This is a genomic window from Micromonospora sp. NPDC005174, from assembly GCF_040608495.1.
In the GTDB taxonomy this organism is placed as follows: domain Bacteria; phylum Actinomycetota; class Actinomycetes; order Mycobacteriales; family Micromonosporaceae; genus Micromonospora.
Genome location: NZ_JBEXIJ010000004.1, coordinates 1 through 55,213 on the forward strand (window position 1 = coordinate 1; position 55,213 = coordinate 55,213).

Annotated in this window: 61 protein-coding genes and 1 tRNA gene (1 of these 62 cut by a window edge); 29 read left to right on the forward strand and 33 right to left on the reverse strand. The window is 70.3% G+C overall.

The genetic code is table 11. From position 1 onward, the window contains the following. Positions 1–426: 426 nt before the first annotated feature. The 3 genes from ABZU91_RS06385 to ABZU91_RS06395 all read right to left on the reverse strand — a co-directional run bounded on the left by ABZU91_RS06385 (position 427) and on the right by ABZU91_RS06395 (position 4,288). Complete coding sequence (locus ABZU91_RS06385) at positions 427–1,872, reverse strand: APC family permease (protein WP_355235729.1); 1,446 nt, start codon at positions 1,870–1,872, stop codon at positions 427–429. 11 nt (positions 1,873–1,883) lie between these two features. Then, positions 1,884–2,195 (reverse strand): hypothetical protein, encoded by a 312-nt coding sequence (locus ABZU91_RS06390; RefSeq protein WP_355234838.1) that lies wholly within the window; start codon positions 2,193–2,195, stop codon positions 1,884–1,886. Positions 2,196–3,079: 884 nt separating this feature from the next. Then, on the reverse strand, positions 3,080–4,288 hold the full coding sequence (locus tag ABZU91_RS06395; RefSeq protein ID WP_355234841.1) for an FAD-binding oxidoreductase: 1,209 nt from the start codon (positions 4,286–4,288) through the stop codon (positions 3,080–3,082). 282 nt (positions 4,289–4,570) lie between these two features. On the opposite strand from ABZU91_RS06395, the gene ABZU91_RS06400 reads away from it, so the two are divergent. From ABZU91_RS06400 to ABZU91_RS06420, 5 genes are all read left to right on the forward strand, one after another. Continuing rightward, complete coding sequence (locus ABZU91_RS06400; RefSeq protein ID WP_355234843.1) at positions 4,571–5,443, forward strand: helix-turn-helix transcriptional regulator; 873 nt, start codon at positions 4,571–4,573, stop codon at positions 5,441–5,443. Beyond that, positions 5,440–5,634: a DUF397 domain-containing protein gene (locus tag ABZU91_RS06405; protein ID WP_355234845.1), complete on the forward strand. Its 195-nt coding sequence runs from the start codon at positions 5,440–5,442 to the stop codon at positions 5,632–5,634. Before ABZU91_RS06400 ends, ABZU91_RS06405 begins: the two co-directional genes overlap by 4 nt. Positions 5,635–5,841: 207 nt before the next feature. Next, complete coding sequence (locus ABZU91_RS06410) at positions 5,842–6,048, forward strand: hypothetical protein (RefSeq protein ID WP_354945072.1); 207 nt, start codon at positions 5,842–5,844, stop codon at positions 6,046–6,048. Positions 6,049–6,050: 2 nt separating this feature from the next. After that, on the forward strand, positions 6,051–6,578 hold the full coding sequence (locus tag ABZU91_RS06415; protein ID WP_355234848.1) for a DUF6879 family protein: 528 nt from the start codon (positions 6,051–6,053) through the stop codon (positions 6,576–6,578). Between the two features lie 42 nt (positions 6,579–6,620). Continuing rightward, positions 6,621–7,475 carry a helix-turn-helix transcriptional regulator gene (locus tag ABZU91_RS06420; protein WP_355234851.1) on the forward strand — a complete coding sequence of 285 codons (855 nt, stop codon included), beginning with the start codon at positions 6,621–6,623 and terminating at the stop codon, positions 7,473–7,475. A 26-nt stretch (positions 7,476–7,501) separates the two neighbouring features. Here ABZU91_RS06420 and ABZU91_RS06425 read toward each other — a convergent pair whose 3' ends face one another. The 3 genes from ABZU91_RS06425 to ABZU91_RS06435 all read right to left on the reverse strand — a co-directional run bounded on the left by ABZU91_RS06425 (position 7,502) and on the right by ABZU91_RS06435 (position 9,017). Continuing rightward, a complete protein-coding gene (locus tag ABZU91_RS06425) occupies positions 7,502–8,185 on the reverse strand; it encodes a prepilin peptidase (protein ID WP_355234854.1) in 684 nt (227 codons plus the stop codon). 9 nt (positions 8,186–8,194) lie between these two features. Beyond that, positions 8,195–8,503 carry a winged helix-turn-helix transcriptional regulator gene (locus ABZU91_RS06430; RefSeq protein ID WP_355234857.1) on the reverse strand — a complete coding sequence of 103 codons (309 nt, stop codon included), beginning with the start codon at positions 8,501–8,503 and terminating at the stop codon, positions 8,195–8,197. A 157-nt stretch (positions 8,504–8,660) separates the two neighbouring features. Next, positions 8,661–9,017, reverse strand: a complete 357-nt coding sequence (locus ABZU91_RS06435) for a hypothetical protein (RefSeq protein ID WP_355234860.1) — start codon at positions 9,015–9,017, stop codon at positions 8,661–8,663. Positions 9,018–9,485: 468 nt separating this feature from the next. Between ABZU91_RS06435 and ABZU91_RS06440 the strand changes: the two genes are divergently transcribed. The 14 genes from ABZU91_RS06440 (at position 9,486) to ABZU91_RS06505 (ending at position 21,490) form a co-directional block, all read left to right on the forward strand. Continuing rightward, complete coding sequence (locus ABZU91_RS06440) at positions 9,486–9,890, forward strand: hypothetical protein (protein WP_355234863.1); 405 nt, start codon at positions 9,486–9,488, stop codon at positions 9,888–9,890. After that, positions 9,884–10,789 (forward strand): hypothetical protein, encoded by a 906-nt coding sequence (locus ABZU91_RS06445; protein ID WP_355234866.1) that lies wholly within the window; start codon positions 9,884–9,886, stop codon positions 10,787–10,789. Before ABZU91_RS06440 ends, ABZU91_RS06445 begins: the two co-directional genes overlap by 7 nt. Positions 10,790–10,945: 156 nt before the next feature. Further along, positions 10,946–11,551, forward strand: coding sequence for an SAF domain-containing protein (locus tag ABZU91_RS06450; RefSeq protein WP_355235732.1), 606 nt, complete (start codon positions 10,946–10,948; stop codon positions 11,549–11,551). A gap of 1 nt (position 11,552) precedes the next feature. After that, the gene (locus ABZU91_RS06455) at positions 11,553–12,362 is read left to right on the forward strand and encodes a hypothetical protein (RefSeq protein ID WP_355234869.1); all 810 of its coding nucleotides are present in this window, start codon (positions 11,553–11,555) and stop codon (positions 12,360–12,362) included. After that, on the forward strand, positions 12,359–13,747 hold the full coding sequence (locus ABZU91_RS06460; protein WP_355234872.1) for an ATPase, T2SS/T4P/T4SS family: 1,389 nt from the start codon (positions 12,359–12,361) through the stop codon (positions 13,745–13,747). Before ABZU91_RS06455 ends, ABZU91_RS06460 begins: the two co-directional genes overlap by 4 nt. Then, positions 13,738–14,640: a type II secretion system F family protein gene (locus tag ABZU91_RS06465; protein WP_355234875.1), complete on the forward strand. Its 903-nt coding sequence runs from the start codon at positions 13,738–13,740 to the stop codon at positions 14,638–14,640. Before ABZU91_RS06460 ends, ABZU91_RS06465 begins: the two co-directional genes overlap by 10 nt. Beyond that, complete coding sequence (locus ABZU91_RS06470; RefSeq protein ID WP_355234878.1) at positions 14,637–15,533, forward strand: type II secretion system F family protein; 897 nt, start codon at positions 14,637–14,639, stop codon at positions 15,531–15,533. Before ABZU91_RS06465 ends, ABZU91_RS06470 begins: the two co-directional genes overlap by 4 nt. 65 nt (positions 15,534–15,598) lie before the next feature. Then, positions 15,599–15,790, forward strand: a complete 192-nt coding sequence (locus ABZU91_RS06475; RefSeq protein ID WP_018803909.1) for a hypothetical protein — start codon at positions 15,599–15,601, stop codon at positions 15,788–15,790. 95 nt (positions 15,791–15,885) lie between these two features. Continuing rightward, positions 15,886–16,278: a TadE family protein gene (locus ABZU91_RS06480; RefSeq protein ID WP_355235735.1), complete on the forward strand. Its 393-nt coding sequence runs from the start codon at positions 15,886–15,888 to the stop codon at positions 16,276–16,278. Beyond that, entirely contained in the window at positions 16,275–16,736 is a 462-nt protein-coding gene (locus tag ABZU91_RS06485; protein WP_355234881.1) for a TadE/TadG family type IV pilus assembly protein, read from the forward strand. The genes ABZU91_RS06480 and ABZU91_RS06485 overlap by 4 nt, the downstream gene beginning before the upstream one ends. Continuing rightward, positions 16,733–17,188 carry a pilus assembly protein TadG-related protein gene (locus tag ABZU91_RS06490; RefSeq protein ID WP_355234884.1) on the forward strand — a complete coding sequence of 152 codons (456 nt, stop codon included), beginning with the start codon at positions 16,733–16,735 and terminating at the stop codon, positions 17,186–17,188. Before ABZU91_RS06485 ends, ABZU91_RS06490 begins: the two co-directional genes overlap by 4 nt. A gap of 28 nt (positions 17,189–17,216) precedes the next feature. Further along, positions 17,217–20,063, forward strand: a complete 2,847-nt coding sequence (locus ABZU91_RS06495; RefSeq protein WP_355234887.1) for a BTAD domain-containing putative transcriptional regulator — start codon at positions 17,217–17,219, stop codon at positions 20,061–20,063. After that, entirely contained in the window at positions 20,060–20,968 is a 909-nt protein-coding gene (locus ABZU91_RS06500) for a DUF2637 domain-containing protein (RefSeq protein ID WP_355234890.1), read from the forward strand. Before ABZU91_RS06495 ends, ABZU91_RS06500 begins: the two co-directional genes overlap by 4 nt. Before the next feature lie 360 nt (positions 20,969–21,328). After that, on the forward strand, positions 21,329–21,490 hold the full coding sequence (locus tag ABZU91_RS06505; protein ID WP_355234893.1) for a hypothetical protein: 162 nt from the start codon (positions 21,329–21,331) through the stop codon (positions 21,488–21,490). A gap of 72 nt (positions 21,491–21,562) precedes the next feature. On the opposite strand, the gene ABZU91_RS06510 is transcribed toward ABZU91_RS06505, so the two are convergent. The 20 genes from ABZU91_RS06510 to ABZU91_RS06605 form a co-directional block, all read right to left on the reverse strand. Continuing rightward, a complete protein-coding gene (locus tag ABZU91_RS06510; RefSeq protein WP_355235738.1) occupies positions 21,563–22,198 on the reverse strand; it encodes a hypothetical protein in 636 nt (211 codons plus the stop codon). 208 nt (positions 22,199–22,406) lie between these two features. After that, complete coding sequence (locus tag ABZU91_RS06515; protein WP_355234896.1) at positions 22,407–22,799, reverse strand: hypothetical protein; 393 nt, start codon at positions 22,797–22,799, stop codon at positions 22,407–22,409. After that, positions 22,796–23,443, reverse strand: coding sequence for a hypothetical protein (locus tag ABZU91_RS06520; protein WP_355234899.1), 648 nt, complete (start codon positions 23,441–23,443; stop codon positions 22,796–22,798). The genes ABZU91_RS06515 and ABZU91_RS06520 overlap by 4 nt, the downstream gene beginning before the upstream one ends. Then, entirely contained in the window at positions 23,443–23,877 is a 435-nt protein-coding gene (locus ABZU91_RS06525) for a hypothetical protein (RefSeq protein WP_355234902.1), read from the reverse strand. Before ABZU91_RS06525 ends, ABZU91_RS06520 begins: the two co-directional genes overlap by 1 nt. An 11-nt stretch (positions 23,878–23,888) precedes the next feature. Further along, positions 23,889–24,239 carry a hypothetical protein gene (locus tag ABZU91_RS06530; RefSeq protein ID WP_355234905.1) on the reverse strand — a complete coding sequence of 117 codons (351 nt, stop codon included), beginning with the start codon at positions 24,237–24,239 and terminating at the stop codon, positions 23,889–23,891. Continuing rightward, a complete protein-coding gene (locus ABZU91_RS06535) occupies positions 24,236–24,709 on the reverse strand; it encodes a hypothetical protein (RefSeq protein WP_355234907.1) in 474 nt (157 codons plus the stop codon). The genes ABZU91_RS06530 and ABZU91_RS06535 overlap by 4 nt, the downstream gene beginning before the upstream one ends. Positions 24,710–24,801: 92 nt before the next feature. After that, positions 24,802–25,410, reverse strand: coding sequence for a hypothetical protein (locus tag ABZU91_RS06540; RefSeq protein WP_355234910.1), 609 nt, complete (start codon positions 25,408–25,410; stop codon positions 24,802–24,804). 1 nt (position 25,411) lies between these two features. Beyond that, positions 25,412–26,398 carry a DUF932 domain-containing protein gene (locus ABZU91_RS06545; protein WP_355234913.1) on the reverse strand — a complete coding sequence of 329 codons (987 nt, stop codon included), beginning with the start codon at positions 26,396–26,398 and terminating at the stop codon, positions 25,412–25,414. Positions 26,399–26,573: 175 nt separating this feature from the next. Then, on the reverse strand, positions 26,574–27,131 hold the full coding sequence (locus ABZU91_RS06550; RefSeq protein WP_355234915.1) for a hypothetical protein: 558 nt from the start codon (positions 27,129–27,131) through the stop codon (positions 26,574–26,576). Continuing rightward, complete coding sequence (locus tag ABZU91_RS06555) at positions 27,128–27,763, reverse strand: hypothetical protein (RefSeq protein ID WP_355234918.1); 636 nt, start codon at positions 27,761–27,763, stop codon at positions 27,128–27,130. Before ABZU91_RS06555 ends, ABZU91_RS06550 begins: the two co-directional genes overlap by 4 nt. 80 nt (positions 27,764–27,843) lie before the next feature. Then, positions 27,844–28,992: a hypothetical protein gene (locus ABZU91_RS06560; protein ID WP_355234920.1), complete on the reverse strand. Its 1,149-nt coding sequence runs from the start codon at positions 28,990–28,992 to the stop codon at positions 27,844–27,846. A gap of 429 nt (positions 28,993–29,421) precedes the next feature. Continuing rightward, a complete protein-coding gene (locus ABZU91_RS06565) occupies positions 29,422–30,474 on the reverse strand; it encodes a M23 family metallopeptidase (protein WP_355234923.1) in 1,053 nt (350 codons plus the stop codon). Continuing rightward, on the reverse strand, positions 30,462–31,277 hold the full coding sequence (locus ABZU91_RS06570) for a replication-relaxation family protein (protein WP_355234926.1): 816 nt from the start codon (positions 31,275–31,277) through the stop codon (positions 30,462–30,464). The genes ABZU91_RS06565 and ABZU91_RS06570 overlap by 13 nt, the downstream gene beginning before the upstream one ends. A gap of 62 nt (positions 31,278–31,339) precedes the next feature. Then, positions 31,340–32,938 (reverse strand): type IV secretory system conjugative DNA transfer family protein, encoded by a 1,599-nt coding sequence (locus tag ABZU91_RS06575; RefSeq protein ID WP_355234929.1) that lies wholly within the window; start codon positions 32,936–32,938, stop codon positions 31,340–31,342. Next, on the reverse strand, positions 32,935–34,233 hold the full coding sequence (locus tag ABZU91_RS06580) for a hypothetical protein (RefSeq protein WP_355234931.1): 1,299 nt from the start codon (positions 34,231–34,233) through the stop codon (positions 32,935–32,937). The genes ABZU91_RS06575 and ABZU91_RS06580 overlap by 4 nt, the downstream gene beginning before the upstream one ends. Before the next feature lie 103 nt (positions 34,234–34,336). Then, positions 34,337–36,118 carry a DUF87 domain-containing protein gene (locus tag ABZU91_RS06585; protein ID WP_355234934.1) on the reverse strand — a complete coding sequence of 594 codons (1,782 nt, stop codon included), beginning with the start codon at positions 36,116–36,118 and terminating at the stop codon, positions 34,337–34,339. Beyond that, positions 36,115–37,041, reverse strand: coding sequence for a PrgI family protein (locus tag ABZU91_RS06590; protein ID WP_355234937.1), 927 nt, complete (start codon positions 37,039–37,041; stop codon positions 36,115–36,117). The genes ABZU91_RS06585 and ABZU91_RS06590 overlap by 4 nt, the downstream gene beginning before the upstream one ends. After that, positions 37,038–39,116 (reverse strand): hypothetical protein, encoded by a 2,079-nt coding sequence (locus tag ABZU91_RS06595; RefSeq protein WP_355234940.1) that lies wholly within the window; start codon positions 39,114–39,116, stop codon positions 37,038–37,040. Before ABZU91_RS06595 ends, ABZU91_RS06590 begins: the two co-directional genes overlap by 4 nt. Beyond that, positions 39,116–39,559 carry a pilin gene (locus ABZU91_RS06600; protein ID WP_355234943.1) on the reverse strand — a complete coding sequence of 148 codons (444 nt, stop codon included), beginning with the start codon at positions 39,557–39,559 and terminating at the stop codon, positions 39,116–39,118. Before ABZU91_RS06600 ends, ABZU91_RS06595 begins: the two co-directional genes overlap by 1 nt. A 283-nt stretch (positions 39,560–39,842) precedes the next feature. Then, a complete protein-coding gene (locus ABZU91_RS06605) occupies positions 39,843–40,664 on the reverse strand; it encodes a hypothetical protein (protein WP_355234946.1) in 822 nt (273 codons plus the stop codon). 208 nt (positions 40,665–40,872) lie between these two features. On the opposite strand from ABZU91_RS06605, the gene ABZU91_RS06610 reads away from it, so the two are divergent. From ABZU91_RS06610 to ABZU91_RS06630, 5 genes are all read left to right on the forward strand, one after another. After that, positions 40,873–41,193 (forward strand): hypothetical protein, encoded by a 321-nt coding sequence (locus tag ABZU91_RS06610; protein ID WP_355234947.1) that lies wholly within the window; start codon positions 40,873–40,875, stop codon positions 41,191–41,193. A gap of 129 nt (positions 41,194–41,322) precedes the next feature. After that, positions 41,323–42,045, forward strand: a complete 723-nt coding sequence (locus tag ABZU91_RS06615; RefSeq protein WP_355235741.1) for a hypothetical protein — start codon at positions 41,323–41,325, stop codon at positions 42,043–42,045. Then, entirely contained in the window at positions 42,038–43,282 is a 1,245-nt protein-coding gene (locus ABZU91_RS06620; RefSeq protein WP_355234950.1) for a DNA methyltransferase, read from the forward strand. Before ABZU91_RS06615 ends, ABZU91_RS06620 begins: the two co-directional genes overlap by 8 nt. Further along, the gene (locus tag ABZU91_RS06625) at positions 43,279–43,488 is read left to right on the forward strand and encodes a helix-turn-helix domain-containing protein (RefSeq protein WP_355234953.1); all 210 of its coding nucleotides are present in this window, start codon (positions 43,279–43,281) and stop codon (positions 43,486–43,488) included. Before ABZU91_RS06620 ends, ABZU91_RS06625 begins: the two co-directional genes overlap by 4 nt. 3 nt (positions 43,489–43,491) lie before the next feature. Further along, positions 43,492–44,709: a site-specific integrase gene (locus tag ABZU91_RS06630; RefSeq protein ID WP_355234956.1), complete on the forward strand. Its 1,218-nt coding sequence runs from the start codon at positions 43,492–43,494 to the stop codon at positions 44,707–44,709. 156 nt (positions 44,710–44,865) lie between these two features. Here the strand turns inward: ABZU91_RS06630 and ABZU91_RS06635 are convergent. Further along, positions 44,866–44,938 (reverse strand) — tRNA-Arg (locus ABZU91_RS06635). A 152-nt stretch (positions 44,939–45,090) separates the two neighbouring features. After that, a complete protein-coding gene (locus tag ABZU91_RS06640) occupies positions 45,091–45,894 on the reverse strand; it encodes a VOC family protein (protein ID WP_355234959.1) in 804 nt (267 codons plus the stop codon). A gap of 554 nt (positions 45,895–46,448) precedes the next feature. Here ABZU91_RS06640 and ABZU91_RS06645 point away from each other — a divergent pair. Next, entirely contained in the window at positions 46,449–48,068 is a 1,620-nt protein-coding gene (locus ABZU91_RS06645; RefSeq protein WP_355234962.1) for a serine/threonine-protein kinase, read from the forward strand. A 33-nt stretch (positions 48,069–48,101) separates the two neighbouring features. Here the strand turns inward: ABZU91_RS06645 and ABZU91_RS06650 are convergent, their stop codons facing one another. Beyond that, the gene (locus ABZU91_RS06650; RefSeq protein WP_355234964.1) at positions 48,102–48,332 is read right to left on the reverse strand and encodes a TetR-like C-terminal domain-containing protein; all 231 of its coding nucleotides are present in this window, start codon (positions 48,330–48,332) and stop codon (positions 48,102–48,104) included. Positions 48,333–48,469: 137 nt separating this feature from the next. On the opposite strand from ABZU91_RS06650, the gene ABZU91_RS06655 reads away from it, so the two are divergent. Beyond that, positions 48,470–48,619 (forward strand): hypothetical protein, encoded by a 150-nt coding sequence (locus tag ABZU91_RS06655; protein WP_355234967.1) that lies wholly within the window; start codon positions 48,470–48,472, stop codon positions 48,617–48,619. An 88-nt stretch (positions 48,620–48,707) separates the two neighbouring features. Here ABZU91_RS06655 and ABZU91_RS06660 read toward each other — a convergent pair whose 3' ends face one another. Continuing rightward, positions 48,708–49,361, reverse strand: coding sequence for a CGNR zinc finger domain-containing protein (locus ABZU91_RS06660; RefSeq protein WP_355234970.1), 654 nt, complete (start codon positions 49,359–49,361; stop codon positions 48,708–48,710). Positions 49,362–49,510: 149 nt separating this feature from the next. Here ABZU91_RS06660 and ABZU91_RS06665 point away from each other — a divergent pair, with 149 nt between their 5' ends. After that, positions 49,511–50,731 carry an MFS transporter gene (locus tag ABZU91_RS06665; protein ID WP_355234973.1) on the forward strand — a complete coding sequence of 407 codons (1,221 nt, stop codon included), beginning with the start codon at positions 49,511–49,513 and terminating at the stop codon, positions 50,729–50,731. 115 nt (positions 50,732–50,846) lie between these two features. Here the strand turns inward: ABZU91_RS06665 and ABZU91_RS06670 are convergent, their stop codons facing one another. Then, positions 50,847–52,253 (reverse strand): glycoside hydrolase family 6 protein, encoded by a 1,407-nt coding sequence (locus ABZU91_RS06670; protein WP_355234976.1) that lies wholly within the window; start codon positions 52,251–52,253, stop codon positions 50,847–50,849. Positions 52,254–52,516: 263 nt separating this feature from the next. Here ABZU91_RS06670 and ABZU91_RS06675 point away from each other — a divergent pair, with 263 nt between their 5' ends. Next, complete coding sequence (locus ABZU91_RS06675; protein ID WP_355234979.1) at positions 52,517–53,017, forward strand: cupin domain-containing protein; 501 nt, start codon at positions 52,517–52,519, stop codon at positions 53,015–53,017. A gap of 62 nt (positions 53,018–53,079) precedes the next feature. Here the strand turns inward: ABZU91_RS06675 and ABZU91_RS06680 are convergent, their stop codons facing one another. Beyond that, a complete protein-coding gene (locus ABZU91_RS06680; protein ID WP_355234982.1) occupies positions 53,080–54,312 on the reverse strand; it encodes a hypothetical protein in 1,233 nt (410 codons plus the stop codon). Then, complete coding sequence (locus ABZU91_RS06685; protein ID WP_355234984.1) at positions 54,299–54,832, reverse strand: SigE family RNA polymerase sigma factor; 534 nt, start codon at positions 54,830–54,832, stop codon at positions 54,299–54,301. Before ABZU91_RS06685 ends, ABZU91_RS06680 begins: the two co-directional genes overlap by 14 nt. Before the next feature lie 188 nt (positions 54,833–55,020). On the opposite strand from ABZU91_RS06685, the gene ABZU91_RS06690 reads away from it, so the two are divergent. Next, on the forward strand, positions 55,021–55,213 hold the start of the coding sequence (locus ABZU91_RS06690) for a PP2C family protein-serine/threonine phosphatase (protein ID WP_355234986.1). It continues 1,049 nt past the right edge of the window; the window shows 193 of its 1,242 coding nt (coding positions 1–193); its start codon is at positions 55,021–55,023; the stop codon falls past the right edge of the window.

The following is a 55,213-nucleotide window of genomic DNA, read 5'->3' on the forward strand; positions in this document are numbered from 1 at the left end:
CACCCGCTACGCCAAACGAGCATCCCTTTACCGGGCCAGCCTTGTCCTCATCGCCGCCATCATCTGGCTTCCATGATCGACAGGACAGGCCCTAGACCGGTACACGACTTGTGTGCGCAGGTCAGCCCAGCGCAGTTCCACCATGCGGGCCTCAGCCGGCACTCTGCTATCAGCTTGGTGCTGCCCATAAGCCGATGATGGTGAGGGCTGGGTTGGGGGGATTGCCGTGTCGTGCGTCCGGTGGTAGTCGGCGGGGACGCGGGCCGCGCCGTAGCCGGGCGGCGGCATAACGCCCGGAGGCTCCGGAGGGCTAGCGGGGGGTGCCGCCTGTGGGTGGCCGGTTTGCCAGCGCGGGTCCAGGGGATCGACGCCGTGGTGCCTGCCCGGTGGAGGCATGGCCGCGTGAGTCTTCATCGGTGGCCCCTGTCAGATCGAGACGTTGATGGTGTCGGGCACGGCGTGGGTCTTCGGTGTGCCACGGCCGATGCCGGCGAAGACCTCCGGGCGGGCCTGGCGCAGATGCCCGGCCCACAACCCGCCCCCGACGGCAGCGGCGGCAAGGATCGCCGGCAGCAGGAACGGGTACAGCGACCCAGGCGCGGCACCGAGCAGAGACCCGACGTTGCCCACCATCAGGACCAGGACCACCGACCCGCCGAGCACGCCCAGGGCGGGCGCGAGCCGCCACTCCCACGCGCCGGCCTGCGGGCCGCGCACGCTGGCCGGTGCCGTCATCGCGGCCACCGACGCCGCCAGCAGCAGGCACAGCAGGCCCACCGCCCCCAACGTCGACAACCAGGTGAACATCACCGCCATGGGGTCAGCGCCGCTGATCGCGAACGCGCCCACCACAACCGCCGCAACGCTCGTCTGCGTCAGCGACCCGCCACGTGGCGCACGAACCCGCGTCGCGCTGCCGGTCTTTGCGAGACCGGCGGGCAGCACCTTCTCCCGGGCCATGGCGAACACGTACCGGGCGAGCACCGCATGGAACGCCAGCATCGACGTGACGATCGCGAAGATCAACACCACGCTCGCGAGGGCCGCCCACCAGCCGCCCAGACGCGACAGGACCGAGAACGGCAACCCGGACGCCGGATCAGCAGCCACCTCCGCAACGACGTCAGGGCCGACCGCCACCCCCATCGCGAAGGCCGCGACGGCGTACACCCCGCCGAGGACGAGTACCCCGTCAACAGTGGCCCGGCCAACCGACCGGCGGTCGACGGCCTCCTCGACGAACGACCCCGGCGCGTCGAACCCCATGAGCGCGGCTACGCAGAAGGCGACAGCACCGCCGATGCCACTCACCGCCAGCCCTGAGGCGTGAAAGCCGGTCCAGGACACCCCACCAGCCGCCGGCTGCCCTACCCCGGCGAGGACGAACGCCGCGACGATCAGCAACGACACCGCCAGCACGACGGCCAAGACACGGGTCGACAGCACGATCGCCCGTACACCGAGCACCCCGACGACGACCAGGGCGATGCCCGCCCACACCCACCAGGTGCCGCCGAGGTGGTCGGCCATCGTCGCGCCGAACGGCCCGTACAGGCTGATCTGGATGGCGTTGTAGGCCACCAGCGCGACCATGCCGGCAGCGACACCCCAACTACGGCCCAGCCCGTGCGCGAGGATCCCGTAATAGGCCGCCGGATGCCCCAGCTGGCGAGCCATCGCGGCGTACCCCACCGCGAGCACCGCAACAACGCCCGCGACCAACCCGAAGGTTAGAGGCAGGGCCGTCACCCTCGTCGTCGCATACGTGGCGACGATGCCTCCGCTGAGCACCACCATGGGCGCCGACGCCGCCGCTCCAAACATCCACAACCCGAACGGAGTCAGCGTCCGCCGCGCCAGACCCACCTGCACCTGCGCCGACTTCACCGCTGCCCCCGCTCCGGCGAGTCCGGGCACCCCACCATGCGGCAGCCATCCACCGGATGCGAGTCGACATCGGCGGCGTTGGCGGGCACGACGTACACGGCCATCGGCCGTACCGGACCGCCGCGCCAGAAGCTCCGGTCGCGGTCGAGCCGGCGGATCGCAGTGTCCGCGTCAGGCGTGAACCCGAACAGGTCGTGGGTCCCGCCCGGCCACTCACGCCGGACGGCGTACCCCCACGCGTACTCGGTCGACGTCACGTCGTCCGTGAGCGTGAGGTCGGTGTCGGTGTCGGTGCTGGTGCTGGCCATGCCGATTCCGACTGTCACCCACCGCCATAAGGCGGGACCTCGTGGTCGGAGTGCGGTGGTGGGCTGAGTGGCTCGGGTCAGCATGAGGGGTGCCTTCCTTCGGTATCTGGGCGTGATGAAGTGGCCCGCCGGTCGAGACGTCGCCGCCAGCAGGTAATGAATCCGTGCCTTACTGGGTTCTCAGGGAAAACGCCGCGGCGCAGCCGGGAGGACGCGGCCATGGAAAGGAGTCGCGGTGCGGTCAAGGCGGACTCGCGGCGGAAGTCCACCGCCAGCCGCTCCGCAGGGCTGCTCGTCGCCGGGTTGAGGGCGCCACATTCGCCACAAGACGGGACCTCCTGGCGCAAGCAGGACCGGCGAGCGCGGTTGATAACCGACTCGCGCGAGCAGTCCGTCTCGGGGCCGGTCGCTGCTGTACTCCGCACACGACGGCAGCCCCGCGAGGTCCAGGGTCTGGTGGTGGGTGGCCAGCAACGCCCGTGCGGCGTCCTCGTGCCCCGGACGGACCGCGACGTGAGCGAGCTGGTGGTGCGGGCGGTGTGGACGCAGCCCATCGACGTATGCGTGTAGCAGGGCGAATCGGGCCGCGTGCGGGCCGAGGAGCCGGTGCAGGTCGTACATCCAAGGCGCGGCCGGCGGTGATGGCTCCAGCCGCGAATACCAAACCGCGACCGCCGCACGATCGCCGGTCATATCGACTCGGCCATGCTCCAGCCCCTGCATCAACACAAGCCGCGCGTAGCGACGCACAACCGCCGGACGCTTGGCCCGAGCTGGTACCAGCCACACACCCAGGGTCTGGGCCATCAGCGCGTCAGCTAGGACCATGGACAAGGCGTCGACGTCCTCGTCGGTCGCGCAACGGACCGCCGCCTCCATCAGCCTCATCGCGCATCCCTCAGGTAAAGGCCGAGCCCGCTACCGTCATCGGCCGTCCGCAGCGCGGACGCCAGGTAGGCGGTGTCCGGCGAGCCGCGGCGAGACCCCCATAGCGCCGAATCGAGTGCGCGCTGAAAGGTCGCGGCGAGGTGCAGGCTGTCCGTGGGAACCCCCGCGAAAGGCAGTCGCTTCCGCGCCGCCTCGATCAATTGCGGCGGGCCGCAGACATAGAACGCCTGCCCTGGCTTATGGAGATATAGGGCCATGCTGAGCAGATCGCCCTGCGCGGCTGGCTCAACATCACGGTCATCGCAGAGAGCCGGCACAACCGTGAGCCAGTCACCATGTGCCTGCTCAAGCTTGTGTAACGCGACCGCGTCGTAAAGGTCGAGTAGGGTCCGCGCCCCCACCACCAACGTCACCCGACGGCCGCTTGGCGACGCGGCGACTTGTTCGACCAGAGCCCGCAGCGGCGCAAGCCCCGTGCCCCCAGCGGCCAACAGCAGGTCGGCGTCACCGGCGGCCTCCAGTGACAGTCCCACGTCGCAAGCCGGCCCCAGCCACAACATGTCCCCAGGTGCTACCCGATCGACCAGCACGGGTGATACCACACCTCCGGCGACGGCACGGACGTGAAACTCCACCCGCCCATCCGGGCGCGGAGCGTTGGCCGGGGAATACCACCTCCACATTCCGGGCAGTCGAGGCGTACAAACCGGCATCGCCTGACCAGGCATGTACCTGAGCCGCCGCATCGGCCGGACAGTCAACACCGCTACGCCGTCAGAGACCGCCTCGTACGTCTCCACCTCGCCGGGCGTCACGTGCGGACCATCGCCCAGCGCCCCCGCCGCTCGCTCCGCGAGCCGAAGCGCCCGGCGGCAACCCCGCTCCCAATCACTCGCCAGCTCGGGCTCCCAGCCGTCGCCTGCGAACCGGCGCACGGTACCGATCAAAGCCGCCGCAATGGCCGTAGCGTGATACGGCTGTAGCTCGAAACGCCGATACATTCGACCCAACACGGCCACGGCAGCACGCCGACCGGCAGGATCACCCCGATTCGCGATCAGCTGCCCAAGCGTTGAGAAGAACATCGGCGCAGCCGGGGGCGGGAGTAACCGAACGCCCCGGTCCTCCATGAACGACCAGAAGTGATCTGCTGCGCGATCATGCGCCGCGAGGGTGACCGCCAGCGACAGTCCCAAGTCAGCCACGAGGCGGCACCTTGCCTGTTACGTGCGACCTGCAGTCTCCCGCTAGGACCTTCATCCCCAGCTCCCTCCTGACCAGGCAATTGGCCATCGCTGGCATCATGCGGAGAATATATTCTCCGCATGCAGCGTGGCATTCTGCACTAGGGATGTCAATCTTCTGATGTAACTTTGTGTCTCCGGATCGCTGCCCAGGGGATGTACGCTCCACGAGCCGTGCTGTGGTGTCGCACTGGGTCGGGAGCACCAGACGTCGCGATGCTGCTGGCCCCAAGGAGGAGCCCCATGCCCAGGCCAATCGGCCCGACCATCCCGAGGTGGCAGCTCGGCGAGCAACTCAGCGCTCTGCGCGAGGGGGCGCGCGTATCCCAGAGTCAGATCGCAGACCGCCTTGGTTGCTCTGTGAGCAAGATTCAGAAGATCGAGGCCGGCGAGGTCGGCGTTGTACGGGCCGAGCTGGAGTTGATGCTCACTACTTACGATGTGGCGGACGAGCAGCTGCGCACCGAGCTGTATGCGCTGCAGAAGCTTGGGAAACAACGTGGATGGTGGTCAAAGTTTGGGGCGGTGCCTGCCCCCTTCGCGACCTTCCTCGGCATCGAGAGTGCGGCGACCAGAATCAGGGCCTATGAACCGATGGTCATCCACGGCCTCCTGCAGACCGAGGAGTATGCCCGCGCCATCGCCGGCACCGTCGCCCTCATCGCGGACGACGGCCAGCGCGAGCGACAGGTGCGGATCCGAATGGAACGGCAGGAAAAGCTGCTCGGCGACGACCCTCCAGAGATATGGGCCATCCTGGACGAGAGTGTCCTGCGCCGTGAGGTCGGCGGCTCTCACGTGATGGCTGCCCAGCTCAAGCACCTACTGGCCATGCCTCAGTGGATCACGGTGCAGGTGGTGCCCTTCAAGAACGGGGGGTACCCCGGCACTCGTGGCGCGATGACTATCTTTGATTTCGACGATCGCCTGCACAGCCCCGTGGTCTACGTAGAGTGCCAGGCGGGCAATCTCTACCTGGAGAAGGCCGACGACCTGGATCGCTGCAACCTTGCGTACAACCACATGACCGCTTCCGCTCTCAGCAAGCAAGAGTCCGCCCGGCTGATCGAGGCCGTGGCCCACCAGTACGAGGATTTCGCGAGGAGTGAACGTTGAAACCCGATCTGTCCGGCGCTCGGTGGCGCAAGAGCAGGCGTTCCCAGGACAACGGAGGCTGTGTCGAGGTTGCGACGAACCTTGGCCCTTGCGTCGCCGTCCGGGACTCGAAGGATCCCGCAGGCCCCGCGCTGGTCTTCGACAGCAAGACGTGGCTTGAGTTCTTGGCTAGTGTCCCAGGGCATCGGTGAGCACACATCGGGCTGGCCTGACCTCAGCCGCTTAGGGCCAAGGAACTACTCCCCCGAGTAGTGCCAGCGAGCCCAGCCCTTGGCTGCACCGGCACACACCAGCCCTGCCAGGGCCCTCGAATATTGCGAATAATTCGAGGGTATGCGAGCATCCTCCTGCGCACGCGCTACGACGGGAGCGGCGCGGTGAGGGAGAGGTGCGACGACATGCAACTCGAGTTCATTCGCAAGTGGAGCGAAAGCGGTACAGGCAACTGCCCCGCGCTGTACCGCGCCGAGAACGGAAACTATGTAGTCCAGGGCTGGCAGCTGGACGAGGCGACGCGCGCCAACCTCCGTGATCTCGGCGAGAACGAAACGGCCATCGAGGTCCCTGCCGATGTCATCGCAGGCATCGTGGCGCGGGAATCCTGACCATGCCCGAGCAGCTCACCGGCGACGACTTCAATCATTTGTTCCGCTACTTCACCTCAACGGCATTCAGGCTTGAGGTGCAACCTGTCTACCAGGTAGCAGAGGAACAGCAGTCGATAGACGAGTTCCTCGCCGGTGAGCCGCGTCCCGTGACCGAATTTGAGTTTTATGCTGCATGGCTAGATCAAATTCGTTCTGTGACCTCCCAGGGACGGAAGGTCGAACGAGTCCGCGTCCTCAACGAACCTCCGACCGACTATCAACGGTGGGAGATCTGGAGTGGCCAGTTCAACTCGGCCGCTGGCGAGGTCATCCGCTACATACCCAGAAGTAAAGCTGAGAGCATCGACCTGCCAATCAAGGACGACTGGTGGCTCTTTGACTCACAACGCCTTGCCGTGATGCGGTTCAGCGATCGAGGCGAGCCGCTTGGAGGCGAGATAGTCACAGATCCAACGGTCGTAAATCAGCACATTCACTGGTGGCGTCTCGCCCTACAGAACAGTAGTTCCGAGTCCCACATCGGCTAATCCGGGCGAGGCATACCCGGCATCGAAGAAAAGTTCCTGACAGTGGACTCGATTGAGGATTGGCTCCGACGGCCCGGCGGATTGGCCGGACATCTGCGTGGGCTTCGTCGCAGCGCCGGCCTTACGGGTGCCCAAATGGCACGCCAGTTGGGCTGGACACAATCCAAGGTCTCAAAAATCGAGACCGGCAAACAGATGCCCACCGACGACGATCTCGATGGCTGGATAACCATCTGCCATGCGTCTGACGTCATGAGCGCCACGCTCAGGACGCTTCTCGCCGAGGCTCAGGGCCTGCACCAGGAGTGGAAGCAGCAAGTCCGGCTCGGCCAGACCGCGATCCAGCAGAACTACGACCAACTGGTCAGTAGGGCGACACTCGTTCGCAACGCGGAGATCATCTACATTCCCGGCCTACTACAGACACCTGGATACGCTCGAAGTCGAATCGAGGAAGGCGTGCGACTTCACGGTGCCGACCCCGGCGACGTGGATTCCGCAACAGCTCGCCGCATGTCTCGACAGCAGGCCCTCTATGACACGTCGAAAACTTTCGAATTTGTGATTTCAGAAGCCGCGCTGCGACTTCTATTGTGCCCTCCGCTAGACATGCTTGCGCAGCTAGACAGGCTCATCCACCTAGCTGACATGCAACATGTCACGCTGGGCATCCTGCCGTTCGGACGGCAACTCTCGATCGCACCTCAAAACTCGTTCCTTCTGCTTGGCCCTCAACTCGCCATAGTCGAGACCTTCATCGGTGAGTACATGTTCCATCACGAAGAAGCAGCAGCGTACTCGGTGGTGATGGATCGCCTGCTCAGTGAATCCGTGATTGGGGTCGAAGCTCAAAAAGTCATTCGGCGCGCAATGGCTGATCTCCGGAGCGTGATGTAGAGACGTTCGCGGAACAGCTGATGAAATTAGACGGTCAGCACGAAGGCGTGCCATCCGAGCGCGACCGTTAAGAGCCATCCAACCATCAGGGCTGGTCCCATTGGAGTGAGGGCATACCCGGCTCTCCAATGCTTAAATGTGGCAGCAAAAGCGCCGTGAAGGATCAGTCCGGTGAGGAGGCCGAGCCCCGCGGCTGACCAGCTCAACCAGCCAAGGTTGAAGGTGATTGCTCCCGCGAACGCAACATCTCCCAGCCCTAGCTGACCTGGCAGGGACAAGGCGATCACGAGCATGCCGGTGACTGTGGCGATGCCTGCGGCAGCCGCTCGCCCAAGGGGTCCGAATTCCCCGCTGGAGAGGGCTGCAACGACGAAATACAGGCCCGACGAGGCCCACAGCGCCCCAGTAAGGCAATGGGGCAGTCTTCGGGAACGAACGTCGATGATTGCCAGCCCGACGCCGATGACAGCGAAGATCGCGTAGAAAAGAAGGCCGACGGTCGGCGGCATTACGGCACCAACGATCGCGGCGGCAACCCCCGTGCAGACGGCGGTGGCGATGACGACGCTGGGACGTGCCGCGCCGCCAAGCCACCAACGTTCGGGTATCCGGACCGGTCCGGAGGCTTGCACGCCGTAGGCGACGGCCGCCAGCGGCACTCCGACGATGGCGCCTGAGATGCCGAGCCCAACGGTCGCGAGACTGTTCACCCGACCCGGCTACCGGTCGTCGCTGACGCGGTGCTGCCGTTCCCACCGTCTGATCTCGGCAAGGAGATCGACAAGTTCTTGACCTCCGGCGGTGAGCCTGTAGTCCGCGCCTTGGTACTGGTGCTCGACGAGTTGTTGGGCACAGAGGTAGTTCAGGGTGTCGGTCAGCGTGCGTGAGTGCACGGGCTCGTCCTTGACCCGCGACACCACGTGTTGAAGCGTGGTGTAGCGAAGTGGTCCGTCGTGGAGAGCTGTCAGAATCGCCACGGAGAGCTTCCGCTTGGCCAGAAGGTTCAGAAGCTCCTGCACTTCCTCCATCAGCGCTACCCACCTCCCCCGAATCCGAGAGCGCTGCAAGAAGGGCACAGTCTATGCAGGTAGGGCCACCCTCAGCGAGAGATCTAGCCAGGGTTGGCAGCATCTACGATGGAGCGCATATTCCCGAACGGGGGCTCTCGGTAGCAATCTTTGCGATTCAGGCGTCCTCTGTGTACGCGCTTTTGAGGGAGATGCCCGCATCCTGCGCCGATGTGGTGCGCGAGGCCATCCAGAGATGCAAGCGCAGCAGGTGGCCCATGATCGCTTGCCCCTTCGCGGTGAGGCTGAAGGGGGTTTCGGCGCGGGGGTCGCTGTCCAACGTGCCGCCGTTAAGGCTGACCACGAAGCCGTAAGCGGCCATCGCTCGCAGGATCGCGGCTGGGCGGGGGGTCGCGTTAGCGATCTGCGCGAAGGTTGCGGTGCCGCCCATGGCATCCATCGTGGACAGGATCTCGTACGTGCTGTGACGCCCCAAGAGGGCAAGTGCCTGCTGCGTGCGTTCGTGGCCGCCCATCTCGGTCCGCCCTTCTCGCGACCACAATTTCTCGGAGCGTAGCCGCTATCGGCACTAGCGGATCTGTCGGGTGGACGACACTGAACGAGGCGTTTGCCCCCTTATGCGAGCCGCAGTTGTGCCGAGGTACGTGCTCCGCCGCGCGTGAGTTCGGGCCGGCTTCACGCGCGTACCCAGAGGTACGCACGTAGACATCACCATGGGGTGAAGGTGTAAACACGAGTGGTGACCTTGACGCAGCCGGTGAGCCATCGTCCGCGTCTGGCCACGCGCAGCCTGTGACCCAACATGGGCTGTCCGCCAAGTTCGGGGAGGTAGTGGCAGGTGTTAACCCGTCAGCTCATGGCTTGTCTCGTCAGTGGGTCGGTGCTGCTCTGCACCGCTTGCAGCCCTGGTGAGCCCGCCGAGTCAGCGGCGACGACGCAGCCGATTACCCCGGCGACCACCACGAGCCTCGGACCGAGCGCTGTGGCCGAGAAGGAAGCGCTCACCGCGTATCGGGGCATGTGGGACGCGTTCGTTGAGGCGGCCAAGGTGTCGGACCCCGATGCTTCCGACGTACGCCGCTTCGCCTCTGGTCAAGCACTGAGGCTCATCGTCAACGCGCTGTACACCAATCGTGAGCAGAAGGAGGTCATCCTCGGGGAGCTGGTGCTCGACCCGAAGGTGACGAACCTGGCGCCGGCTGGGAACCCCGTGAACGTGACAGTTCTGGACTGCGTCAATGACGAGAAGTGGTTGGAGCATAAGGCGTCCGGCGGTTTGGCTAACGATGAACCTGGAGGCAAGCACCGGACCACCGCGACTGTGGAACGGACGGCCGAGGGCTGGAGGGTTAGCTCGTTCATCCTCGACAAGGCGGGAACATGCTGACGGGCCTGCGCCAGTGCGTCGTGCTGGCTGCTCTTGCGGTTGCGGGCCTGTTGGCAGTGCCGGCAACCGTCTACGCGGACGGCGGCACCGGGGGTGTGCAGTGCAGCCAGGACGACCCTCGTCCGGCATGCGATGTGAACGCGGGGATTCCGGGTCAGCCGGGTCAGCCGGGGGGCGGTGATGGTGGCGGCCAGGGCGGTGATGGTAAGTGCCGCAACCCGGGTGGTGAGGAAATTCCTTGCGTGCGAGATGGGGCCTACGCGGGAGCTGACGGTTGCTACTACACGCCGGCTGACCCGTCACCTTCGACGGTTGCGGCTCTCGGGGGTCAGCCGGCGGGTGAGGGTGGCTGGTACATGCGGACCTGCTACGGACCCCCTGCATCGTTCGGCGGTGTGGTGTGGATCGCGGGTGCTGCACCGGTGGTCTCTCCGGCGGTGCTAGCGCGGCAGGCGCGGGCGCGCCTGAACCTGCCGACGATCGTCATCCGCATGAACCCGCCAGGTAACCAGCTCGTGAACCTGCCGGTGTGGCTGGCGCTCGATCGCGATTCGTGGCGGTCGGTGTCGGCGACGGCCTCGGTTCCGGGCGTCAGTGTGACGGCGACAGCGCGGCCGGTGCAGGCGAGCTGGTCGATGGGCGACGGGGTGGTGGTGGCCTGCACCGGTCCGGGAACGACCTGGACCTCGGGTACCGACCCGGCGAAGGCGTCCCCTGACTGCGGGCACGTCTATCGGCGGTCTTCGGCCGGCGCGCTTCGGGGCAGCTACGAGGTGACGGTCACGGTCACGTGGGAGGTGAGCTGGGCCGGGGCTGGGCAGTCCGGCACGGTGCCGGGGTTGACCACGACCGGGCAGCTACAGACCCGGGTCCAGGAGTCGCAGGCGGTCGTGCGCTAAGCAAGCAAACCAGATCGTTCGAGCGTCGCATCCCGAGGAGGACAGGTCATGGCGCTGGATTCCGTGCGCCCAAAAACAGGTCTCGAAGATCGTGCGACGGCTACTGCCGCCCGTGCGGGCCGTGGGCCATGGCGGGCCACCCGGCGGCGTCGCCGGTTGCCGTTCGTCGCGCTTGGCGGCCTGCTGGTCATCGTGTGCGTGCTGGCCTATGCCTACGGCGCGGCGCAGCTCGGCGATCGTGTCCAGGCACTCGCGGTTGCGCGGCCGGTGGCGGCCGGGCAGGCAATCACCGCTGCGGACCTCAAGCAGGTCTCCGCCGCCCGCGACCCGGGGGTTCGGCTCGTCCCGGCCGCACAAGCGGTAGAGGTGGTCGGTCGCACGGCGGTGGTTCCGTTGGTGGCCGGCACATTGCTGACGCCGGAGTTGCTCGGGGATGCCGCGTTTCCGCCGGGCGGGCAGGTGACCGCCTCGGTGGCGGTGAAGCCGGGCCAGTATCCGCAAGGGCTCGCAGCGGGGGCGCGAGTGTCCGTCTACGTCTCGGCCGCGCCGGACGGTGGCCAGCCGGCTCCGACGGCCAGCTCGGCGGCGAGCGGGTCGGTGCCGGCCCGACTGTCGGCCGTGGTGCTGGGAGTTGACCTCGCTGGCGATGGCGAGGGCTCGACCGTCATCACGCTCCTGCTGGCAGCCACCGACGCGCCGCAGTTGGCGGCGGCTCCGTCCGGCGGTGTGGTGCTCATGCAGACCTCGCCTGAGGGGAACTGACATGCCACTGGTGGCGGTGACGTACGTCAAGGGTCGTCCGGGAGCGACGGCGACGGCACTCGGGTTGGCCGCGGTCGCGCCGGAGTGGGCGCGGCCGGTGGTGGTGGAGTGCGACCCGGCGGGTGGAGACCTGATGCGCCGGCACCGGTTGGCGGCGGTGCCGAGCGTGGTGGACCTGGCCGCCGCCGCGCGGGGCGCAGCGAGCCCGGGAGATGTGTTCGCCGCCGCGTCGCAGCCGGTGGCGGTGCGGGAGGCGAGGGTGCCGGTGGTGGTCGCCCCGGCGGGTGGAGCGCAGACCCGCGCCGCGTTGCCGGAGCTGACCGGTAGTGGCCGGGCGGTACTGGGCGCGACCGATCGGATGGTGGTGGCGGACTGCGGCCGGTTGGGGCTGGGCTCGCCGGTGTGGCCGTTGTTGCGGCTTGCCGATGTGGTGCTGGTGCTGGCTCGGGCGAACACCGACGGGGTGGCCCATCTGCGTGAGCACCTGGGCGAGCTGGTTGATGCGGGCGCGGGTCGGCTGGTCGTCCTGCTCGGCGCGGGCGGCGTCTACTCGGCGGCGGATGTGGCGGATGTCCTGTCGACCCATGTCGGGCAGGAGTTGGCCCGCGACCCGGAGGCGGTGACCGTGCTCGGTCCGTTGCCGGACGACCGTCGGGCGGCGGCGGTGCTCGGCGGGGAACTGGTGGCCGGCCGGCGCTGGCGTCGTTTGCCTCTGATGGCCGCCTACGCGCGGCTGTGGACCGACCTCGCCCCCTACCTGCCCGTCGCGGCTGCCCCGCACGCCGATGTATCCACGGAGGCGACGTCATGACCAGCCCCTTCCTGTCGACCCCGGGGTCCGGCGAGCCCGGCGAGGTCACGGTGGTGCGGCGCATCCGCCGGGATGCCGCCGAGCGGCTCACCCGGGCCACGCGGGCGCACGAGACGGCCAGCGGCTCGCCGATGCCCACCGAGGAACGCGCGGCGACGACCCGGCGGTTGATCAACGAGGTTCTGGACGCGTACGCCACGGAGGAGATGAACGCCGGACGTCCGCCGCTGCGCCCGGATGTCGAGTCGCGGGTGGGCAGGGCGGTGGCGGACATGCTGCTCGGCGCGGGCGGCCTGCAACCGTTGCTCAACGATGAACGGATCGAGGAGGTCAACGCCAACGGCTGTGACCAGGTGTTCGTCCGCTACAGCGACGGCAGCCGCGCCCAGGTCGGGTCGATCGCTGACTCGGATGCGGAGATGGTGGAGCTGATCCGCCGCCTGGCGGCGGACGCCGGTCGCGCCGAGACCGGTGGCGAGGGTGCCGAGGAACGCCGCTGGGACCGGGCGGCCCCGGTGTTGAACCTGCAGCTTGGGGACGGTTCCCGTCTGCACGCGATCATGTCGGTGACCCGGCGTCCGGCGTTGTCGATCCGTCGGCACGGCTACGTGAAGGTCACCCTGGCCGATCTCGAGCAACTCCGCACCGTCAACCCCGTGCTGCGGGAGCTGCTGGCCGCTGCGGTGCGGGCGCGGCTGAACGTCCTCATCGCCGGGCGTACCGGCGCGGGCAAGACGACCCTTTTGCGAGCGCTTGCGTCGGCGATCCCACCGGGCGAGCGGATTGTCACGATCGAGGACCCCTATGAGCTGGCGCTCGACGCGGACAAGGCCGTGCATCCGGACGTGGTGCCGTTGCAGTCGCGGGAGGCCAACGTCGAGGGCGAGGGCGCGCTCGACATGAGCATGTTGTTCCGCTCGGGGCTTCGGATGTCGCCGGACCGAGTCATCGTCGGGGAGATCCGCGGGCACGAAGTCATCCCCATGCTCAACGCCATGTCGCAGGGCAACGACGGCTCGCTCGGCACCATCCACGCCTCGTCGTCGGCCGGGGCGTTCAACAAACTCATGCTCTACGCCGCGCAGGCACCGGAACGCCTCGACCCGGCCACCACCAACCTCCTTGTCGCCGAGGCGGTTCACCTGGTCGTGCACCTGGGGTTCGCCGGTGATGGCGGGATCCGGGCGCTGACCTCGGTGCGGGAGGTGGTCGGCGCTGACGGGCTGGCCGTGTCCAGCAACGAGATCTTTCGACCTGACCGTGATGGTCGGGCGGTCCCGGGTGCGCCGCCGTCGACCGGGTTGCTGTCGGCACTGGCCGGGTGCGGCTTCGACCCCGGGTTGCTCGATGAGGCTCGCACCGCCCCGGGTGGGGGGTGGGCGTGATGGTGTTGACAGTGCCCCTCGCCGCCCTGCTGGGGGTCGGAACCGCGTTCGGGTTGGTCCTGCTGGCTATCGGCCTGTCGCCCCGGTACAACGGGCCCGTCGACTCCAACACCGATTCGTGGCTGTCGAGGCTCGCCTCGACCCGTGGGCCGGTCGACCGGCGTCGGGTAGCCCTGTGCCTAGCTGTGGGTGTGCTCGTCGGTGTGGTGACCCGCTGGCCGGTCGCGGCGGCCCTGTCAGCGGCCGGGGCGTGGATGCTGCCGCAGGTCATCGGACCGGACCGCGACCACACCCGCCGGGTGGCACGGATCGAGGCCATCGCCACCTGGACCGAGGCGTTGCGGGACAACCTGTCCGGCGCGGCGGGCCTGGAACAGGCGATCACGGCGAGCGCGATCGAATCCCCGGAGCCGATCCGCGACGAGGTGACCCGCCTGGCGGTGCGCCTGCAGCGCAGTTGGCGGCTGCATGACGCGCTGCGCGCGTTCGCCGCCGAGCTGGAAGACCCGACCGCCGATCTCGTGGTCGCCGGGCTCGTGATGGCCGCGCGGGGCAGCGCCGGGCAGCTCGGCGACGTGCTGGGAGAGCTAGCCACGTCCGCGCGGGCGAAGGTCGCCTCTCGGCACCGCATCGCCGCCGCCCGCAAACGCAATCGCACCTCGGCGCGAGTCATCGTCGGTGCCACCCTGGCCATGGCCGGGCTGCTGGCGCTGCTCAACCGGGGCTACCTGGCCCCCTTCGACACGGCGACCGGCCAGCTCGTGCTCCTGGCCGCTGGTGGCTGCTTCGCATCAGCGTTTGCCTGGCTCGGCCGGCTCATGCGTGACCGCGACACCGCCCGCGTTCTGGTAAGAGTCGCCGCACCGGCCGAACCAGAGGCGGTGTCGACATGACCGGGCTGATATTGCTGGCCGGGCTCGGCACCGGTGCGGGCCTGTGGCTCGTGCTGGTGGGCTGGTTTCCCCGCCCGCCCCGGTTGGACAAGGCCCTCGACGCCCCGTACGGGCTCGACCGCGCCGTTGACGCCGCCGAGGCCACCTCCTTGGGGTGGACCGGACGGTGGGGCCGCCCGGCTGTGCGGTGGCTACGCCGGGCGGGCCTTCCCCTGGCCAGTACTCGCCGCGACCTCGCCACCCTTGACAAGCCGGTTGACGTGCACCTCGCCGAGCAGGCGACCGCGACGGTGTTCGGTTTTCTCCTGCCTCCGGCAGCCGCGACGCTGCTCGCCTTGGCCGGGGTCACCGTTGGCGTGACTATGCCCGCCGCCGCGTCGCTGCTGCTCGGCGCGGCTGGTTTCCTCGCCCCGGAACTGTCGGTGCGCTCGGAGGCCGCCAAGCACCGGGCCGCGTTCCGTGACGCCCTGTCGTCCTTCCTGGATCTGGTCGTCATCAGCCTCGCGTCCGGCGCCGGCGTAGACCAGGCGCTCGACGACGCGGCGCAGGTTGGCTCCGGTCCCGCCTACACCGAACTGCGGTACGCGCTGACCGAGGCGCGGTTGGCCCGGGTACCGCCGTGGGACATCCTCGCCGCGCTCGGCCGCCGGGTCGCGGTCGCCGAGTTGCAGCAGCTCGCCGCCACCGTCGGGCTGGCCGGCACCGAGGGAGCGAAGGTACGCGCGTCGCTGCGCTCTCGGGCCATCGCTCTACGCGCCCGGCAACTGACCGATGCCGAGGGCGAGGCCAACGCCGCCACCGAACGCATGGCTCTTCCCATCGTCGCCCTGTTCGCCGGCTTCCTGATCTTCCTCGGATACCCCGCGATGGCTGCCGTACTCGGCGGGCTGTAGGAGGCGCGCCAGTTCACCAATCCCGAAGACCCACAAGATTTCGTACCGCATTGGAGGAACACGTAATGTCCGCTCTCGTCACATACCTCGCCGCCGAGTTGCGGCACCGCTGGCAGGCGGTGCGCGACACCAAGGACGGTGGCTACTCCACCGAGGCCGTCCTCGTTACTGCCGTGTTGGTGACCCTGGCGATCGTGGTCCTGGGCATCATCGCGGTCAAGGTCACCAGCAAAGCCAACAGCATCAACCTCGGCTGACACCGATGCCGCCGACCATCCGGGACCACCGCGCCGAGCGCCCGCCCACCCCGGCGCTCGGCGCGGCCCGGCGGCTGCGCACCCGGTGGAGGCGCATGACCGCCCGCTCCGACGCGGGCGCCGCTACCGCCGAGCTGGCCATCGCTATGCCGCTGCTGCTGCTCATCGTCATGTTCGTCATCCAGGCCGGGGTGTTCATGCACGCCACCCACGTTGCCCAGAGCGCCGCGACCCGGACGGCGAACGCCGCCGCCGGCTACCAATCCAGCGCTGCCGACGGTCGCGACGCGGGTGAGCAGACCCTCGCCGCCATCGGCGACGGCGTGCTCAAGCACTCGTCGGTGTCGGTGACCCGCACTGCCACCGAGGTCCGCACGGAGATCACGGGTACTGCGGCGACCGTGGTTCCTGGCGTGCGGTGGACCGTCCGCGCCACCGTCGTACGACCCGTCGAACGCTTCGTGCCCGACGACGGAGCCGCGCCATGACCCGGGCCGGAGCGCGAGCCGGACGCCTCCGGCTGCGGCAGGTCGTCGCCCTGGGCGACCGGGGAGCGAGCACCACCGAGGCGGCTCTTCTTACCCCGCTGCTGGTGGCCGTGCTGCTGTTCGTGGTGCTGTGCGGGAGGTTGGTCTCGGCACAGATGGACCTCGACGCCGCCGCCAGCGCCGCGGCCCGGTCCGCCTCGCTCGCCCGCACTGACGCTGCCGCACGCGCCGAGGCCGATCGCACCGCGCGGGAGACCCTCGCCGCCCGAGCGGTCACCTGCGAGCAGGTCAGCGTCACCGTGTCCACCGGTGGGCTGCGTCCCGGCGGCGCGGTCACCGTGAGCGTGGCCTGCACCGTTCCCCTGTCCGACCTCGCCCTACTGTCCGTGCCCGGCTCCCGCACTACGCGGGCAACGGCAACCTCCCCCATCGACATGTGGAGAGGAGGCGCGTCGTGAGGCAGGCCGATGCCGGCCGCTGGCGGCGGCTTCGCGAGCGCACCGGAGACGACTCCGGCCAGGTGACCGCGTTTGCGGTCCTGATGATTGTCGCCCTGCTCGCCGTGGCCGGGTTGGTCCTCGACGCCGGCCTGGCCCTCACGCAGAAGGTCCGTGCCCTGGACATCGCCCAGGCGGCGGCCAGGGCCGGGGCGCAGGAACTCGACCTGTACCAGTACCGCACCCGCAACGTCGCGGTACTCGACCCGGCCCGAGCCGCGTCGGCCGCACGGGCATGGCTGGCCTCGGCAGGCGCCACTGGCGAGGCCACCGCGACCACGACCACGGTCACCGTGACCGTGCGCCGCGCCAGTCGCACCCAGCTCCTGCAGATCGTCGGGGTGCGGCAACTTGACGTGTCCGCCTCCGCCAGCGCCACCGCCGTGCAGGGCGTCACCGGCCCCAACACCTGACCCGCACCTTGGGAGAGGACAACTCCGCATGTCCCGCACCTTCGCCGCCATCGCCCGGACCGTGCGCGCCCTGCTCGCACTCGCCGTGCTGGCCGGCTTCACCGCCGGGGTGCCGTGGCTGCTGACCGTCGCGGCCGGCTGGCCCCTCGATTGGATCGGCTGGTCGCAGCCCGACACTGTGCCCACTCTGACCGACCTGCACGCCGCGATCACGAGCCCGTGGTCCGACAACATGGTCTTCGCGCTGCTGGCCACGATCGGCTGGGTGCTGTGGGCACAGTTCCTGCGCGACACCACCATCGAGATCATCGAGATGTCCGGCGCCGCGTCGGCTACCCGGCGCGGACAGCCCCGTCCACCGGCGAGGCGACGCGGCCCGATCCGGTGGGTCGCCGCTGTCCTCGTCGGCGCGATCGTCGGAGCCGTGCTGTTCGACGCCGCCCGCGTCGTCACCAGCGCCCCTACGGCGAGTGCGGCTGCCGCCGATGCCGCCGCACGCCGCCCGGCCTTAGCCGTCGTCGCCCCGGCACACCCCGCCGCCCCGCCGAACGTGCAGCACGGCCCACGCCCGGCGCTCACCATCGGCGTGTCCGCCACCAGCGCCACCCTCCCGCTCGCCACCCACCGAGACAGCCCCGCCGTCCCGTCCTGGGCACGCGACGCCCCCGGCGGGACACACCGTGTCATCGCCGGAGACAACCTGTGGGACCTCGCCGAGAAGCACCTCGGCGACCCGCACCGCTGGCGGGAGATCTACAAACTCAACCGGGGACACGAGCAGGCCAACGGTTACACCCTCACCGACCCCGACGAGATCCACGTTGGATGGGTACTCGCACTTCCCGCCCGCGAGGCCGCAGCAGCAGCTACTCCACCCCACACCGAGGGCTCCCCGTCCGGCAGCCCTGGTGCCACCGCGCCCGAGGCCGACGAGACCGTTCCGGCCGTGCCGCCGCCTGCGCCGCCGGCCACAGCCACCCCAACCCCCGGCACCCCGGAGCCGAGCACCCCTTCACCGCCTACCGCCGAACCAGGCGCACCAGCCGACTCGGCCGATGTCGCCACCCCCGGGCCGGACACCGAGCCATTTCACGACCAGCCGACCGACGAGGCCGGAGTCACGCTGCCGGCGCAGGGCTGGGTCAGCCTCGGCCTGGCCGCCGCCATCGCCGCCGTAGCCGCTCTGCTGCGCCTGCAACGACGCCGCCGCGCCCGGCTGGCCTTCCCGGTATCGGTGAGCACCGCGCCGCAACGCTCCCCGATGCCGCCGTCTCTGGCCCCCGTCGACATCATCTGCAGTCGCTACCTCGGCTCCAGCGGCGACGACCACCGCCCCGCCAGCCCCGCCGTTGCGGCACCCATCGGCGTCGACTCGGACGGCACCGAGATAGGCCTGTTCCACCTGCCCGGTCCCGGCGTCGCCCTGCACGGCGACGGAGCCGTACCAGCGGCCCGCGCAGTCCTCGCGTCCGTCCTGACCAGCGGCGCGGTCGAGGCAGCCACCGCCCGCCCAGTGGTGGTCACGACCGCCGACCTACTCGCCCGGCTACTACCCGAGGACGCCCCGGCGGTCGGGCTGGACCCCGATGGCACCGCCTACGACGGAGAACGCCTCGTCGTGCTCGCCGACATCGCCGCGGCGGTCACCCACGCCGAGGAGGAGATGATCGGCCGGCGCCGGCTGCTGGACACCTTCGACGCCGAGACGATCACCGACCTCAACGCCCGCACCGACCACGCCGAGACGCAACCGCCGTACGTACTGCTCATCGAGTCCAGCCCTCGGCACGCCGCCCGACTCCAGGCCGTCGCCACCCACCGCGCCGCCCTGGACCTGCACCCCGTCATCCTCGGTTCGAACGATGGCATCCCCACCGTTGAGATCAGCGCCGAGGGCACCGCCACCGGCGACGAACCGCATCCGGTGACCCGGCTGTCCACCCTCGGCGCGGATGACCTCGCCGCCGTCCTCTCCATGCTCACCGACGCGCTAGCCCGCCCCGAGGCCGGCGCTGACGTCGACGACCCGCCCGCCGAGATCTCGCCGGCCGCGGTGACCGTCGAGACGAACGAGGCGGTACCGGTCCAGCCCGAGGACGCGGCGGCCTTGGTCCGCCTTCGGGTGCTCGGCCCGGTCACCGTCGCCACCGACGCCGGGCCGATCGCCACCGGAATGCGCAGCGGCTCCTACACCGCGCTCGCCGTACTCGCCGCCCACCCCGCCGGCCGCACCCTCGACCAGCTCGCCGCCGACCTGCACCCCAACGCCGACCCGGCCGCCGCCGTCAAACGCGTCCGAACCGACGTCACCTCCGCCCGGCGGGTGCTGCGCGCAGCCACCGGCCACGAGGAGCACATGTTCATCGTCTACGACCCGGCCACCGGCCGATACCAGCTCGACCCCGAGACCGTCACCGTGGACCTCTGGCAGATGCTCACCGCCATCGACCAGGCCACCACCACCGACGACGAAGCGACGATGCTGGCCGCGCTACGCCGGGCGGCCCAGCTGTACGCGGGCCACTTCGCCGAAGGCCACGACCACACCTGGGCCACCGACTACGCCACCAGCTACCGCCACCAAATCCTCACCGCCTACGCCCGCATCGCCGAAATCCTCGAACCCGACCACCCCGACCAGGCCATCGAAGCCCTCGAACGCGCTGCCGAACTCGACCCGGTCAACGAGGAGCTATGCCAGCGGATCATGCGTATCCACGGCAGGCAGCAGCGACCCGACGCCGTGCGGCGCACCCTGCGCCGATTGGAGGAACGCCTCGCCGACCTCGGCGACGCCGAACCGTCCCAGGCCACCCGCCGCGTCGCCGAACGGCAGCTCCGACCCGTCGCCCCGGCCAGCGGAGGACGGCCATGAGCGAAACCCAACTCCGGCGGATGCAGTGGGCGGTGCGGGCGACGCTGGCCCTCGGTGTGGCCGCCTCGGTCACCGCGAACATCCTGCACGCGCAAGCCAACCCGATCTCCCAGGCCATCGCGGCGTGGCCGCCCCTGGCTCTGCTGATCACCGTTGAGCTGGTCACCCGCGTCCCTGTGCACCGGCGGGCACTCGGTGTCCTGAGAGTCGCCGCTGCCTCGATCATCGCCGCCATCGCCGCCTGGATCAGCTACCACCACATGACAGGTGTGGTTGCCCGCTACGGCGAGACCGGCACAGTGCCCTATCTCCTGCCCCTGTCGGTGGATGGGCTGATCATCGTCGCATCGGTCTCCCTCGTGGAACTCGCCGCCCGCCGCCGCGAACTCGAACGCCCACCACACCCGGCAACGACCGAGGCGCCGCACACACCACGCCCGACCGCCCACTCAGCAACGGCACCGGCGAAGCCGATGTCGAGCACCAGCGGTGCCGTGCCGGCCGTTCCAAGTTTCCCGCCCGAGCGCCCGCCCGTCGACATCGACGCCGACACGTCGCACCCCGACGAGATTCCCCATGCCGCCGCGCACCCGGCAGGTGGGTCTCGACCGGACGACGGCGGGGGCGACCACGACCCTGACAACGATCCGCACGACGACGACCCCGATGAGGCTGACGAGGTTGACAGAGACCTCGCCCCAGATTTGGTGCCGCTGCTGCCCGCTGCCCGCGCCGCCCGCGCCGAGCTAACCCGCGAAGGCCAGACCGTCAGCCGCGACGCCCTCGCCCGACGGCTGCGCCGCAACGGCCACTCCATCCGTAACAGCGGCGTTTCCGCGCTGCTCGCCGCGCTGCGCCGGGAAGAACGCCCGATCAACGGCTTCCGACCCCCTACGGCCGTGTAGCGCACCGACATCGGCTCACCACGCACGACCACACCCGCGAGGAGGCCACGTAGACGAGTCCCCTGACAGGCCAGCGCCGCCCTCGCAGCGCTGCCCGCCCTGGCGCGTCGAGTGCCGCGACTGCGATACCGGTCCCGGCTCGCTGCGCGCCACCCACGCCGTTAAGCCGCGATCCGAGCCGACGCCCGGCGATGACGCGCACCACCGCATCCAGCATCGACAATGCCTTCAGGCAGAGCCGTCGGTCCCTGCCCCAGGTAGCGGCCACCGGCAGGCTTGATCGCTCTACCGAGGTCGACGTGGATAGATCCGGATGCCCGACCGGGGCACCCTGCCACACCCTGTCAGGAGGAACTAACCATGACCGACCAGCCACTCGCGCCTCGCACTGTCGAGGTTGATGCCGATGTGTACGACGTGCTGGAGCGCACCGCCGCCAGCCGAGACACCGACATCAACGGCGTGCTGCGCTACCTGATCGAGGTCCCGACGCCTCGCACTGGCTCGGACGACGAGGACTGACCGAGCCCAAAGCGGCGGGTGCCGCCCGGTTTCCGCCATCGTGGACCCGGGCGGCACCTGTCGCTCAGGCGTCTATCGGAGAGGGGCGTCGCTTGCGTTGGAGGCAGCGGCGAGGAGCCTTTGAGCGGCACGCGGCGTGATACCGAGCTGCTCCGCGAGGGTTACGCCAAGGCCGCGCCGGTCACGCCCGGTGGCGTCGACCTCGGTCAGTAGCGCGATCGCGGCTTGAAGACGTGGGTCGTCGGCGTATGGGTGCGGCTTGCGGGCACCGGTCGTTCCCGGGGTACGGCCGGTGGATTGGCGTCCTGTGCGGGCGTCGGCCACGGCCCACACGGTGCGCCGGTACCACCGGCGGCGGATTCGCCCGTCCGACAGTTCCTCGACGTGGTCGGGATGGTCGAGCAGGGTGTCGGGCAGGTTGCGGTACGAGCCGTAGCCGAGGACCTTCGCCGCCGCGCCCGAGCCAATGAGATCCTCCGGGTTGCCGCGGCGGTCCACCTTCGTCAGCTCGGCGCGTTTCGCGGCCTGGTGCGCGGCGTGGAACGCCTCAATGTCGTCGAGCCAGAACCAGTCACGGCCGTTATGGCGGAAGCTTTCGGGGAAGCCGAACCGGGCGCGGTGGCGGTGCCAGTGGTTGACCGTGGAGTACGCCGCCCCGGTATGCGCGGCGACGCCCGCCCGGTCGAGGGCCTTCCGTCCACCGATCATGCGTCGCGCCACGCTGTCATCCTCCCTCGGGAAACTCGCTGCGGCGCCGCGTGGTCGAAGCGGGTGCGCTCTTCGCCTTAGGATCGGCGACGCGCCCGACCCGGGTGGAGGCGGTCGTGTGGTCCGCAGGCGGCCCGGGATGGGTGAGGTGGCCGGCGGGATCGCAACTCACCCTCGGGTGTGCCCGCCGGCCACCGACCCACCCGGTCTACATGTGCGGGCGCAGCAGCCGCCACGCCACCTGCGCCATCCGGTCGATGCGCAGCGCGGCCAGTTTCATCCGTGTGGCGGGTTTCAGCGCGTCGTAGACGGTCAGGATCGCGGCGGCGGTGGTCATGTCCACCATCACCCCGTCGATCTTGCGGCAGTTGCCGCGTGTTACTTCGCGCAGCACCTCGATGACACGGGGATCGCCTGCGGTGGCGTCGTCGGGTAGCGCGTCGAACTCGACCAGTCCTTCGCAGTCTGGGCAGGTGACGAGGTGCGGGTCGTCGGTGATGCGGGTCAGCGGTACGTCGTCGGCTGCGCACACCGCGCCGAGGCGGCGTCGGGCCTTCGCGTGGGTGAACGCCGGCCTTCGGTGCGGTGCGGTGTCGGTCATGAGGTTGCCTCCGTGCCCGGCCAGATGCCGAGAGGATGGCCGGGAATGATGCGGCCTCGTCCGGGCGTGAGGGTGTCGAATACCTCGGAGTAGGTGGCGTGCAGCTCCCCGCGAACGCGTACGAGGTGTTTGCCTCGGGTGAGCTTGGCGGGTAGCGCGTCGACCACGCGGCGGATCAGCCCGTAGAGGGCCTCGATGAGGTCGGCGCAGCCGTGGCAAGTCGCACACCGTTCACCCCACGCCTGAGTGACAGCGTGCTCGGTGTCGGTGCGGCGTACCCGGGCCGCCGCGTGCCGAGACCGGTAGTCGCTGACGCTGATGACTCGCGCGGTGACACGTCGGTGCTCCCTGAATTGGTTGGCGCATCGGTAGATCCAGGCCGCGTCGGGCGCGGAGCAGAAATCGCACTCGATGATCGGGTTCGGGATCTCGGTGACGGGCACCGGCTCGGGGTCGTGGTCGCCGTTGTCGCCGCGCTTGTTGGCGTGCTGGTACGTCACCATGCCGAGGTCGTTGATGTGGATGCTGACGCCGCGTCGGCAGCGGCGGCAGTATGGCGACTCCAGCAGCGGCGCCGTGGTGGAGCCGAGCGCAGCTCGCCCAATTGGCTCCCCGGACCGGTCGGTCTGCGGAAGGTGCGGCATCACCGTTCACCCCCGCCCTGGTTGCGGGTGTTCGGCGAGCCGGTCTCGGCGACGCCAGCGGTGCCGGATGGGTTGAGGGTTAGCCCGAGGCGTAGCCGGCTGAGGTCGACCAGTCGCCGGATCAGGCTCACGGTTCCGACGCTGAGGTCGGGGTCGTAGTCGTGGGCGATGCGGCAGGCGTCGCGCAGGGCCACACAGGCGGTGGTGAAGGCGGCCTCCAGGGCGGCGTGGTCGTCGGCGCGGGTGCACCTGACGACGTGATCGGCCGGGAAGGTGCGCTCGATGCCGCCGGGGAAGCGCAGCGTGTAGCGGCGTGCGTAGGTGGTGTGCGGCGTGGAGTAGGTGACGTCGGTGATGGTGCCGAGGCGGTGTTCGGTGGCGTCGGCGGGGGTGATGACTCGGGCGGTGTCGCCGTATTCCATGGAGCGGTACATCGGTGCTCCGTTCAGAGGCCGGGGTGGGAGGGGTTGGTGGGGTGGTCGGTCTCGCCGTAGCCGTTGATCTCGAGAGCGATGAGGCGGTCGTCGGTCTCGGTGGTGTCGGCGTGCAGGTAGAGGTCGGCGGCGCGGCGTTTGACGCCGATGGAGACGCCGTGCACGTCGAGGACGACGTAGGCGGATCGGTCGCCGGGTTCACCGGGGTAGACCCGCAGGTTGAGCCGGGTCAGCACCTCGACGCAGACTGGGTCGACCGCGCCGAGCAGAGCGAGCGCCCTGGCGAGCTGCTCGGCGCTGACCGTGCGTTGCCCGTCGCCGATGCCGTCGGTGTTCTCGGAGGGGTCGATCGAGGTCGTCATGCCGGCTTCCCGTTCTCGCCGCTCGCCTCGGGCTCCGCGGTGGAGTGGGAGGTGGGTGGGAAGGTGGTGGCGATGGTGTCGCCGAGGACGCCGCCGCCGAGTTGGTCGGTCAGGGCCGCGAGGCCGATGAGGGCGGTGCCGAGGGCGACGGCTTGCGTCGGGGTGCAGCGCACGCGGACGCGGGAGCCGTCGCCGGTGCGGGCGCGGACCTCGACGTGGCGTCGCCGCCATAGTGCGGCGGGCTGCTCGGTGTCCGGCTCGGCGATGACGGTTCCGCGCATGGCCTCGCGCAGCGAGGCGCGGAGGAACTCACGCCGGCGCATGGCAACCGCCTCGTAGCGTGCGGCCGTGTTCGTGAGGACGGTGCGCTCGTCGCCGGTGGCGCTGGCCGCGAGGGCGCGGGCGCGTTCGGCTTTGCCGTTCGCCTCCGCGAATTCGACGGCGACTGCGAACAGGTTTTCGGGTCTCATGGGTGCTCCGCGATGATGTCGAAGGGGATACCGCCGGGGCGTGCCGCGCGGCCCGGGGTGCGACCGTGGCCGCGCGGCACGTCACCGGGTGGTCAGGGATGAGCGGGTGGTGGCCCGTCGGCACCGTCCGGGGTGGCTGGTGCACCGGCGGTCCCGTCCGTGTCGAACGGCGGTGCGGCCTTGATGTGGGGTAGGCCGGGGTCGAGTTTCTGGCCGCTGCGGTCGAGGCTGAGCGCCCCGTACGCGGTCAGGTGCGCGCCGACGGCGAGAGCCTGCGCGCCGGTGAGTAGTACGACGAGGCGGCGGCCTTCCGTGCTGTAGGTGTGCAGCTCGACGTGGCCGTTGGTCAGCGGCCGGACCGGCAGGAACCGCTCGACCGTCGCCCCGCCGGGTGCGGTCGCCCAGATCGCTGAGCAGAGTGCGTTCCACTGCTCGTTGACGAGGGCTTCCCAGTGCTCAGCGCGGGCGATCAGGTGGGCGTGTTCGGCTTCGCTGGTCGAGTGTTCTGCCATCGCGCGGGCGACCTCGGCCGCCGCGTGGTGAGCGCTCACTCGGTTGGCCAGTCCGATCAGGGAGGTGGCGGTGGGCTCCGGCGCGAGCGTTGGCTCGGCGGTGGGCGTGGGGACGGGCGCGGTGCCGGTGGCGGGGTGCTCGCCGGTACCGGGGCCGGGCGTGGTGGCCCGGCCCCCGTGCCGGGCCACGTCAAACCGCCAGCAGCTCGAACGCGCGGGCCTTGAGGTCCGCACCGGCACCGATCAGCGCCCGCGTGGCGCGGGCGAGGTCGGTCTTGGCGGGGGCGAAGTGGTCCACGTACTCGGTGATGGCCTGGAAGCCGGCCCACCGGGTGCCCTTGATCGCCTTCTGCGTGTCCGCGTCTCGGATGAGGTACCGCAGCGTTGCCGTGCGCTGCTTGGAGTTGTTCTTCGCGATGTCGGAGGCGTCGTTGGCGAGGGGCCACACCTGCGCGACGATCTTCTCGAACTCGCCCATGGTCAACGACTCGTTGATCATTTTTTCGGCTTCGGTCTCGAAGTCGCCGAACGCCTTCCACATCAGGCCGAGGGCCTGCCGGGCCTCGGCGATCTTGCTGGTGACGTTCGAGGTGTGCCGGAAGGTGTACGAGCTGACCGACCGGGCGAAGGCCAGGTTCTGCGTGTTCTTGCAGACGATCCGTACGGGGGTCGCATCGAGGCGTAGGGCGGCGGTGCCGTCGTGGGAGGTGGTGGCCGCGAGGTAGAGATCCATGTCGTCCACCCCGGCGATCTGCATCGCGGTGGGCAGTTTGAGGGTGACGAAGACCGAGCGGCCCTTGCGCATCGAGCCGGCGGTCTCGAAGTGCGCGCCGGAAGCGTCGACCAGGAGGTTGAGGGTCTCGGCGACCTGCTCGTTCTGGACCACGCTGTAGTCCTCGCCGACCACGCCGAGGTACTCCGTCTCACCCGTGACCGGGTTGGTCCGCACGGTCATGTACTTGTCGGTGCAGTCGACCTTCGTCACCCCGCGCTCGGTGACCTCGATGCCCTGAAGGGCGATCTTGCGGACCTCCCAACCGCCGAGCCACGCCTTGCTCATGACCTCCTCGGCGGTCATGCACTCGTCGGCCACGGTGCCGAGCTGGTGCCAGGCGGTCAGCCGCGCGGAGGCGAACGCTGTCTGGCCGTTCGCGAGAGTTTCGAGTTCGTGTGCCACGGTGGCACCCCTTCCGGTTCGTGGGGTTTCGGGCGGGCGGTGCGGCCGGGGGTCGCAATCCCCCGGCCGCGCCGTCAACAGCAATGGTTCCTACCCTCCACGGGTCGATCAAGGCGATCGGGTGGAGTCGATGAAGGTTTCTGCGGCGAATCTGACGCCCGCCGCCGGGCGCGGCCTACCGGGTGTTGGCGACCGGGCGTAGCAGCCCGTTCGGGCCGTAGGCGTACGCGTGAACGGTTTTGAACGGGGCCGGGAGGTACACGGTGAACCCGTGTTCGGGGATGAACCGGGTCCGGTACGCGCGGGTGATGCCCAACAGGTACCGGTCGGGTTTGTCGCCGTGCGACCCCGGTGGGATGATGCCCGCCCCCGGACGGTCGGCACGGGCGCGGCGGTGCCGCCCGAGCGCGAGGTGCGGGCACAGCGACAGTGCGGCGGTCATGCAGTCGGGGTGCCCCGGCGGGTCGGCGTAGCGCATCAACTCGGCCGCGCGAGGTCCGCCGAGGAACGCCACCCAATAGCCCATCGGCTCACCGCACAGCGAGCACCGGCGCTCGATGGCGAGGCGGGTCGAGGTGGTGGTGTTGATCGTGGTGAAGTCCGCGTGCGACCCGCCGCCGGTCGGGTCGGGGTGAATGTTGACCGGTGGGATAGGCAGGCCGCGCCGTGCGTCGTGGGGACGCGCGGCCAGCGCGGGCGGCAACTCTGGCACCTCGCCGGACGGGTACGTCATGACCGGCCGCCCAACGGTCCGGGACGGCTGTCCCTGATGACGAGGTCCGGGTTGACCGCGCGCACGAGACGGGCCACCTCGTCCCACCCGGCCGCGTTGAACACGTGCACGTCGGCCGGCACCTGCGCAACCCGCAACATCGTCAGGACGTCACCGGCGCTGTCCGCGTCGTCGAACACAATCAGGAGGTCCGCGCCGAGAATCGCGTAGACCCGGCCGCGATCGGGCGGCCACGACAGCGACGCGGCGCTCCGGTGTGCGGCGAGCCACCAGCCGATGAGGTCGGCCGGGTCGCCGTCGGGGGTGTCGGTGTCGTAGCCCTCGCCATCGAGCCACGCGAGGTGATCGGTGACGGTCCAATCGGGGTGAGCGAGCCACGTCTGCCGGACGGCTTGCCACAGGGTCAGCCGGGCCGGCGCGCCCACCGGGTCGGCCGGTTGCGACCCGTTCGGGCCGGGCACCGGGCACAGCGGCGTGCCGTCGGTGTGTGACGCGCCGGGACGTGCGGCGAACCCGTTCAGGGGCCAGTCACGCGGCGGCACCAGCCGGGCCGGTTGCTCGCATTCCGGGCAGCGCAGCGACCCCGGGCCGGCTGTCTGCCCGTGGTCGGGGTGAATGTGCGGGGTGGTCATCGGTCGTCGTCCCTTCCGGTTATTGGGGGCGTGCGAATGCCGGGGCCGGGCGTTGTGCCCGGCCCCGGCGGGGTGATCGGTCAGGCCGCGACCGGGACGGCGGCGGCCTCGTCGGTGCGGGCCTCGTCACCGGCGGTGGTGTCCTTGGGCGGGGTCATGAACGCGCGGACCTCGGCGGTCGGGGCGGGGGCGTCGTCGGCGAGGGCGTAGGTTTCCGGGGCCTCACGGGTCAGGATCAGCACCCCGGACCCGGTCAGCTTGTCCATGCCGTTGCGGACCGCCCCGGGGCTGCGTCCGCCGATCTCACGGGCGACGGTGCCGGGGGTCACGTCGTGGCCGGGGCCGAGGTCGCGCATGAACGCCTCGACCCGGTTGCGCAACTCGTTCTTGCCCAACTTCGCCGACCCGTCGCTGTTGATCTCACCGGTGGTGCGGCCGGTTCCGGCGGCACGTCGGACCGAGGGGCGGCGGATCTTCCGGGTGTGCCCGCACGTCGGGCACGTGGTGTGCGTCGGGGCGTTGGCCGGGTCCACCGTGGCGAGGTCACCGTCGGCGATCACCCACAGTTCGTCACCGTCCTCGGTCACCGGCAGGCGACGGGCGGCACCGGCAACCTCCATCGCGGCGAGGATCGTGTCCCCCATCGCCACCGACAGGCCGCTCTCCCCGATCGCCGCGTCGGCCGTGACGCCGTCCGGGTGCCCACCCAACACACCCGCCATGATCAACACTTTGAGGTCGGGCTGACGCGGGCCGACCGGTGCCCCGGACACGGGCGCGCCCGACACTGGGGCCTCGGGCAGCGTCTCGTCGGCCGTGTCCGCCGTCGTGTCCGTGCCGGCCTCGTCGCTGGCCGCGTCGGTCGACGGCCCGGCCGCCGGCTCGTCGGCGGTGGCCGGGCCGTCGTTGTCGGCGGTGGGCTCGTCGGCCGCGTCCGGCGTCGCGTCGGTCGCCGGGGCGTCCTCGGCCGTCGGGTCGGTGGTGGCGGTCGGGTCGGTGGCGGTCTGCCAGGTTTCGGCGCTCTTGCGGTTGCCCTTGGCCGGGTCGGGGGTGCGGGTGGCGGTCCCGGCGGCTTCCATGGCGGTGAGCGCCTCGGTGACGACCGGTAGCGGCAGGTTCGCCTGTCCGGCCAACTTGCGGGCGGTGACGCCGGGGTAATCGCGCAGCGCCTCGGCGACGGCGGACCGGGCCTCGTCGGTGCCGGGGGTGAGAACGATGTTTGCGGTCATGGCAATACACCTCCACATAAGGGGTCGACAAATAGCGATTCCGCGTACGCGTGATGCGTATTGTTTGCGGTTCCGCCGGGGCGGTTTTTGTTGCCCACGTCCATGGACCCTCTGCACCGGATGATTGTCAACCCCGTCGCGCAAGACTCTTTACGGGGACCACGCCGCGCCGCTTCCGTTCTCGATTCAGGAACCGCTACCGCCACCCGGAACGCCATTTAACGGCCCCGTGTCCGACGCTGCGACGCGTTCGGCGCGGCTCCCTAGTGCCGCATAGGGTGCGCGGTGCGGGGGCCGCTCACACCGTCTTACGGGGACGTGTTTTCCGGGTTGAAACGACTACGCCGCGCGCCCGGCGGACCGGACGCGCGGCGCTCACCGCGACCGATGCGAGCCTTCTCGGATTGTGCGGAAAATCACTTCATGAATTTACAGGGCCACGCCTTTTTGGCGCATGAAAGGAACCGGGTCAACAGCGTTGTACTCGGTGGCGGTATTGCCTTCGTGGATCTCGTAGTGCAAATGCGGGCCGGACGAGTTTCCGGAACTTCCGACGTGGCCGATTGGCTGCCCAGCGATCACCGTCTGTCCTACTCGGATAATCGGTTGTCGCACCATGTGGCAGTATCGCGAAACGATGTCGCTGGAGTGTCGGATGTCGGCGTACCAGCCGCAACCGCCGAGCCCGGGGTAGCCGTCACGGTCGCACGGCATCGGGCCGCCGGTGGGTTCCCACGAGTCGCCCCCGATGTTGCACCGCACGCGTACCACCACGCCGCCGGACGCGGCACGGATGATGGTGCCTTTCTCGGCCATGATGTCGACCCCGTCGTGGCCGGGCCGGTCGCCGGTACGGAAGCCGGAACCGGCCGTCCCCGCCACGGGGCGGGTCCACCCGGAGGCACTGATCGGCGCACCGTCGCACACGGGCAGCGTTCCGCCGGTGTACGCCGTCACGATCTCGGTTGCCCGTTTCTCGTGTTTGGCGTAGGCGTCCGGGTACGCGGACCGTTGCACCTTCTGTGCGGCTTCGGTGAGCGGTAGCCGTTCCCAGCCGGGGACGGTGAGGAGACGCTCGTAGAACGTCCCGGCGGCGTATTCGGGGTTCGTGATCTGTGCCGGGGTGCCCCATCCTTGCGACGGTCGCTGTTGGAACAGCCCCAACGAGTCATGGTCGTTGTTCGGGCCGAGGTCGCCGTGGTTGATCAACGAGGATTCTTGGAGGGCGGTGGCAACCGCGACCACCCACCCGCGCACCGGTACCCGCGACCGCTCACCCACGGTCACGATCACCGAGGCGTTACGGGCTTGCTCAGCCGATAACCCCGCTGGGGTGGCACCCGGCGCGGTGACCGCGCCGACGCAGCTACCCCCGCCACCGCCGCCGCCGAACACCGAGGAGACGACTCCGGCGGTAGCGGCCGTGAGCAGTAGCAGCAACCCGGCGACCCCGGCCGCGATCCAGACCGCTACTCGTCCCACGGCGCGCCACCGTCCCCGCCCGGTGCGGGCAGCTCGGCCAGGCTCACCCGGTCGGGGTGCCCGACGATGCGCCAGACCGGCCCCGCCGGACCGGGCGCGGCGGCGTGGTCGGCGGTGGCGGTGGCGACGGTCAGCCCGTCCGGCACCCCGGTCCGCCGGAGGTGGGTGTGCAGGTTGGCCTCACGGGCGGCGGTGGGTAGCCAGAACAGCACCGGGTACGCGCGGCGGGGCGGTAGTGCGGCGTAGCCGGTCAGCTTGCCCACCACCCGGCCCAGCGTTTCGGTGCCGAGGTCAGCCTCGACCCAAAACGGCACCGCCCGCCCGTTGTCGGCCCACACGCCGTGTCCGTCCGGGCGGACCAGGTTGCCGCACGCCTCCCGGCAGCGTGCCTCGTTCCACCACCGCGCCAACCGCGCGCCGGGGTGCGCACGTGTGTGACCGGTGAGCGCGACGAAGAACCCGTTCACCGTGAGCAGGTGCGCCAGCGTCGGGGACATGGCGAGTCGTGCGGTGGCGTCGCGCACAACGGCCGGACGGGGCAGCGCGTCGCCTCGTCCGGCCGCGATGAGGGCCGCGCCGACCGGGCCGAGGGTCCACCGCCAGCATTGCGAGCCGGGCCGCTGGTAGTGGCGGAACCGGTCGAGGATGTCTCGATCATGCAGGGTGTTGAGGCGGTTGCGGGCACGGCCGACCGAGCCGAAGGCTAGGTCGACGAGTTGGTCGGTGGTGAAGGTTCGGTGCTGGTCAAGCAGGTCCAGGAGGTGCCGGTCTCGGGGGGTGAGTCGGCCGAGTTCGGCGGCCACGACGGACGCCGTGAGGCGAGGACTGCCGGTGGCAGATGTACGGGTAGGAGGGATATCTCTTATCAGTCGGTTCCGGTCCACGGGTCCTCCTCACCGCCGTCCACGTGCGCGTACGACGTGTTCAAGGGGGTGTGTTCACCCGGCTGTTCGTGGTCGTTGCGTTCCTCGTTGGATCGCTCGTTAGACCTCTCGTTAGACCCCTCGCCCTGAACAGCGAAGGTGTTGCGACCCACCAGGTCAGTAACCGCAGCGTCAGCCGGCTCGGAAGACTCAGTGGTGCCCGAGGCGGTGGCGGCTTCGCTGAGCAGTCGCCGCCGCTGCTGCACCGGCAGGCCGGTGTGGTCTCGGGCCGCATGACGCAGCTCGCCGGCACGGCCCTGGATGGCCGGTGGTGGCGGCTCGGTGTCGGCAGTGACCGGTGGGACGACTCGACCACCGGCTACCGGACGAAGGACAACTTCGTAGCCGCCGAGTCGGATCAGGTCCCCGTCATCGAGGTAGGGGCGCAGGTGCCGGGCCTGGTCGATGGCATCGCGGGGGGCGAGTGCGAAGTACACCTTGTTGCGGGCGTTGGCGTCGATCGCCTCTGCCATGTCCCCGGACAGTTGGCCGAGGTACTGATGGGCGAGGACGAACGAGGTGTGCAAGCCGCGGGCCTCGGCGAGCGCGTCATCGATCCCGATGGGCAGGTGCAGGAAGTTGTGGCACTCGTCCAGCACGATCATCGCGTCCGGGCGATCGTCCTCGGGGATGCGGGCGCGGGCGGTGGTGGCCTGCCACAGCCCGGCCAGGAGCAGGGAGCCGACCAGGCGGGTGCCGTCCTCGCCGATGACGCCCTTGGGTAGCCGGGCGAGCATGATGCCGCCGTCGAGAATCTCGGCGAAGGAGAACGTGGTGGCCGGCACCCCGAACAGGCTGTTCGCCATCGGATGCGCCAGCACGAGGCGTAGCCGGGACAGCAGCGGGGCGATCAGGCCGGACCGCTGGGCGGCGGGCAGCTCGTTGAACCCTTCCCAGAACTCGCCGAGGGTGTTGCCCTCCCAGGCATTCAGCTTGCCGGTAGCGGTAGTGATCCGCTCGGCTCGCCATTTGGAGTCGGATAGCAGCCGCGGTAGTTGGGCGAGGGTGGCGCCTTCGACGTGGGCGAGGGTGAGCAGGCCGTGGTAGCAGATGTCGGCGGTGCGGTGACCCCACCAGCGTGACCACACCTTCGCCATCACCGCCGTGAGGTTCGCGGCCACGTCGTGCGGACTGCCGCCGTGCACGGCCGGGTCGAGCAGGTTGATCGCCGGTGGCGCGGCCCGCTCGTCCGGGTCAATCAGGACCAGGCGGTCACCGCAGGACTTGGGCAGCCGAGCGAGGAGGTCTCGGATGAGGTCGCCCTTGGCCGGGTCGAACGCGGCCACACCGCGCCCGGCCTCAACGTCGTCCAGGATCATCCGCATCAGCAGGGTCGTCTTGCCCGTGCCGGTCGGCCCGAGCGCGTGGACGTGGAACCGACAATCGGTCAGGGAGATCCCGACCCGCATCGCGGGGCCAGCGTTGGCAACACCGATGACCTTGCCGCCCAGGCCGTGCCGCTGGTCGAGTGGCACCAGGTTGAGCCTGCGCCGACTGGTAGCGCTCCTGGCCGGTACGGGTTTGATGCGGGTGCGGGTCATGCCGGGCTCCAGATGGTCGGCGGGTCGTCGTGTTCGTCGTGCCCCTGCGTCGGGGCGGGTGGGTCGGCGAGCGGCCGGTGGCGCGGGGCCGGGTCGGCGCGGAAGATCTCGCGGGTGGCGGGCCGACGCCGTGACGCCGCGCCGGGCAGGCCGTAGGCGGCCGGTTCGGCGGGCAGCCCGGCGAGCGCGGCGGCTTCCGCGACGGAGACCAGGCTCATCCGCGCCTCGGGCACCCACCGGTCGGCTGCCGCGAGCGCGCCGGAACGGAGCCGGCGGCGGGTGAAGTGGGCCGACAGCAACCCGAACCCGGAGCTGACATCAGCCACAGCGGCGACGGCAGCGGCCTTCGTGGGGCCGGCGGCGACGGTATGCACGGCGACGAGCAGGTGCGGGGCGTCGGCGTACTTCGCCCGCGCTTGCCGGGCCAGCTCGGCGGTGTACGGGTCAGTCGCACGGGTGTGCCGCCTCGGGCTCGACGGGCCGGGGGTGACGAGGTTCAAGACGCCGAGAATCAGCGCTCGTAGCCCGTCGGCGAGCAGTCCGGCGGCGCGGGCGGTCCCTCGGGGGCGGCGGGCACGATGTGGGTTGGTCATCGCGCGGCGCAGCAGCCGTAGGCGATGGGCGGGTGCTCGGCCGAGGTGGACTTGCAGGATCGCGCCGCCGGTGCGCCCGGCCGAGGCCAGTCCGCCGTAGACCCCCCGGAGGCGGTCCTCTTCGGGGGCGCTCGCGTCCATGCCTCGGCGGTAGGTAGGCGTGGTGTCTTCGACCAGGGGCAGCCATTCCGGCTGCGTCGGCCAGACCGCGAGGGCGGCGACGGCCCCGGTGGTGGCCACGGTCGGCGGGCGGGTTTGTTCGGCGCGGACGCCGGGCCAGCCGCGTTGCAGCAGCCGCACCACGGCGGTCGGGTTGACCCCGGGTGGCAGCCACAGCCCGCAGCGCATCCCATCCGGGTCGGCGGCGACCTCCCAGACCAGCCGGACCGGGCGTAACGCCCACCGGCGCGGCGCGGGCAGCGCGGTAGCGAGCAGTCGCCACAGGCCGATCGTCGCTGCCGGCGTGGCGGTCACCGGCGGGATGATCTCCAGCCAACGGGCTCCGGCGGCGTGCCGTCGCCAGACGCGCCGCCGCCACCGCATCCACCCGATCCGCATGGCGACGAGCGCCGCCAGGGCGGCGAGGAGCAACGGCCACCGGTCGCGAACGAGCGGCCACACCGCGTTGGTGGCGTCGTCGCCCCAGGAACCACACAGCAGCTCGCCCACCACCGAGTCGGGCACGCCGCCCTGGCCGGGCATGCACCCGGCGGGGGTCGCGGGAGATGGCGGCGGGGATGGGGACAGAGCGAAGGAGACAACCATCGGGAACTCCGATCGGTGGTAAGAGGGAGGCCGGGGCGGGTCAGCGGCGGCCGGCGACCGGGCCGGTAACGATCAGGTCGTGCTCGGTCGCGGAGGCGTGGCTGTGAAGGGCCACCCGCGCCGACCCGGCAGCGAGGAGTGCGTCTCCGCGCTGGCAGGACAGCAGGAACGCCCGCTCGCCGTCAGTGAGCCCGAACGCCTCGGCCACGGCGTCGATCGCCTGCGGCGCCTGCCGCAGCAACACCTGCGTAGCCGCGTTGGAGACGACCGCGCGGCCGGTCTTGGTGGCGAGCACGTCAGCGGCGTCCTGGGTCACCACGGTCAAACCGACGCCGTACTTGCGGGCGGACTTGGCCAGGGTTTCCAGGAACACGCCGCCGCGCCCGCCGGACAGGAGTTTCCACGCCTCGTCCACCAGCACCATCCGCAGCACGTCCGGGCGAGCGCCAGAGGCGGTCGCGCCGCGTACGGTGCGCCAGATCGTGTCCAGGGTGAGCAGCGTCCCGACCGGGTGAAGTTGCTCGGGCAGGTCCTTGAGGGCGAAGACCACGAGGTGCCCCTGCGCGGCAGTGGTGGTCGGCCCGTCGAACAGGCCCTTCATGCTGCCGGCCACGTAGGGGTGCAGGCGGGCGGCGACTCGGCGGCCGGCGTCGTCGGTGTCCTCCAAGGCGGCCATAACGTCGGCTAGCAGCGGCGCCGGTCGCCTCCAGGTGCGCGGGTCGGTGGTGATGCCCTTGGCCCGGTACGCCGCGAGGACCGCCACATCGAGGGACCGGGCTTCGTCGCCCGGCAGGGGTGCGCTGACGGCGGTGTCACCGCTGCCCATCACGGTCACGAGCGTGTGCAGGAACCGTGCCCGGTCGTTGAGGGCGTCGTCGTCACCGGGCGGCAGGTCGAGGGGGTTGATCTTCACCCCTAACGCGCCGAGGCGGATGACCGTGCCGCCGACCGCGTCGGCCAGCCGTAGGTACTCGTCTTCTGGGTCGATGACGAACGCCTCCACCCCGAGGCACAGGTTGCGCAGCAGGTCGAGTTTGGCCAGATAGGACTTCCCTTCCCCGGAGCGGGCGAGGATGACGGCGTTGTAGTTGGACTGCGCCCACCGGTCCCACACCACGACTCCGGCCGAGTGCAGGTTCAACCCGAACAGCACCCCCATGCCGCTGTCCCCAGCGGCGTCCGGCAGGTCGGGACTGGTGAACGGGAAACTCGCGGCGAGGGCGTCGGTGTCGAAGACCCGTTTCATCCCGAGCGCGTCGAACGCCAGGGGTAGGCCGCTGATCCAGCCCTGCAACTGCCGCCACGTCACCGGCGCGGTGTTGAGCAGCAGCGAGGAGGCCAGGGACCGCACCTCGGCCACCCGCTGCGCGAGGTCGTCAGGGCTGGCGCCGTGGACGGTCAGGTACAGGCCGAGGCGAAACAGTCGGGCCTCACCTCGGGCCACCCGCGTGGCCAGCTCGGCGGCGTCGGCCGCGGCGGCGTCGAGGTCGGGATCGTCCAGGCGGCCCTTGGCCGCGTCCTGGCGGCGGGAGGACTCGAACCGGCCGCGCTGCTTGCGCAGCCGCTCGGAGGCCACCGCCGGCGGGACCGGCTCGACGTGGAAGGCGGCGTCGACCAGGCCCGGGTAGGACAGGATCGGCTCGGTCCACCCCGGGCCGACCTCGGCCGGGTAGCCGACGACGGCCAGAGTGGCGCTGTAGCCGTCCCCCACCCGCACGTGTCGGCCGTCGACCTCGACGGCGTTCGGGGAACCGGGCAGGATCGTGGCCGACTCGGGCAGGGCGGGCCGCCGTTTCGGCAGCAGTGCGGACAGCAGGCTCACCGCTGTTCACCTCCGTCAGATGGGGCGTGGGGCGTGAGGGCCAGGGCGGTGGGGTCGAGGCTGGCCGCGAGACGCACCGTGGCCTCCGGCCCGTCGAGGACCCGGGCGGGAACCTCGCAGCCGGCGAGGGCACGCACCGCCTCGGCCGCGTGATGCGCGGCGTGGTGCGCGCCGCGTCGGCTACGCACGGCGACGGTGACCTGCCGGTGCAGCAGCTCGCGCTGCCCGGCCAGGTCATCGAGGAACGCCACGTGCGCGCGGGCTGCCTCCTCCAACGCGGGATGCGCCAGCCCAGGGGCGGCGGCGAGGAACCGGTCGGCGAGGTAGGTCAGGTCGACCCGCTGCGCCCGCACCACGATCTGCGCCGGACCGTCGAGGCTGTGCAACCAGCGAGCGAACCCGGCCACCAGACCGTTCTGCTCGGCGGGCGTGCGTAGCCCGAAGGCCACCGTCGAGGCGGCGACCAGGCCCGTCGTGCCGTCCGAACCGAGATCGACCAACCCGTCACCGGTGATGCCCTTCGCGGGCAGCCGCAGCGGCGCGGGCAGCGGTAGCCGGTCCCCCGGCCCGGCGGTGGTGGCAACCCACGCCGGAGCCGGGATGACCGCCCCATCAGCCGGTACGAGCCGGCGCGGACGGCGGCGGTGCCGCAGCGCCGCGAGCGCCCACGCGTCGAGGCCGATGCCGTCACGGCGGCCAACCGCAAGCAGGAACGCCCCAGCGGCAACCGGTATCGCACCCGCGAGGAACACCAGCGGATGCACGAGCGTCGCCACCGCCGTCCACACCGCGTACAGCAGGAGGCCCGTAACGGCCAGGATCACCAACTGTCGTCCCGACATGCCGAACGCGATCCGGTCCGGCCGCTCGATGTCCGCGGGAACCCGAGCCCGCATCGGAGCCTCATCGTCGCAGCGGCTCACTGCTCATCACCTCGCTTCCGCGACGGGCGCCGCGCCGGGGCGGACGATCGAGCCGGCGGTGGGGACGGCGGGGACGGGGACGGCCCGGTACGGACGGCGGTCGGACCCGCCGGGGTCGCACCAGCCGCCGGGGACGGCCTCGCCGCCGGAGACGGGGACGGGCGCGGCGGCGGGGTCGGGGCCGCTGACCGCCGACCGTCCGTGGACGGCGACACGGACGAGGCCGGTGGACGAGGCCGGGGTGCGGTGGCGGCCGGTGCCCGCCGGGCGGCGGACGGGGTGCTCGGGGTGGCGGCGGGTTGCCCACTCGGGGTGGCGCGCCGCGCCGCCGTAGGCCGTGTCCCGGGCGTCGAGGCTCGTCGTGACCCGCCGGCTCCCGGTGCGGCCGGAGCGGTGGAGAACACCGGCGTGACCGGGGCAGGTGGCCGGCGCGGCGCGCTCTGTGGCGCTGGTGCGGCGGAGAACGCCACCGCCGGTGCCGCGCCGCTGGGTGTCGCTGTCGGTGTCGTGGCCATGGCATCGCTGAAAGCGACACGGGCGGGCGGCGCGGCTGGGGCCGGTGGACTCGGCTGGGCCGGGGACGGGTGGGAGAACTGCGCGGCCGGGACACCGCCGGACGGCGCTGGCGGTGGAGTGGACGGGGCCGCCGGGTGGCTGAAGGTAGGGGCGGCGTTCGTCCCGGACGGCGCAGGCAGCGGCGTATGGGCGACCGGGGCGTGGCTGAAGGCCGCCGGTCCCGGCGGGGACGGGGGGACGGGAGTCGGCCCGGGACGGGGCGGACGGGGTGGACGGGGCGGACGGGGGCCGCCCGGCGATGGACGGGGGCCGGGGGGACGAGGTGTCGTCCGCCCGGCGGTCCGGGCCGCACTCGCGCCGCCCAGGATGCCGGCCGCCGCGCCGAGCGTCTTGATCGTCAGGTAGGCGTGCATAAGCTGGCCGAGCAGTCCCCTGCCGTTGCGCTGTCCGAGCGGGCCGAGGACGAACTGCCGCATCCAGCCCGGCAGTTTGATCAGCAGCCAGAGCATCGTCAGGCAGACCAGGACGCCGAGGAGCCCGTCTGCGGTCGAGGGCACGCCCAGCACGGTCGGCCCGGCGGGGGTCAGGAAGACCTTCACCGTGGCCATGACGATGATCGCTTGACCGATCTGCAAGCCGAGGCAGGCGGCGAAGGCACGCCACCAGGTGTGGGCGATGCCTTCGGTGAGCGGGCTGGCATGGCAGATCAGCGCCGCTGGGGCCACGCCGACGAGGATGACCAGCGCGGCCAGCCGCAGGATGAAGGTGAACTCCACAAGCAGGCACATCACGACCACGGCGACGGCCAGGAGCACCATCAGGAAGCCCTTGCCCTGCAGGGCGTTGTCCGCGATCTGCCCGACTGCGGCGGCTGCGGCCGGGCCGTCAACCGTGTTCCCGGCGATGGCCACGGTGAGCGCGTTGGTAAGCACGATGGCCTGCTGACCGATGAGCAGGCTGCAATTGGCCAGCACCGCACCCAGCGCGATGCGGGGCAACACCTGCTTGAGCCCATGCTGGCTCTGCAGGGTCTCCCTGGTCGTGATGAGGAATCCGTTGGCGACGATGAACAGCACGAAGACGCCATTGGCCGTGATCAGGCTGGTCGTCCAGATCGCCTTGACGTGCTCGTTGTCGGTGAGGTCGGGGGTGGACAGCCACGATGCGCCGAGGGCTTCCATCACCGGCTGGAGAGCCTGCTCGGCGGTCCAGACGACCAGGTCGACCACGGCCTTGCGGATCTGGCCCCCGATGTCGTACCAGGCCGGATCATCGCTGACAGAAGGCTCGCCGGGAGTCGGGGCCGGGCCGGGCGTGGGTGCCGGCATGGCCGGCGCGGAGGGAGACGGGTCCACTCCCGGCGGGCGGACGCCAGGGTCAGGCACGCCGGGCGTTGGCGGCGTGCCGGGTGCGGTAGCGGGCGGGCCGGGTGCCGGGCTCGGCTCGGCGTGCGCCGCCCCGGCCCAACTCAGGGCAAGGCCGGCGAGGACCACCACGCCGAGCAGCAGCAACGACACCGCTCGGACCGTGCGGCGGGGTCGGATCGCGAGGGCGTTCATCAGGCCACCCACGCGCCGACGATCGTCACGAACAACGGCGCGAGCAGCGCGAGGGCGTAGCCGATCGCGGCGGACCGCAGCGCGAGCTTGGCCTTCTCCACCTCGCCGGGGTCGCCATTGGCGGCCAGGTAGCGCAGCCCGCCGACGGTCAAGAAAAGCGTGGCGACGGCGACGAGGATGCCGATCAGCCAGGTACGGATGTTGTTGGCGACCTGCTGGATCGACTCGGCGGCCAGCACCACCGCAGCGGGCTCGGCCGCCCACGCCACGGTCGGCACGGCAACGAGCGCTGCCGTCACCGCGGCGGCGTTGAGGAGCATCAGCGCGGCGCGGACAGTCCGAGACCGGTATCTACGCGGGCGGCGGACGCAAGGCTGTCCGCGCCTGCCCGCCCCGGGGCGGCGGTCCGCCGCCCCGGGGCGTGGGAACGGGTGGTGATTCATGGGTTGGGCACCTCCGGTGCGCACGCCGACGCAGCCCGCAGCGGGGCGTGGGTGCGCGAGTGGGTGGCGAAGGCGGGACCGGGCGGTGCGCTCGTGGGTGACCTGTCGTGCCGACCGGCGCGGCCGTCCTCCTCACCAGAAGCGGCGGGTGGGCCGGGGACCGTGCGGGGTGTCAGCGCCGTCAGCGGTCCGGTCGGAACAAGGTCACCTGCGCGGAAGAGTCCCGCACTAGGGGATTACAAATCCGAGCCTCGGATTGGAAAGCCGCAGCTCAGACAGGTGCTTACGGGCGCTTCCGCACGGTAGGCACGTCCAGGGTCAGGGTCGTGGTGGCCTCGTTGATCACGTCGGCGTACGGGTCGGACAGCTCGCCGGACTCGATCGCGGCCTTCAGCCGGGCGACGGCGGCGGTGCGCCGCTTGTAGAGGTTCCAGCGGGGCTGGCCGGTGCGTTCGGCGTAGGCGGTGAGGCTGACCTCTTCCAGGTAGGTCGCGCCGATCAGTTCGGCCTCCTGTGCGGTGATGACCTCGGCGGTGACCGCGCGGGCGAGGACGAGGTCCGGGTGGCCGTACGGGGCCGGCGGCACCACCGCGCCCGGGGCGTGGTTCGGAGCCCCAGACGAGGCGGGCTCCAGGTCGCGCAGCTCGGCGCGGGCCTTGGAGAACGCGGCGGACAGCAGGTTGCCGACCACGCCCGGCTTGGCCACATCGACCGTGCCGAGCGCCCGGAGGAAGTGCTCGACGATGGCGGCCTGCACGTCGCCGGTGAACAGCTTGGCCAGCAGGTACGCCTTGAACCGCAGGCCCGGTAGCGCGACGCCGACGGCACCGGCACGCCACGCCGGGTCTCCCGTACGGGCACGCTGCGCCAACAGCCGCCATGCCGCGTCCCGGGCGGCGTAGCCGCAGGACGGGTGCATGAGGATTGCCGACAGCTCGGGCAGGGCGATGGCCCGGCGGGGCAGGCCGTGGCCGAGGCTGCGGCCGTCCACCGACAGCGGGCTCGGCCCCTGCCCCATCAGCCGGAATCGGTACTCGATGTCGTTGAGCAGCGTCTCGCCGCGCCGGGAGACGGCTGGCTCGGTAGCGGGGATACGACGGTCCATGGTGGTACTCCCTCGTGATGACCGTTGCCGTCCGGCGGGAGTGCCGGTCGGCGCTGTGCCACCACGCCACCAGGGCCTTTGAACAGATCATGAACACTCGTGATCTTGTTCAAGGTGTCTCGACACGTGTTCAACCCAGCCGTCGGCGATCCCCGTCAATGCGTCTCGACCTCAGCCGGCGGACATCCCGAGTCGGGGTGTGCAACCCGTGGCCAGGCTGTTCAAGGCCCTTCACGCCGGGCGCAGCCACGTCGAGACGGCACCCTTGAACATGCGCCGCCCACGAGGCAGCCACGGGGTGAAGCCGGACAACTGCGAGCGGCGCTCGCCGGGCGCACTCACGCCCCATCACGATCTTGTTCAAGGTCCCGAGGCGGTCGGCCGCCTCGTGTTCAAGCAGATGACGATCTTGTTCAAGCCAGCGAGGATCTTGTTCAACCGTCCACCGATCGTGTCGGCGATCCGCGCGGCTCGGATGTCGTCGACAGCCGGTGTCTCGACGGCTCTGACCTGCGTGTTCAACCAGTAGAGGATCTTGTTCAACCGGGCGGCGTCGAGCGCAGCGCCCGGCTCGGCAGCGGGCGCGGTTTCCAATTCGAGGCCCGGATTTGTAATCCCCTAGTGTCAGCGCTTGTCGGCGGACGTGGCCCACACGCCCATGCCGAAGCCCAGCTCCACCGCCCCCGGTGACCGGCCTCAGCCGGCACCGGTCGGGCTACTCCTTCCCCGAACCCACGTCCCGCGCACGCCCCGTCCGGGAGCGCCGGACTGGCACGGACTATCCCCAAACCACCTCGCCTACCTCATCCACCGCTACACCCACGTCGGCGACGTGGTGCTCGACCTCGACGCGCACCCCGCCGCCATCGCCGCAACCGCCCACCTGGACCGGGTACCGGCCCGACTGGTCAACGGTCGCCACGGCCTGCACGTGCGGCTCGTGCCGCCCGCCCCCGAACAACGGATGCGGCGCGCCATGCGGCGTCCCGGCCCACGTGTCAACCTGCTCCTGGCGACCCTGCCGCAGGGCGCACAGGGCCTCGCCCGAGACGGCATCGCCACAGCAATGAGCACCTGGCGGCCTCTGCTACGCCCCGGCGGTTTCCTGCTTGTCGGACTCACCGCCTCGCCGCCCCAGCCGGGCGAGGTCAGCCACCGAGCCACAGTCATCGCCGCCGCCCGCGCCGCCGGGCTCTTCTACCACCAGCACATCCCCGCCGTCCTCGTCCCGCTGCCCGAGCACGAGCCACGCACCGGCCCGGAACACCCCGAGGAGGCCGACGACGGCCGCCGTCTGCTCGCCGGCCGCCACCTTCCGACGTTCCGGGATCTGGTCGTGCTCGGGACCACCGCCACCGGTGAGGAGAACGCCCATGCCTGAGTCCCGTCCGCCGTTCCACATCGGCAACCTCCACGACTCCGAATCGCCGTACCCCAGCGCGCCCGACCTGGCGGCGCTGCTCGCCGAGGGCTACCTCGGTGCGGTCTGGCTCACCGGTCAAACCGCGTCGCGGGACCTGCGGCGCGGCCGATACACCCCGGAGTCGTTGACGCACCCCGGCAAGATGCTGCCGACCATCCCCCGCTACGCCATCCGCACCTACACCAACCCCGGCGACGTAGTCCTCGACCCCATGGCCGGCATCGGCACCACCATCATCGAGGCCATGCACCTCGGCCGCCACGGCGTCGGCGTCGAGTACGAAGCCGAATGGGTCGCCAAGGCAGCCGACAACATCCGCCACACCCTCCAGACCGGGGCACCCGGCCGGGGCGAGATCTACCACGGAGACTCCACCGCGCTGCCGGCACTGCTACCGGCAAGCCTGCACGGACAGGTCTCCCTCGTGATCACCTCACCGCCCTACGGACCGTCCACCCACGGCCACGTCCGCACACCCGGCCCGAGACGAGGCAAGGTCCGCAAGATCAACCACAAGTACGGCGGCACGGACAACCTCGCCTACCGCAGCCACGGCCAGCTCGCCGACGGGTTCACCGCGATCCTCGCCGGATGCCGGACGCTGCTGCGGCCCGGCGGACACGTCGTCGTCACCGCCCGGCCCTACCGCCGCCACGGCGAACTCATCGACATCCCCGGCATGGTCGTCGCCGCCGGCATCAACGCCGGCCTCGAACTCGTCGAGGAATGCATCGCCCTCATCTGCGGCGTCCGCGACGGCGTGATCATCCCCCGAGCCTCGTTCTTCCAGCAGAAGAACACCCGCGACGCCATCGCCAGCGGTGACCCGCAATGGCTCGTCCAGCACGAGGACGTGCTGGTCCTGAGAGCCCCGACGATCTCCGTCCCACACGATGCCGAGAGCAGGTCAGGGCGCACAACGGCGCACGCTGACCGGCTTGATGCCTTCGCCCCGCACCGCGTGGATCGACGTGCACAGGCGGTGCCCCCCGGAAACGCCAATCCCGGCGGCAGCGCCATCGATCCCCGGTCCCACCCGGACCGGGACGGTGAAAGGACGTCCGATCCGTGCCCGCCCTATCCGCACCCCACGCCAGGGGACGTACAGCCCGACCCGACCGCCCACCGGCGGTCCGGCGACCCCGACGGGCCACGCCCACAACTCGACTCACCTACTGCTCCGGACCGGCAATGAGCACCCCGACGGCAGCCGAGTGGCGACCCGACCCCCTCCTGACCATCGATGACGTCGCGACCTGGCTGGGCAAGCCGAAGAACAGCCTCTACGCCTGGCACAGCCGAGGCAAGGGACCGCGCGCCATCCGGGTCGGCAACACCCTGCGCTACCGGCGCAGCGAGGTCGAACGCTGGCTCGACGACCACACCGACCCGGAGCGCTGAGCCATGGCCCGACCTCCACTACCCATCGGAACCTGGGGCAACATCCGCACCGAGAAGCTCGGCCCCAACCGGTACTGCGCCCGAGCCCGGTTCCGCGACTACGACGGCAGCACCCGCGACGTCGAGGCCGCCGACACCACCGGCCCCGCCGCCATCCGGGCGCTCAAGGTCAAACTTCGTGACCGTGCCGCTCCCAACGACGACGAGATCACACGCGAGACCCACATCAGCAGACTCGCCAGCCTTTGGCTCGAAGAGATCACCGCAGAGGAGCGTCTCGCGCCGCAGACCATCAGCCAGTACGAAGTGAGCGTCCGCGTCTCGGTCGTGCCCGCCCTGGGCAACCTTCGTATCCGGGAGGCCAGCGTCGGCCGCATCGACAAGTTCCTGCGCAAGGTCGCCGAGGACCGCCCGACAGCTGCCAGGCTCGCAAAGGTCGTCCTGACGCAGATGCTCGCCCTGGCCGTACGCCGTGGCGCAATAACGACCAACCCCGTCCGCGAAACCGGCCGACTACGTAACCCGCGCCGCAAGGTCGTCGCCCTGGAGACAGAGCAGCTGGAGGGCGTCCGTGCGGCAATCCAGCGGTGGCAGCAGGCCAGCCCCGGTAAACCCGGGCCTCGGCATACCGCCGAACTGGGCGACATCGTCGACCTCATGCTCGCCACCGGCGCCCGCATCGGCGAGGTCCTGGCAACGCGCTGGGAAGACCTCGACCTTGCTGCCGAACGCCCGACACTGACCATCTGCGGCACGATCGTCTACCTCAAGGGCAAGGGCTTCTTCCGGCAAGACTGGACGAAATCCGACGCCGGCTTCCGAACCGTTGTCCTTCCTCGCTTCGCAGTAGGAATGCTGATGGCCCGAAAGCTCGACGCCGCCGACAATCCCTACGATGCGATCTTTGCCTCCCGGCGTGGTACCTGGCTGTCTCCGCAGAACGTGCGTCGCCAGTGGCGTCAGGCCCGCGTCGACGCTGGCCTCGAATGGGTCACGCCACACACCTTCCGCAAGACCGTCGCCACCCTGATCGACAAGGAGGCTGACGCCAAGCACGCCGCCGCCCAGCTCGGGCACGCTACCGAGCAGGTCACCAACAGGCACTACATCGTCAAGCCCGCTCTCGCCCCGGACAGCTCCGACATCCTCGAACAACTCGGCGCTGGCCAGGCCACGACCAGGCACGAGCGTCGCCCCCATGACCCACGCCGGACCGGATAGACAAACAGAGACCGCCCCCGACACGCCCCACCACGGACCCGCTAGAACCCGGTCGCCCACCAGCGTTATCGAGGGGTTTTCGGGGGGCGATTCAAAACTGTATAGATACACATCAAGGCCCTGGTCAGCTTCTTGCTGGTCAGGGCCTTGTTTCGGTGCCCCCGGCAGGATTCGAACCTGCGACACACGGTTTAGGAAACCGATGCTCTATCCCCTGAGCTACGGGGGCGCGAGGGCCAAGTCTAGCGACCTTGGGGTTCCCCTGGGTGGCAGGGAGTGGCCCTCGCGTACCCGCGCCTCCCGCACCCCTGTCCGCCCAGTCCAGGAGCACGCCGGGTCCGGGAGCTGATCGCTGCGACCGGACCCGGCGGCACCCGGCCGTCAGCCGTTCATCTTGGCGAGGTGCCGCTCCTTCGCCTGAGCGAACACCTGCTTGACGGGGTCGAGCGCCTGGACGAACTCCAACTGCTCACCCTCCGGGCCCTTGCAGTAGATCAGGGCCCAGCCGTTCGACTTGCCCTCCCGGATCTTGTTGGTGTTGGAACTCGCCGGCGCGGCGAGACGGGCCGCGTCGGTTCGTACCGTCACGACCCGGTTGGCCTTGACCTGGCTCATGCCACGTCGGGCGCTCTCGGCCTCCAGGTCGGCGATGAACTTGTTGAAGTCGACGTCGTCGCGGATGTGGAAGCAGATGTGCATGGAACGCGGGTAGGCCGGGCTCATCCGGTCGCGCGGCTCCGCGAAACTCCGGCCGGTGCCCTGCGGCTGGTTCGCGTCGCGGTACTGCAGGAGTTCGATCACCACGTTGTCGAACTGCACGAACCGTACGTCGAGGCGCTGTTGTCCACCGGCCAGGTCCGGAACCCCGATCGATTTCGGATCGACCTTCTGTTCGGCGGCGAGAATCTCCTGGTCGGTGAGGATCGTGTTGTGGATCGCCTGCCCCTGGAAGTCGCCGTCCCGCATCACCTCGGTGCCGCCAAGCACCTCGGTGTAGAACTCGAACGCACGCTCCATGTTGTCGACCGTCAAGCCGAAGTGCTGGATGCCCTGCAGGCGCAGGCCGAGCGCGACGCCGTCCGGGTTCGGTCGGGATGCCGGCGTGCTCGGCGCGGCCGGAGCGGCACCGCTCTTCGCGGCCTCGCAGCCGGCCACAGTGGCGAGCGCGGCGCCTGCGCCGGCCACCGCGAACAGGCTACGCCGAGAGATTTTCGACGAGGTCACTTCTTCCACCCTGACATCCCTTCGAATGACCGCCCTACGGATGCCTATTAGTTTGATGCGCGCGAATTGACGAACACTTCATTTCCACTTCAGCCGAGCGCGACCAATGAGCCCGAGAAATAATTGAGAATGGCATGTTTAAGCAGCTCGCCCATTGGGAACTACCGCCGAAAATGCAGCCCACACTTTCCCGCACGGGAAGTTGTTCCCCGATCGGGACTGAACACCGGAAGTCCGACGAGTTACCGCGCGACTGTGGATTTCGAGAACTACGTCGAGGACGTCACCAACCCGAACGCGCTCCGGGCCGCGGTCGACGGCATCGGCTGATGCAGCCGCCGGCAGCGCATCGGAGACGCCTACCGCGGCTCGCCCACCCGAGCACCCGGGTCCAGGAGGCATCGACGACGTTGGGTGGGCGGACGATAGGCTGCGGGCGGCGTCCGACTGACCTAAGGGGAACGGGTGATAGGCGGAACGGTTCCCGTGGTGGTCGCGGCCTGCGGACGTCCGGCGTGAACGACGGGCTGCGTCCCGGTGACCCGGTCCGCCTGGGCGCGTACGACGTGCTGGGCCGGCTCGGTGACGGTGGCATGGGCACTGTCTTCCTGGCCCGCTCGCCGCAGGGACGGCGGGTGGCGGTCAAGGTCGTCCGTCCGGAACTCTCGCACGACGAGGAGTTCCGGGGTCGGTTCCGTAGCGAGGTGAACCGCGCGCGCCAGGTCCCACCGTTCTGCACCGCCGAGGTCCTGGACGCCGACCCGGACCATTACCCGCCGTACCTGGTGGTCGAGTACGTCGAGGGCCCCAGTCTGGCGCAGGTGATCCGGGAGCAGGGGCCGCTGGGGGCGGCGCAGCTGCACAGCATCGCGGTCGGTGTGGCTACCGCGCTGACGGCCATCCATGGCGCCGGGGTCATCCACCGGGACCTGAAGCCGGCGAACGTCCTGGTGGCGCCGGGCGGGATCAAGGTCATCGACTTCGGTATCGCCCGAGCGTTCGAGGCGACGAGCCAGCACACCCGGACCAACCAGATGGTCGGGACCGTCTCGTACATGGCTCCGGAGCGGTTCGACACGGCGTCCGGCCGCCCGGTGGGCCCCGCTGCGGACATCTTCGCCTGGGGTGCCGTGGTCGCCCACGCCGCGACCGGCCGCAACCCGTTCGGGGGCGACTCCGCTACGGCCACCGCGATGCGGATTCTCACTCAGCCCCCGGATCTGGCCGGGCTCGGTGGGCCGTTGCGGGAGTTGGTCTCCCGGGCGTTGGAGAAGGACCCCGCTGCTCGGCCCACCGCCCGGGAGTTGCTCGACGGACTGTTGACCGCGGAGCGTCCGGAAGGTGCTGGCGGGCCGGCGCAACGCCCGGACGCGATGCCGGCGGCGAGCGTCCTGCGCGCTTCCGGTGGTGATGACCAGGGCCGGCAGTCGCCACCGCCGAGTGTGTCCACGACCGGTCGCGCCGGTTGGCACCGGCGTGGCTGGCTCACCGCGCTGGGAGCGTCCGCCGCGGTGATCGCGGTGGTGGTGTCCGCCTTCCTGGTCGGTCCGCGACTACTGCGTGGAGGTTCCAAACCGGATCGGGCCGGCTCGACGGCGGCTGGCGGCCCGGGAACGAGCGCGCCGGCCGCCACCCCGTCCACGGTCGCATCGGGCAAGCCGTCGGTGTCACCGTCGAAGAGCACGGACCCGACCCAGGCCATACTGACCGGTCAGCGGCGAATCCTGCTGCACGCGGTGGAGATCGACCGAGACCTGAAGCTGCCGTTCCACGGCGAGCTCGAGGTCGGTGACGGAACCGGCAAGGACGCGGTCTTCGTGCTCGAACCGGTCGGCGTCGATTTCATGATCAAATCGATGAACCCGGACATCGCCCACCGACCGTGCCTCGGCGTCAAGATCGATTCCCAGGGGTACGCGTCGCTGGTGGGCGCCGAGTGTTACGCGACCGCGGCAACCGTGTTCGCCATATCCCGTGAGGGCAAGGACGACAAGGGACGCACGTCCTACGCCATCGTCAGCGACGAGTACGGCGTGGTGCAGTGGAGCCCGACCAAGAAGGCGATCTACGTCGAGCACCTCGGCGACGCCCCGCTCGACACCACGTTCAGCCTGGTCGACCGGGGCGCGGCCTGACTCGCGCCGGAAGAGGCCCGTCCAGCCTCGCCGTCAGCGCAGCAGCGCCAGCCGGTCGATGACGGAGTCGCGCAGCCCGGGTGGCCACGGAAACAACGGCGCCGCCACCCGGAGCTGAGCGAACCCGTGCAACCCGACCCAGAGCGCCGTCGCGTCGGCGAAGGGGTCCACGCTGGTCGAGCGTCCCGCCGCGACACAGTCGGCGAGCGTACGCCGGAAAATCTCGAAGGCTCCCATGCCGAGAACCGCCAGCTCGTCCGTCATGGCCGGAGACCGCTCAAGGGCCTGCCCGGCATCCCAGACGGCACCGAACATTCGCCGCGCTCTTCGCCCTGCTCACGATCAGGCCACGTCAAGCCGCCGGCGTCTGGGAGATCGTCCTCGTCGGCAAGGCCGCTCTCGTGGTGTTCGGGGCGCTGATCGGAGACGTCCCCGAGGCACGCCTGTCGGCCATCATCGACTTCGGACTCGTCGCCGTCGTCGCGACGGCCTACGTGCTGTGCCGCGGCTGGCTGGCGTGGCGTCCCGCGACAATCAACGGGACCCGGTGACGGGAACGGTGGGGCTTCCAGGCCGCGCCGCGACGAAGCCGCAGCGAAACACCGGACCGTTCCGACAGGGCGGATGCCGATCGGATGCCTACGAGCGCGGGGGTCGGCCCGCGCGGCGGCGCTCGGTGAGCCGTCGCGCCTTCACCGTATTGCCGCAGTCAGCCATGCGGCACCAGCGACGGGAGCCGTTGCGGCTCTGATCCAGAAACAGCCAGCCACAGCCACCTTCGCGTACGGGGCAGCGGTGCACCCGGGTCAGGTCGGCCGTCAACATGAGGTCGAGGGCGGCCTCGGCGATCCGGTCGGGCACCACCATGGCTGGCACCGTGCCGTAGGCCAGCCGTACCCCCGACGGGTCGAGCACGAGTCGTGCGCGGGCGGCAGCGCCGGCCCAGCGCTCGTGCAGTGCGACCAGAGCGGCACCGGCCTCGACGGGATCGCCTGCCGTGCCACCGTCCGCGTCGGTGATCAGCGAAAGCATCACGAGATGCAGCCCTTCGCGGATGTCCCGTACGGCGACGAGCCCCGCGTGCGCTGCTGCCGGCTCGTCGTGCCACGCCCGGTCGACCTGGTCGGCCTCCCCGTCGCCGAGCACGCCCACCCGGACCGACCAGCGCAGCAGGTCGGAGCTGTCGGACAGGTGGTCGTGGGGCGACGAACCGCCCCCGCGCTCAAGGGTGTTGACCAGATCCAGCACCGGATGCCCGCCGACCAACGGCAGTTCGGACACATCGAGTGGCATGCGGACGAGACTACCACTGAAGCCGTCTAAGACGGTTGCACCTTCGACCGGCTCGGGTCCGCCAAGTCTGGCGGAGGGAAGTATCGATGGCTTTGTGCTACCGTCCAAACAGGATTAGCTGGAATCACGCAGCAATGGGGAGGTAGCCGATGGCGCACCCTCGACGTGCGGCCTATGCCCTCGCCGCGTTGTCCGCCGCCACTTTCTGTTACGTCACCACCGAGGTGCTGCCGATCGGGTTGCTCACGCTTATCGCGCCAGACCTGGGACGCTCCAGGTCCGAGGCCGGCCTGCTGGTGACCGGGTACGCCGTGGTGGTCATGGTCGTGGCGCTCCCGCTGACCCGGGTCACTCGACGAGTGCCACGACGCCCGCTACTCGTCGGCACCCTGGGCGTGTTCGCCGCCGCCACGACGGTGTCGGCCCTCGCGAACTCCTACGGGGTGCTGCTCGCCGCACGGCTGGTGGCCGCCACCACCAACGGTGTCTTCTGGGCGGTGGTCTTTCCGGTAGCGATTGCGATGTTCCCCGCGAACATCCGAGGCCGGATCGTGGCCCGGCTCTCGATCGGCAACGCGCTCGGGCCGGTCCTCGGCGTACCGCTGGGCACCTGGCTGGGCGGGCAGTACGGCTGGCGGGCCCCCTTCGTCGCGATGGCCGTTTTCGGCTTCGCCAGCTGCCTTGTGCTCGCCCTGCTCCTGCCGAATGCCACACCGCGACACAGTGCGGGGGACATCGGGTCGATGCCGGACCGACACCGCTTCGCGGTGCTCCTCGCCGCCACCATTCTCGCGGTCACGGGCGCCATGGGCGCGTTCACGTACATGACCGTCTTCCTCCTCGACGTGAGCGGGTTCGCCGCGGCGTCCCTCGGCATGTTGCTCTTCGTCCAGGGCTCGTTCGGCGTCGTCGGCACCTGGGCTGTCGGCCGGGTCCTGGACCGGTTTCCGCTCGGTGTCGTGCTGGGCCTGCTCGGGCTCATCACCGCCGCGATGCTCGGCCTCTACGGGGTCGGCGCGAGCAAGGTGTCGACGATCCCGTTGCTCGCCGTGGCCGGGATGTCGTTCAGCTCGCTGATCGCGGGAATCCAGCACCGCATCATGCAGGTCGCCCCGTCGACCACCGACATCGCGTCGGCCAGCCTCAGCGTCGCGTTCAACGTCGGCCTCGCCGCCGGCTCGTTCATCGGCGCGGGCCTGCTGGCGACCGCCGGGGTACGCGTCGTTCCGTTGTTCGGTGGACTGCTGACGGCTGCGGCGCTGGTGTTGCTCGCCGGCCACGAAATGTCCCGTAAGAGAGGGAGAGCGACCGGACCCAGCCGTCGTGATCCCGACCTGCGACCGATCGGAGAATCCGCGGCTCACGCCTGAGTCGCCGCGGGCCGGGGCCGCCTACGGATGCTGGCCGGTCCGGCCCGTACCCCCGGATGGTGCCGGTCCGGCGCGGAGGTTGGTCCTCCGCGCCGGGCCGTGACACGGGTCGTGGTCAGGAGGCGGCGCAGCTCGCCGTCGCGCCCGGACCGGTGCCGGTGCCCTGGAAGCCGAAGTTGGTCGACTGCCCGGCGCCGACGCGTCCGTTGTAGCCCACGTTGGTGTACCGGACGGTGCCGCTGGTGCCGCTGGCCTGGGCGTTCCAGACGCCGGTGACCGCAGCGCCGCTGGGCAGTGTGACGGTCACGGTCCAACCGTTGATCTCGGTGGAGCCGGCGGTGACGGTCACGCTGGCGGTGAAGCCGCCGGACCACTGGTTGACGGCCACCGACGCGGAGCAGCCGTTACCGGTCGGCGGCGGGGTGGTCGGCGGCGGCGTCGTGGGGGGCGGGGTGGTCGGGGGCGGCGTCGTGGGGGGCGGCGTGGTCGGCGGGGCCGACGTCGGCGGCGGGGTCGTCGGCGGGGCCGTGGTGGGCGGGTTGGGCACACCGTTGGCCAGGCTGTAGGCCAGGTCGGGCTGGAACGAACCGGCCGTGTAGCGGCAGCCGTCCGCCTCGCCCGGAGGCTTGACCCAGAGGTACGCGTCGATGTTGCTGTCGCCGGTGTTCGTCGTCGGGTACATCCCGATGCGCCGGTCGGTGTTGTCGTCGCCGCACCAGTCTCCGCTGGCACCGCCGTTGCGGCTGGTGTCGATCACCTGGCGCTTGCCCGAGATGCCCATGCCGTTGAGGGAGGAGATGACCGCCCGGCCGAAGTTCGCCTCGCTGGAGGTCGGGTTGTAGTTCGACACGTTGCTGAAGAAGCCGTCGGCGTACTGCACGCCGGCCGCCCGGAGCCGGTTGGCCGTCTCACCCGCGCTGTTCCAGGTGGAGTGGCCGGCGTCGAGGTAGACCTTGGCGTTGGGGTTGGCCGACTTGATGGTGCGGGTGGCCGTCGAGATCGCCTGGCTGCGGGCGTTGATCTCACTGCTGTTCAGGCAGGTCAGCAGGGCGAGCGAATCGGTCTCCAGGATGATGATGAGCGTCTGGTTGCCCAGTCCGCGGGAGAAGTTCGACACCCACGTCTGGTACTGGTTGAGGTCTGGCGCACCACCGGCGCTCGCCCCGCCACAGTCCCGGTTGGGAATCTGGTAGACCGCGAGCACCGGGATCTGCTGGGCCGCGTTGGCGGCGCCGACGTACGCGGCGGCCTCGGACTGCGCGGTCGAGATGTTGAAGTTGGCGAACCAGCGGGCCTGCGGCTGACTCGCGATCTTGTCGCGGATGACTGCGGCACGCGAGTCGCCGGGGTTGGCGGCGACCCAGCGGACCACCGCCGAACTCGGGTCGCGATAGAGCGATCCGGAGATCGTGCCGGCCGACGCGCCGCTGACGGCGAGGCAGACGCCGGCGGCAGTGGCGCCCGCCACCGCCGCCACGCTGATGGCCGTCGATCTGCGACGCCGGAGGGAGAGGATAGCCACGTCGTGTTTCCTCCTGATCACATCGATGTATCTAAGTTCATGGGAGCGTTCCCATGAAGGTAGCGGAGGGGCGGGCCGCTGCCAAGATGCGCGGAACTTTCGGTACGACCGGAGACGGCCCACCAGCACGGCATCGCCCGACGGGTGCCGCTGGCCGAGCTGCCGGCCCTGCACGCCGATGCGACGGCGGGCACGCTGCCCAGCGGCAGAATCGTCGTTGACGTACTCGACGCCTGATTCCACCATCGACCGGAAGGACCGCGATGATTCCCGACGACGATCCGTCGCGCTCGCTGACCGTGGCGAGCCCCGACGATCCCGGCACGACGTTCATCTCGCTGGCGGGCAACACGTACGCCATGCTGATCACCGGTGAGCAGACCAGCGGGGCCTACTGCCTGATCGAGATGCGCGTGCCGGACGGTGGTGGCCCGCCGCCGCACCGGCACGACTTCGAGGAGATGTTCACGGTCCTGGAGGGCGAGATCGAGTTCACCTTCCGGGGCGAGAAGCACGCGGCTGGGGCGGGGTCCACCGTCAACATCCCGGCCAACGCCCCGCACAACTTCCGCAACGTCTCCGGCGCGCCGGCCCGCATGCTGTGCATGTGCACGCCGGCCGGTCAGGACGAGTACTTCACGCGCGTCGGCGACGTCGTCGCGGGCTGGGACGCGCCGCCGCCGCACCTGTCGCAGGACCAGCTCGCGGAGCGGCGCCAGCGGGCCATCGACCTGGCGCCGACGTACCGCAGCGAGCTTCTGTAGCCGATCCCGGCGGCGACCGCACCCGTACGTACGATCACCGCCGGGGCGCAGCGGAACCCTCGCTACGGGCGTAGCGCCTTGGCGGCGGGCGTCCAGGTCGACTCGTTCCTGACGTCGGCCACCGTGATCCCCCTGGCGATCTTCTCCAGCTCGGCCTGGGGCAGCCGGTTGCCGCGACCCACGGAGCTGATCTGGAGGACGACCGTGCCGTCGGCGTTCCAGATGTTGCAGAAGCCGCCGTCAGCGTTCCGGTCGCCTCCGTCGGACGCCTTGTGGCACCTGGTGGCCCCGGGCTCGGACGACTGGTTCGAGCTGGTGTTCGGCGTGACGAAGATGTGGAACCCGTCCGCGATGCCGTCCTCGGTGGAGTCGTAGGGCGCGCTCAGACCCGAGGTGGGCGCTGCCGGCTTGGTGTACGTCGCGCCTCCGTAGTCGCCGGCGCGAGCCGCCGCGATGCCGCTCAGGCCGGGCATTGCGTGCGAGCCGATCTGCAGCGGCGTGTAGCCGGCCGGCACGTAGCCGACCGTGAACGGCACCAGGGCCGGCTTCGGCGTGCTGGGCTTCAGCCCTTCGACGAGGCCGCTCAGGTCCTCGAAGCTCGGGGTGGCCTCGTCGGAGGAGACCGACGTGACAGCGGCCCAGGCGTTGTCGGTGTACTCCCACGCGAACAGCTTGTTGCCCGCGTCCGGCTCGTTGCGCGGGTCGAGGCCGACCGGCAACGTCGCCCGCAGGGCCTTACGACCCGCCACGGTGACGCTCGTGCCGCCCCTGATTCCGGTGGGGTCGAAGGCGCCCGGTCGGTAGACGGTCAGGTACGCCCACAGGCTCGGCTTCCCGCCGGCCGCCGCTCCCTTTCCGTGCATCTCGGTGCCGACGCCCGGGGCCTCGGCCTCCTCTGCGCTCACGGGCCTGTCGTTCGAGTCGTGTCCGTCGGAGTAGACGGAGGCGATCTGGTACGCGGTGGAGGCGACGATCGGAGCCTGTACGTGCAGCGTGCCGGCGTCGTACCCGGTGAAGGTGAAGTGGAACGGCTCGGGATCGGGCCACGCGGCCAGGCCGGGCGCGGACGTCGCCGCGCCGGCCGGGGCCGGCGTGGTGTTCCGCCCGGCGCTCAGGGTGGGCAGGACGAGCACACCCGCGACCGCGACCGCGACGAGACCGGCCGCGCCGGCCGACGCGAACCCGGCGCGACGACGCCGCTCGGCCCGCCGCCCCAACGCGATGATGTCGTCGACGGTACGGGCCATCGGGGGCTCGTCGCCCGTGACGGTGTCCACGAGATCACGCAGCTGCACTGGTCCACTCCTTGATCGGCTTCCCGGTGGGACTGACGCGTTCGCCGCCGAGTGACTCGCGCAGTTTCGCCAGGCCACGGGAGGCCTGACTCTTGGCCGCGCCGACCGTGCAGTCGAGGAAACCGGCCGTGTCCTCCAGGCTCAGACCCAGGTAGTGCCGGAGCACGACCGCGGCCCGCTGCCGGGCCGGCACGGCGTCGAGTGCCACCCGCAGACGCAGTCGTTCGTCGGTCGCACCGGTCGAGTCCCGCACGGCCACGTCCGGCATGGCGTCACCGACCGGCCGCTCACGTCGCCAGGGGCGACGGGTCTCGTCGATCGCGGCCCGGTAGACCATGGTCTTGACGTACAGATCGGGTCGATCCAGCTTTCGCCACCGCGGGTAGAGCTTGACCAGCGCGTTGGCGACGGCGTCCTCTGCCGTGTGCCAGTCACCGCAGGTCACGTACGCCAGCTTGCGCAGCGACGCCATCTCCGACGTCACGAACTCGCGGAATGCCTGCTCGTCTTCGGCGTTCACGTCGGCTGCCTCCTCATGACGGAGGTAGAACGGAAACCCGGCACCAGGAAGTTGCACCGGCCGGAGAAGTAGTTGCGCGACCACATCCAGTGGCGGTGTCGGAGCGTCGCGAGTCGTGCCGAGCCCGTTCCGCACCAACGCCACCGCTCGACAACCCGGCCTCGGAAGCGATTGCTTATGCTCGACGGGTGAAGGACAGCGAGCAGGCGGTGCTGACCGGGGTGTTGCAGGCGGCCGAGGACGCCGCCCCCGTGGAGGCTGTCGAGGCCGTCACCGGCACCATCGCCGAGGCGCTGCACGCGTCCAGCGTCTCGCTGCTGATCGCCGACCTCAGCGGCCGGGCACTGGTCCGGCTGACCCACCAACCGATCCCCGATGCCT

What these genes read in the sequence shown, in the direction of transcription:
- ABZU91_RS06480 (WP_355235735.1), top strand. Translation starts at nt 15,886, where the DNA reads ATGACCGCCCGCTCCGACGCGGGCGCCGCTACCGCCGAGCTGGCCATC.
- ABZU91_RS06575 (WP_355234929.1), bottom strand. Translation starts at nt 32,938, where the DNA reads ATGACCCGCACCCGCATCAAACCCGTACCGGCCAGGAGCGCTACCAGT.
- ABZU91_RS06650 (WP_355234964.1), bottom strand. Translation starts at nt 48,332, where the DNA reads ATGACGGACGAGCTGGCGGTTCTCGGCATGGGAGCCTTCGAGATTTTC.
- ABZU91_RS06505 (WP_355234893.1), top strand. Translation starts at nt 21,329, where the DNA reads ATGACCGACCAGCCACTCGCGCCTCGCACTGTCGAGGTTGATGCCGAT.
- ABZU91_RS06555 (WP_355234918.1), bottom strand. Translation starts at nt 27,763, where the DNA reads ATGACCACCCCGCACATTCACCCCGACCACGGGCAGACAGCCGGCCCG.
- ABZU91_RS06510 (WP_355235738.1), bottom strand. Translation starts at nt 22,198, where the DNA reads ATGATCGGTGGACGGAAGGCCCTCGACCGGGCGGGCGTCGCCGCGCAT.
- ABZU91_RS06535 (WP_355234907.1), bottom strand. Translation starts at nt 24,709, where the DNA reads ATGAGACCCGAAAACCTGTTCGCAGTCGCCGTCGAATTCGCGGAGGCG.
- ABZU91_RS06520 (WP_355234899.1), bottom strand. Translation starts at nt 23,443, where the DNA reads ATGCCGCACCTTCCGCAGACCGACCGGTCCGGGGAGCCAATTGGGCGA.
- ABZU91_RS06620 (WP_355234950.1), top strand. Translation starts at nt 42,038, where the DNA reads ATGCCTGAGTCCCGTCCGCCGTTCCACATCGGCAACCTCCACGACTCC.
- ABZU91_RS06460 (WP_355234872.1), top strand. Translation starts at nt 12,359, where the DNA reads ATGACCAGCCCCTTCCTGTCGACCCCGGGGTCCGGCGAGCCCGGCGAG.
- ABZU91_RS06475 (WP_018803909.1), top strand. Translation starts at nt 15,599, where the DNA reads ATGTCCGCTCTCGTCACATACCTCGCCGCCGAGTTGCGGCACCGCTGG.
- ABZU91_RS06660 (WP_355234970.1), bottom strand. Translation starts at nt 49,361, where the DNA reads ATGCCACTCGATGTGTCCGAACTGCCGTTGGTCGGCGGGCATCCGGTG.
- ABZU91_RS06485 (WP_355234881.1), top strand. Translation starts at nt 16,275, where the DNA reads ATGACCCGGGCCGGAGCGCGAGCCGGACGCCTCCGGCTGCGGCAGGTC.
- ABZU91_RS06430 (WP_355234857.1), bottom strand. Translation starts at nt 8,503, where the DNA reads ATGGAGGAAGTGCAGGAGCTTCTGAACCTTCTGGCCAAGCGGAAGCTC.
- ABZU91_RS06560 (WP_355234920.1), bottom strand. Translation starts at nt 28,992, where the DNA reads ATGACCGCAAACATCGTTCTCACCCCCGGCACCGACGAGGCCCGGTCC.
- ABZU91_RS06595 (WP_355234940.1), bottom strand. Translation starts at nt 39,116, where the DNA reads ATGAACGCCCTCGCGATCCGACCCCGCCGCACGGTCCGAGCGGTGTCG.
- ABZU91_RS06400 (WP_355234843.1), top strand. Translation starts at nt 4,571, where the DNA reads ATGCCCAGGCCAATCGGCCCGACCATCCCGAGGTGGCAGCTCGGCGAG.
- ABZU91_RS06675 (WP_355234979.1), top strand. Translation starts at nt 52,517, where the DNA reads ATGATTCCCGACGACGATCCGTCGCGCTCGCTGACCGTGGCGAGCCCC.
- ABZU91_RS06600 (WP_355234943.1), bottom strand. Translation starts at nt 39,559, where the DNA reads ATGAATCACCACCCGTTCCCACGCCCCGGGGCGGCGGACCGCCGCCCC.
- ABZU91_RS06415 (WP_355234848.1), top strand. Translation starts at nt 6,051, where the DNA reads ATGCCCGAGCAGCTCACCGGCGACGACTTCAATCATTTGTTCCGCTAC.
- ABZU91_RS06580 (WP_355234931.1), bottom strand. Translation starts at nt 34,233, where the DNA reads ATGCCCGGCCAGGGCGGCGTGCCCGACTCGGTGGTGGGCGAGCTGCTG.
- ABZU91_RS06500 (WP_355234890.1), top strand. Translation starts at nt 20,060, where the DNA reads ATGAGCGAAACCCAACTCCGGCGGATGCAGTGGGCGGTGCGGGCGACG.
- ABZU91_RS06630 (WP_355234956.1), top strand. Translation starts at nt 43,492, where the DNA reads ATGGCCCGACCTCCACTACCCATCGGAACCTGGGGCAACATCCGCACC.
- ABZU91_RS06435 (WP_355234860.1), bottom strand. Translation starts at nt 9,017, where the DNA reads ATGGGCGGCCACGAACGCACGCAGCAGGCACTTGCCCTCTTGGGGCGT.
- ABZU91_RS06515 (WP_355234896.1), bottom strand. Translation starts at nt 22,799, where the DNA reads ATGACCGACACCGCACCGCACCGAAGGCCGGCGTTCACCCACGCGAAG.
- ABZU91_RS06625 (WP_355234953.1), top strand. Translation starts at nt 43,279, where the DNA reads ATGAGCACCCCGACGGCAGCCGAGTGGCGACCCGACCCCCTCCTGACC.
- ABZU91_RS06605 (WP_355234946.1), bottom strand. Translation starts at nt 40,664, where the DNA reads ATGGACCGTCGTATCCCCGCTACCGAGCCAGCCGTCTCCCGGCGCGGC.
- ABZU91_RS06525 (WP_355234902.1), bottom strand. Translation starts at nt 23,877, where the DNA reads ATGTACCGCTCCATGGAATACGGCGACACCGCCCGAGTCATCACCCCC.
- ABZU91_RS06495 (WP_355234887.1), top strand. Translation starts at nt 17,217, where the DNA reads ATGTCCCGCACCTTCGCCGCCATCGCCCGGACCGTGCGCGCCCTGCTC.
- ABZU91_RS06615 (WP_355235741.1), top strand. Translation starts at nt 41,323, where the DNA reads ATGCCGAAGCCCAGCTCCACCGCCCCCGGTGACCGGCCTCAGCCGGCA.
- ABZU91_RS06410 (WP_354945072.1), top strand. Translation starts at nt 5,842, where the DNA reads ATGCAACTCGAGTTCATTCGCAAGTGGAGCGAAAGCGGTACAGGCAAC.
- ABZU91_RS06470 (WP_355234878.1), top strand. Translation starts at nt 14,637, where the DNA reads ATGACCGGGCTGATATTGCTGGCCGGGCTCGGCACCGGTGCGGGCCTG.
- ABZU91_RS06455 (WP_355234869.1), top strand. Translation starts at nt 11,553, where the DNA reads ATGCCACTGGTGGCGGTGACGTACGTCAAGGGTCGTCCGGGAGCGACG.
- ABZU91_RS06390 (WP_355234838.1), bottom strand. Translation starts at nt 2,195, where the DNA reads ATGGCCAGCACCAGCACCGACACCGACACCGACCTCACGCTCACGGAC.
- ABZU91_RS06550 (WP_355234915.1), bottom strand. Translation starts at nt 27,131, where the DNA reads ATGACGTACCCGTCCGGCGAGGTGCCAGAGTTGCCGCCCGCGCTGGCC.
- ABZU91_RS06445 (WP_355234866.1), top strand. Translation starts at nt 9,884, where the DNA reads ATGCTGACGGGCCTGCGCCAGTGCGTCGTGCTGGCTGCTCTTGCGGTT.
- ABZU91_RS06665 (WP_355234973.1), top strand. Translation starts at nt 49,511, where the DNA reads ATGGCGCACCCTCGACGTGCGGCCTATGCCCTCGCCGCGTTGTCCGCC.
- ABZU91_RS06530 (WP_355234905.1), bottom strand. Translation starts at nt 24,239, where the DNA reads ATGACGACCTCGATCGACCCCTCCGAGAACACCGACGGCATCGGCGAC.